General features: G+C 58.3%; 52 protein-coding genes and 1 tRNA gene (1 of these 53 running past the window's edge). 18 read left to right on the top strand and 35 right to left on the bottom strand.

Annotated elements, in window-relative coordinates; genetic code table 11:
* Positions 1-1,337 carry the 5' portion of an alpha,alpha-phosphotrehalase gene (gene treC / locus M2397_RS10290; RefSeq protein WP_131697970.1) on the bottom strand. Its footprint begins 310 nt before the window's first position, so 1,337 of the gene's 1,647 nt are visible here — the first part of the coding sequence; it begins with the start codon at positions 1,335-1,337; the stop codon falls past the left edge of the window.
* A 56-nt stretch (positions 1,338-1,393) separates the two neighbouring features.
* Positions 1,394-2,836, bottom strand: coding sequence for a PTS system trehalose-specific EIIBC component (treP, locus tag M2397_RS10285; RefSeq protein ID WP_131697971.1), 1,443 nt, complete (start codon positions 2,834-2,836; stop codon positions 1,394-1,396).
* 238 nt (positions 2,837-3,074) lie between these two features.
* Between treP and treR the strand changes: the two genes are divergently transcribed.
* Entirely contained in the window at positions 3,075-3,779 is a 705-nt protein-coding gene (gene treR / locus M2397_RS10280) for a trehalose operon repressor (RefSeq protein WP_131697972.1), read from the top strand.
* Between the two features lie 65 nt (positions 3,780-3,844).
* The gene (locus tag M2397_RS10275) at positions 3,845-6,904 is read left to right on the top strand and encodes a membrane-targeted effector domain-containing toxin (RefSeq protein WP_259242865.1); all 3,060 of its coding nucleotides are present in this window, start codon (positions 3,845-3,847) and stop codon (positions 6,902-6,904) included.
* 70 nt (positions 6,905-6,974) lie between these two features.
* Here the strand turns inward: M2397_RS10275 and guaA are convergent, their stop codons facing one another.
* The 4 genes from guaA to M2397_RS10255 form a co-directional block, all read right to left on the bottom strand.
* Positions 6,975-8,552 carry a glutamine-hydrolyzing GMP synthase gene (guaA, locus tag M2397_RS10270; RefSeq protein ID WP_131697980.1) on the bottom strand — a complete coding sequence of 526 codons (1,578 nt, stop codon included), beginning with the start codon at positions 8,550-8,552 and terminating at the stop codon, positions 6,975-6,977.
* An 81-nt stretch (positions 8,553-8,633) separates the two neighbouring features.
* Positions 8,634-10,103 carry an IMP dehydrogenase gene (guaB, locus tag M2397_RS10265; protein WP_131697981.1) on the bottom strand — a complete coding sequence of 490 codons (1,470 nt, stop codon included), beginning with the start codon at positions 10,101-10,103 and terminating at the stop codon, positions 8,634-8,636.
* Positions 10,104-10,207: 104 nt separating this feature from the next.
* Entirely contained in the window at positions 10,208-10,756 is a 549-nt protein-coding gene (locus M2397_RS10260; RefSeq protein ID WP_065924854.1) for a sugar ABC transporter ATPase, read from the bottom strand.
* 137 nt (positions 10,757-10,893) lie between these two features.
* Complete coding sequence (locus M2397_RS10255) at positions 10,894-11,661, bottom strand: sulfite exporter TauE/SafE family protein (protein ID WP_145338421.1); 768 nt, start codon at positions 11,659-11,661, stop codon at positions 10,894-10,896.
* Positions 11,662-11,760: 99 nt separating this feature from the next.
* Here M2397_RS10255 and M2397_RS10250 point away from each other — a divergent pair, with 99 nt between their 5' ends.
* The 4 genes from M2397_RS10250 (at position 11,761) to leuA (ending at position 16,870) form a co-directional block, all read left to right on the top strand.
* The gene (locus M2397_RS10250; protein WP_259242861.1) at positions 11,761-12,651 is read left to right on the top strand and encodes a LysR family transcriptional regulator; all 891 of its coding nucleotides are present in this window, start codon (positions 11,761-11,763) and stop codon (positions 12,649-12,651) included.
* A 10-nt stretch (positions 12,652-12,661) separates the two neighbouring features.
* The gene (gene xseA / locus M2397_RS10245; RefSeq protein ID WP_259242860.1) at positions 12,662-14,041 is read left to right on the top strand and encodes an exodeoxyribonuclease VII large subunit; all 1,380 of its coding nucleotides are present in this window, start codon (positions 12,662-12,664) and stop codon (positions 14,039-14,041) included.
* A gap of 3 nt (positions 14,042-14,044) precedes the next feature.
* Positions 14,045-14,866, top strand: coding sequence for a M23 family metallopeptidase (locus M2397_RS10240; protein WP_131697985.1), 822 nt, complete (start codon positions 14,045-14,047; stop codon positions 14,864-14,866).
* 324 nt (positions 14,867-15,190) lie between these two features.
* Positions 15,191-16,870 carry a 2-isopropylmalate synthase gene (gene leuA, locus M2397_RS10235; RefSeq protein WP_145338389.1) on the top strand — a complete coding sequence of 560 codons (1,680 nt, stop codon included), beginning with the start codon at positions 15,191-15,193 and terminating at the stop codon, positions 16,868-16,870.
* A gap of 118 nt (positions 16,871-16,988) precedes the next feature.
* On the opposite strand, the gene M2397_RS10230 is transcribed toward leuA, so the two are convergent.
* The 21 genes from M2397_RS10230 to trmJ all read right to left on the bottom strand — a co-directional run bounded on the left by M2397_RS10230 (position 16,989) and on the right by trmJ (position 35,844).
* Entirely contained in the window at positions 16,989-17,780 is a 792-nt protein-coding gene (locus M2397_RS10230) for an amidohydrolase (RefSeq protein ID WP_184744035.1), read from the bottom strand.
* On the bottom strand, positions 17,768-18,916 hold the full coding sequence (locus M2397_RS10225; protein WP_145338388.1) for a pyridoxal phosphate-dependent aminotransferase: 1,149 nt from the start codon (positions 18,914-18,916) through the stop codon (positions 17,768-17,770). The genes M2397_RS10230 and M2397_RS10225 overlap by 13 nt, the downstream gene beginning before the upstream one ends.
* Before the next feature lie 135 nt (positions 18,917-19,051).
* Positions 19,052-20,521 (bottom strand): ribosome biogenesis GTPase Der, encoded by a 1,470-nt coding sequence (gene der, locus M2397_RS10220; RefSeq protein WP_053135513.1) that lies wholly within the window; start codon positions 20,519-20,521, stop codon positions 19,052-19,054.
* A gap of 139 nt (positions 20,522-20,660) precedes the next feature.
* The gene (bamB, locus tag M2397_RS10215) at positions 20,661-21,812 is read right to left on the bottom strand and encodes an outer membrane protein assembly factor BamB (protein ID WP_131697989.1); all 1,152 of its coding nucleotides are present in this window, start codon (positions 21,810-21,812) and stop codon (positions 20,661-20,663) included.
* A complete protein-coding gene (locus M2397_RS10210) occupies positions 21,805-22,446 on the bottom strand; it encodes a YfgM family protein (protein WP_259242837.1) in 642 nt (213 codons plus the stop codon). The genes bamB and M2397_RS10210 overlap by 8 nt, the downstream gene beginning before the upstream one ends.
* Before the next feature lie 41 nt (positions 22,447-22,487).
* On the bottom strand, positions 22,488-23,777 hold the full coding sequence (hisS, locus tag M2397_RS10205) for a histidine--tRNA ligase (RefSeq protein WP_053135507.1): 1,290 nt from the start codon (positions 23,775-23,777) through the stop codon (positions 22,488-22,490).
* A 21-nt stretch (positions 23,778-23,798) separates the two neighbouring features.
* Positions 23,799-24,908, bottom strand: a complete 1,110-nt coding sequence (ispG, locus tag M2397_RS10200; RefSeq protein ID WP_034115889.1) for a flavodoxin-dependent (E)-4-hydroxy-3-methylbut-2-enyl-diphosphate synthase — start codon at positions 24,906-24,908, stop codon at positions 23,799-23,801.
* Between the two features lie 2 nt (positions 24,909-24,910).
* Positions 24,911-25,918, bottom strand: a complete 1,008-nt coding sequence (locus M2397_RS10195) for a RodZ family helix-turn-helix domain-containing protein (RefSeq protein WP_131697991.1) — start codon at positions 25,916-25,918, stop codon at positions 24,911-24,913.
* Positions 25,918-26,676: a type IV pilus biogenesis/stability protein PilW gene (pilW, locus tag M2397_RS10190; protein WP_184744038.1), complete on the bottom strand. Its 759-nt coding sequence runs from the start codon at positions 26,674-26,676 to the stop codon at positions 25,918-25,920. Before pilW ends, M2397_RS10195 begins: the two co-directional genes overlap by 1 nt.
* Positions 26,677-26,688: 12 nt before the next feature.
* Positions 26,689-27,837 (bottom strand): 23S rRNA (adenine(2503)-C(2))-methyltransferase RlmN, encoded by a 1,149-nt coding sequence (gene rlmN, locus M2397_RS10185; RefSeq protein ID WP_131697993.1) that lies wholly within the window; start codon positions 27,835-27,837, stop codon positions 26,689-26,691.
* Between the two features lie 29 nt (positions 27,838-27,866).
* Positions 27,867-28,292 carry a nucleoside-diphosphate kinase gene (ndk, locus tag M2397_RS10180; protein WP_017846179.1) on the bottom strand — a complete coding sequence of 142 codons (426 nt, stop codon included), beginning with the start codon at positions 28,290-28,292 and terminating at the stop codon, positions 27,867-27,869.
* A 91-nt stretch (positions 28,293-28,383) separates the two neighbouring features.
* On the bottom strand, positions 28,384-28,584 hold the full coding sequence (gene iscX, locus M2397_RS10175; protein ID WP_017846180.1) for a Fe-S cluster assembly protein IscX: 201 nt from the start codon (positions 28,582-28,584) through the stop codon (positions 28,384-28,386).
* A 14-nt stretch (positions 28,585-28,598) separates the two neighbouring features.
* On the bottom strand, positions 28,599-28,940 hold the full coding sequence (gene fdx / locus M2397_RS10170; protein WP_003175958.1) for an ISC system 2Fe-2S type ferredoxin: 342 nt from the start codon (positions 28,938-28,940) through the stop codon (positions 28,599-28,601).
* A 3-nt stretch (positions 28,941-28,943) separates the two neighbouring features.
* Entirely contained in the window at positions 28,944-30,806 is a 1,863-nt protein-coding gene (gene hscA / locus M2397_RS10165; RefSeq protein ID WP_259242829.1) for a Fe-S protein assembly chaperone HscA, read from the bottom strand.
* 51 nt (positions 30,807-30,857) lie between these two features.
* Positions 30,858-31,379, bottom strand: a complete 522-nt coding sequence (gene hscB / locus M2397_RS10160) for a co-chaperone HscB (RefSeq protein ID WP_027605413.1) — start codon at positions 31,377-31,379, stop codon at positions 30,858-30,860.
* Between the two features lie 8 nt (positions 31,380-31,387).
* Complete coding sequence (gene iscA, locus M2397_RS10155; protein WP_048722793.1) at positions 31,388-31,711, bottom strand: iron-sulfur cluster assembly protein IscA; 324 nt, start codon at positions 31,709-31,711, stop codon at positions 31,388-31,390.
* 28 nt (positions 31,712-31,739) lie between these two features.
* The gene (gene iscU / locus M2397_RS10150; protein ID WP_028617851.1) at positions 31,740-32,126 is read right to left on the bottom strand and encodes a Fe-S cluster assembly scaffold IscU; all 387 of its coding nucleotides are present in this window, start codon (positions 32,124-32,126) and stop codon (positions 31,740-31,742) included.
* Positions 32,127-32,225: 99 nt separating this feature from the next.
* Positions 32,226-33,440, bottom strand: coding sequence for an IscS subfamily cysteine desulfurase (locus M2397_RS10145; protein WP_017530022.1), 1,215 nt, complete (start codon positions 33,438-33,440; stop codon positions 32,226-32,228).
* A gap of 50 nt (positions 33,441-33,490) precedes the next feature.
* Positions 33,491-33,982: a Fe-S cluster assembly transcriptional regulator IscR gene (gene iscR / locus M2397_RS10140; RefSeq protein ID WP_003194020.1), complete on the bottom strand. Its 492-nt coding sequence runs from the start codon at positions 33,980-33,982 to the stop codon at positions 33,491-33,493.
* Between the two features lie 306 nt (positions 33,983-34,288).
* Positions 34,289-35,071 (bottom strand): serine O-acetyltransferase, encoded by a 783-nt coding sequence (gene cysE, locus M2397_RS10135; protein ID WP_131697995.1) that lies wholly within the window; start codon positions 35,069-35,071, stop codon positions 34,289-34,291.
* 2 nt (positions 35,072-35,073) lie between these two features.
* Positions 35,074-35,844 (bottom strand): tRNA (cytosine(32)/uridine(32)-2'-O)-methyltransferase TrmJ, encoded by a 771-nt coding sequence (gene trmJ, locus M2397_RS10130; RefSeq protein ID WP_003210307.1) that lies wholly within the window; start codon positions 35,842-35,844, stop codon positions 35,074-35,076.
* Positions 35,845-35,989: 145 nt separating this feature from the next.
* On the opposite strand from trmJ, the gene suhB reads away from it, so the two are divergent.
* Positions 35,990-36,805: an inositol-phosphate phosphatase gene (suhB, locus tag M2397_RS10125; protein ID WP_003175971.1), complete on the top strand. Its 816-nt coding sequence runs from the start codon at positions 35,990-35,992 to the stop codon at positions 36,803-36,805.
* Between the two features lie 114 nt (positions 36,806-36,919).
* On the opposite strand, the gene M2397_RS10120 is transcribed toward suhB, so the two are convergent.
* The 6 genes from M2397_RS10120 to queA form a co-directional block, all read right to left on the bottom strand.
* Positions 36,920-37,462, bottom strand: coding sequence for a glycine zipper 2TM domain-containing protein (locus M2397_RS10120; protein ID WP_131697996.1), 543 nt, complete (start codon positions 37,460-37,462; stop codon positions 36,920-36,922).
* A gap of 124 nt (positions 37,463-37,586) precedes the next feature.
* On the bottom strand, positions 37,587-38,501 hold the full coding sequence (gene secF, locus M2397_RS10115; RefSeq protein ID WP_259242820.1) for a protein translocase subunit SecF: 915 nt from the start codon (positions 38,499-38,501) through the stop codon (positions 37,587-37,589).
* 9 nt (positions 38,502-38,510) lie between these two features.
* Entirely contained in the window at positions 38,511-40,382 is a 1,872-nt protein-coding gene (secD, locus tag M2397_RS10110; protein ID WP_259242817.1) for a protein translocase subunit SecD, read from the bottom strand.
* A gap of 62 nt (positions 40,383-40,444) precedes the next feature.
* On the bottom strand, positions 40,445-40,783 hold the full coding sequence (gene yajC / locus M2397_RS10105) for a preprotein translocase subunit YajC (protein WP_003175975.1): 339 nt from the start codon (positions 40,781-40,783) through the stop codon (positions 40,445-40,447).
* 43 nt (positions 40,784-40,826) lie between these two features.
* Positions 40,827-41,942 (bottom strand): tRNA guanosine(34) transglycosylase Tgt, encoded by a 1,116-nt coding sequence (gene tgt / locus M2397_RS10100; protein WP_167655194.1) that lies wholly within the window; start codon positions 41,940-41,942, stop codon positions 40,827-40,829.
* 5 nt (positions 41,943-41,947) lie between these two features.
* A complete protein-coding gene (gene queA, locus M2397_RS10095; RefSeq protein WP_259242816.1) occupies positions 41,948-42,997 on the bottom strand; it encodes a tRNA preQ1(34) S-adenosylmethionine ribosyltransferase-isomerase QueA in 1,050 nt (349 codons plus the stop codon).
* Between the two features lie 108 nt (positions 42,998-43,105).
* Here queA and M2397_RS10090 point away from each other — a divergent pair.
* The 10 genes from M2397_RS10090 (at position 43,106) to M2397_RS10045 (ending at position 50,919) form a co-directional block, all read left to right on the top strand.
* Positions 43,106-43,190 (top strand) — tRNA-Leu (locus M2397_RS10090).
* 165 nt (positions 43,191-43,355) lie between these two features.
* A complete protein-coding gene (locus M2397_RS10085) occupies positions 43,356-44,597 on the top strand; it encodes a tyrosine-type recombinase/integrase (protein ID WP_065947929.1) in 1,242 nt (413 codons plus the stop codon).
* A gap of 245 nt (positions 44,598-44,842) precedes the next feature.
* Entirely contained in the window at positions 44,843-45,787 is a 945-nt protein-coding gene (locus M2397_RS10080) for a hypothetical protein (RefSeq protein WP_259242814.1), read from the top strand.
* An 83-nt stretch (positions 45,788-45,870) separates the two neighbouring features.
* Entirely contained in the window at positions 45,871-46,125 is a 255-nt protein-coding gene (locus M2397_RS10075; protein ID WP_026078127.1) for an AlpA family transcriptional regulator, read from the top strand.
* Complete coding sequence (locus M2397_RS10070; RefSeq protein WP_259242809.1) at positions 46,122-46,427, top strand: hypothetical protein; 306 nt, start codon at positions 46,122-46,124, stop codon at positions 46,425-46,427. Before M2397_RS10075 ends, M2397_RS10070 begins: the two co-directional genes overlap by 4 nt.
* Before the next feature lie 47 nt (positions 46,428-46,474).
* Positions 46,475-46,960 (top strand): hypothetical protein, encoded by a 486-nt coding sequence (locus M2397_RS10065; protein ID WP_158683882.1) that lies wholly within the window; start codon positions 46,475-46,477, stop codon positions 46,958-46,960.
* A complete protein-coding gene (locus M2397_RS10060; RefSeq protein WP_017846196.1) occupies positions 46,957-47,241 on the top strand; it encodes a hypothetical protein in 285 nt (94 codons plus the stop codon). Before M2397_RS10065 ends, M2397_RS10060 begins: the two co-directional genes overlap by 4 nt.
* Positions 47,238-47,510, top strand: a complete 273-nt coding sequence (locus tag M2397_RS10055) for a DUF3077 domain-containing protein (protein ID WP_259242806.1) — start codon at positions 47,238-47,240, stop codon at positions 47,508-47,510. Before M2397_RS10060 ends, M2397_RS10055 begins: the two co-directional genes overlap by 4 nt.
* Positions 47,507-50,395: a DUF927 domain-containing protein gene (locus M2397_RS10050; protein WP_259242805.1), complete on the top strand. Its 2,889-nt coding sequence runs from the start codon at positions 47,507-47,509 to the stop codon at positions 50,393-50,395. Before M2397_RS10055 ends, M2397_RS10050 begins: the two co-directional genes overlap by 4 nt.
* Before the next feature lie 98 nt (positions 50,396-50,493).
* The gene (locus M2397_RS10045) at positions 50,494-50,919 is read left to right on the top strand and encodes a hypothetical protein (RefSeq protein ID WP_259242804.1); all 426 of its coding nucleotides are present in this window, start codon (positions 50,494-50,496) and stop codon (positions 50,917-50,919) included.
* A gap of 112 nt (positions 50,920-51,031) precedes the next feature.
* Here the strand turns inward: M2397_RS10045 and M2397_RS10040 are convergent, their stop codons facing one another.
* Both M2397_RS10040 and M2397_RS10035 read right to left on the bottom strand, forming a co-directional pair.
* A complete protein-coding gene (locus tag M2397_RS10040) occupies positions 51,032-52,753 on the bottom strand; it encodes a hypothetical protein (protein ID WP_259242803.1) in 1,722 nt (573 codons plus the stop codon).
* 393 nt (positions 52,754-53,146) lie between these two features.
* The gene (locus M2397_RS10035) at positions 53,147-54,610 is read right to left on the bottom strand and encodes a Shedu immune nuclease family protein (protein ID WP_259242802.1); all 1,464 of its coding nucleotides are present in this window, start codon (positions 54,608-54,610) and stop codon (positions 53,147-53,149) included.
* Positions 54,611-55,680: 1,070 nt separating this feature from the next.
* On the opposite strand from M2397_RS10035, the gene M2397_RS10030 reads away from it, so the two are divergent.
* On the top strand, positions 55,681-57,024 hold the full coding sequence (locus tag M2397_RS10030) for a hypothetical protein (protein WP_259242801.1): 1,344 nt from the start codon (positions 55,681-55,683) through the stop codon (positions 57,022-57,024).
* Positions 57,025-57,671 lie beyond the last annotated feature (647 nt).

The following is a 57,671-nucleotide window of genomic DNA, read 5'->3' as shown; positions in this document are numbered from 1 at the left end:
GAGTCGGGATCATCGAGTTGGTGTTCAACGTTGATCTGCGCGGCATTCGCCGGGATGCCGATCCACGGCTCACCGGTGCTGAAGCCCGCATTGGGTTGCGCGCTCCACTGCATCGGCGTGCGGCCGTTGTCGCGCGACTTCTGCATGATCGCCGCCATGCTCGCCGCTTCGGATTCACCGGCATCGCGCTTGAGGCGGAAGATGTTCAGGGTCTCCACATCGCGGTACTGATCGATGCTGGCGAAGCCCGGATTGGTCATGCCCAGCTCTTCGCCCTGATACACAAACGGCGTGCCCTGGAGGAAGTGCAATGCGGTGGCGAGCATCTTGGCCGAGACCACGCGGTACTCACCGTCGTCACCAAACCGCGAGACCACCCGGGGCTGATCGTGGTTACACCAGAACAGCGCATTCCAGCCGCCACCGGCTTGCATACCCAGTTGCCAGTCGGAAAAAATCTGCTTGAGTTGCAGGAAGTCGAAGTCGGCCTTCACCCACTTTTGCAGGTTCGGGTAATCAACTTTCAGGTGATGAAAGTTGAAGGTCATCGACAGCTCTTTCGACTCCGGCCGCGAGTAGCGAATGCAATGCTCCAGGCTGGTGGACGACATCTCGCCGACGTTGATCAGGTCATGGCCTTCAAAGACTTCGCGGTGCATCTCCTGCAGGTATTCATGCACGTTCGGGCCGTCGGTGTAGAAGCGGCGGCCGTCACTGTTGTCTTCGGGGAAATCGGCGGGCTTGGAGATCAGGTTGATCACATCCAGACGGAAACCGCCCACGCCCTTGTCACGCCAGAAGCGCATCAACTTGAATACTTCGGCACGCACCTGGGGGTTGTCCCAATTGAGGTCAGCCTGGGTGTGGTCGAACAAGTGCAGGAAGTACTGGCCGGTTTGCGCCTCGTATTCCCAGGCCGAACCGCCGAACTTGGATTCCCAGTTGTTGGGCTGGTCGCGCCAGATGTAGAAGTCGCGGTAGGGGTTGTCGAGGCTGCTGCGCGCCTGCTGGAACCACTCATGCTCAATGGACGTGTGGTTGACCACAATGTCGAGCATCAGCTTGATGCCGCGCTTGGCCGCTTCGCTGATCAACAGGTCGCAGTCGGCCATGGTTCCGTAGCTGGGGTCGATGGCGTAGTAGTCGCTGATGTCGTAGCCGTTGTCCCGTTGCGGCGAGCGCAGGAACGGTGTGATCCACAGGCAATCCACGCCCAGCCACTTGAGGTAGTCGAGTTTGTCCACGATACCCAGCAGGTCACCGGTGGCGTTACCCGCGTGGCTGTGGAAGCTTTTGGGGTAGATCTGGTAGATCACCGAGTGTTGCCAGTCTTGCATGGTGGGTTCCTTCAATTAATGGTGCAACGGTTCAACTTGCCCCCGATAGCGGTAGATCAGGCAACGCGATAACCGGGCCGAACAATCTTCATGCTCAACGCACAGGTCAGTACGAACGGCACGACAATCGCGATGACCATCCCGATCACAAACATCGAGATGGATTGCGGCACGATCGAAATAAACCCAGGCAAGCCCCCCACCCCAATGGCCGAGGCCTGCACCTTGTTCAGCGACAGGAAAATGCTGCCCAGCGCCGAGCCCACCAGGGCCGCATAAAACGGAAACTTGAAGCGCAGGTTCACCCCGAACATCGCCGGTTCAGTGATGCCGAAGTAAGCGGAAATCGCTGAGGTCGAGGCCATGCTTTTATCCCGCGCATTGCGGGTGGTGTAGAACACCGCGAGCGCGGCGCTGCCCTGGGCCAGGTTGGACATGACGATCATCGGCCAGATAAACGTGCCGCCCTGGGTGGAGATCAGTTGCAGGTCGACGGCGAGGAACATGTGGTGCATGCCGGTGATCACCAGCGGTGCGTACAGCAGGCCGAAAATCGCGCCGCCAACCATCGGCGCCAGGTCAAACAGGGTGACCACGCCTTCGGTGATCAGGATGCCGAGGTGACGGGTCACCGGGCCGATGATCGCCAACGCCAGCACGCCGGTGACGACGATGGTAGTGATCGGCACGACCAGCAATTGAATGGCGTTGGGCACGCGAGCGCGCAGCCATTTCTCGATGACGCTCATCACATACGCCGCCATCAGGATCGGCAGGATCTGCCCCTGGTAGCCGACTTTCTCGATCTTGAACCAGCCGAAAATATCGAAGTACGGCAGGCTCTGGCCGTCGAGCCCGGCGACCGCCTTGCCGTAGTTCCAGGCGTTGAGCAGATCGGGATGCACCAGCATCAGGCCGAGCACAATGCCGAGAATTTCACTGCCGCCAAAACGCTTGGCCGCCGACCAGCCCACCAACGCCGGCAGGAACACAAACGAGGTGTTGGCCATCAGGTTGATCAGGCTCCACAGACCATCCAGGTTCGGATACGCCTCCAGCAGCGTCTGGCCCTCGATGAACATGCCCTTGGCGCCCATCAGGTTGTTGATGCCCATCAGCAGGCCAGCAATGATCAGCGCGGGCAGGATAGGCATGAACACATCGGAGAACACCCGCACCAGGCGCTGCATGGCATTGGTCTTGTCGGCGCCCTTCTTCTTCACATCGGCGATGGTGGCGGCGGCGAGGCCGGTCTGTTCGCGCAGGGCGGCGTAGACCTTTTCCACTTCGCCGGGGCCGATCACCACCTGGAACAAACCGCCGGTGAAGAATGAGCCCTTGACCAGATCGACCTGGTTCAACGCGCTGTTGTTGACCAGGCTCGGATCCTTGAGCGCCAGGCGCAGGCGGGTCACGCAGTGGGCAGCTTGCTCAAGGTTGTCGCTGCCCCCGAGGTGCTCGAGGATCTCGCGGGCAATGTTCGAATAGTCGTGGCTCATGCTTGGTTTCCACTTTGATTTTTTTTATTGGGGGCAGTCATTGGCAGCACGCCGAAGCCAAAAGTACTCGTACAGACGAGTTAAAGCAACAACTCGTCTGTACGAGTTTGGATTTGTTTATTCCGTACAGGACATCCCGTCGCTGCAAGCCGCACAAATCCAAGGGTCTAATGGACAAAGCCCCTCTCTGCCTCTAAGGTTCCTGCCTTGAACGCCAACGCGGCACAGAGCCCTATCCATGAGCAAATACAACCAGATCTATACCGATCTGCTTGCCAGCATCACCACCGAACGCCTGCAACGCGGCACGCGCCTGCCCTCCGAAACCGAATTGATGGACAGCTACCAGGCCAGCCGAGGCACCGTGCGTCGGGCCATCGAGCAGTTGCAGGAACGTGGGTTTGCGCAAAAGATCCACGGCAAGGGCACCTTCGTGCTCTCGCCCAACCCGATTGAGTTCCAACTCGGCGGCATCGTCAGCTTCCACGAAACCCACGCCGACCTGGGCGATGACGTACGCACCGAAGTGGTCGAATTCACTCAACTCCCACTGGAAGGCCCGCTGTTGCAACACATCGAGGCCGAACCCGGCAGCCTCATCACACGCATCAAACGGGTACGGCGCATCGGCGGCAAACGGGTGATCCTCGACATCAACCACTTCGTCGCCGACCTGATCCCCGGCCTGGACCAGGCGATTGCCGAACAGTCGATCTACGCCTTCATCGAACAGACGCTGCAACTGCAGATCAGCTACGCCCAGCGCACCATCGAGGCACTGCCGCGAAGCAAGGACGACCAGACCCATCTGGACCTCGATGGCCAAAGCCATGTGATCGTGGTGAGCAACCAGACGTTTCTGCAGGATGGGCGGCAGTTCGAGTACACCGAGTCGCGGCATACGTTGGATAAGTTTTACTTCTCCGATATCGCCAGGCGCTAACTATCTACCCACCGCCCCTCTAAACGGCTTGGCATGCTCGGCTCTTCCCCCTTAAGGAGAGCAGCATGCCGCTGACCGACACGTCCCCCGCAGCCCAGCAAAAACTTCGCGCCCTGGCCCCGGTGGTGCTGGATGCCTGCCCGAATATGCAGACGATGGCCATTGAGGCCGCCCGTGAAATTCTCGCCAGGCACGGCCTGGAGGGCCTGGATCCCGATCAGGTGTACTGGCACCGCTTCAACGGTGGTGTCGGTGACCCGGCAACCTTTACGGGCTGGAGCCACAATGAAAAACCCCAGGAGTCGATGACGCTGACGCAGTTGGTCATTCACCGCTTCGAGGTGCACGACCAGGACAATGCCGACCTGCTCGACGGTGATGGTGGTTTTTATCGCGAGGGTGCCGAGGCGCGGTTGTTCGATCAGCATAACCAAGTGCAGTTGTCCGCCAGCGCGGTGCTCAAAGACTTCTGGGCGATCAATTTCAGCGACCGCTACACCACACACATGGAGACATTCTGGAGCGTTCACTTCGACGACTTCCGCACCCTGGCCAAGGTCAACTGCCTGGCCCAGGCCCTGCAAGCGCGACAGGCCGGGCATCTCACCGAGTCGCAGTTGCACACAGTGCTTCAGGCCCTAGCCAGCAATCTGTCCTGGCCCCCAACCCTGTCCAACCTGCAAGCCGAGGTCACTTCAGCCAGCGGGCTGCGCGTGGCGGCGCTGGATATCGGCGGACATATCGCCACGGATACCCTGCGCATCGTCGACGGCGATGGACGGCAAATCCTTTATGTACCGGGCGAGTCTCAGGCCTTCCACTGCTTCGAGACCCCGGCCGACCTGCATTTCTGGCTGCTGAACCAGACCAGCCACCCGGATAACCGCGCCCGCTTCATGGCTCACTTCCCGCTGTCGGCGCAGATCCAGCAGGACGATACCGACGCCGTAACCTGGAAGCAGATGCTGCTCACCCCCGTGCTGATCTATCGCACCGCCCAGGCCCTGGCGGGTACCCTGCCGCCGGACTGGGTGGACAAGGGCCTGGGCCACCAACTCGACCAGCTGTTTATCGACTGGGGCACCTGGGATCACCACCTGATCAATCAAACCGACCAAACCATCGAACACGACGCCTTTACGTGGCTGGCACAATCGAGCCAGACACGCATGCACAACGATGCAGACTTCTCCCTGCGCAGCAATGGCGACCTGCGCAAGAAACTCTGGATCGGCTACCTGAACGCCTTTGGCAAAACCTTCGGCCCGATGGCGGTGGCGGGCTGGCCGGTGGCCTTGGTGGTGGTAGGCGCCAGCGTGGCCAATCTGGGCCTGAATATCGACCAGGCGATCAACGGCAAAACCCTGGCCGAACGCCGTGCCGGGGAGCTGGATGCGATTCTGAGTGCCATCGACACACTGTTTAACCTCGCACTGTTGAAAGCCGACGGGGTCGTGCACGATATCGCCGAAGCGGCCGACACCGTCGCGGTGGAGCCCATTGGGTCAATGCCGGCCACAGAGCCCACCAGCGCAGCGCCGATGCCTGCGCCGGCGGTACCCGCCGCCTACCAGACCAACCTGATACTGGAAGGAGAACACCTGGATACCGCCCCCGGAAAGTTCCAGCAGGTCTATAGCCTGCGGACTTCCGACGGCATGCCACAGCAAGCCATCCTGATGAATGATCAAGCCTATTACGTGCGCTACGAAGCCAACCCCAACGGCCGTGGTTATTGGACGATTGTCGACCCGAACAACCCCCATGGCTTTTCCGGCGCGCTGCCGGTGCGCCTGAACGAGTTCAACGAATGGGAGCGTGTGACCGACAGCAACGGCTTGAAAGGCGGCGGGGGAAACTCCAGCAAAAGCGCCCGCAGGCCGGCACCCTCGCAAGTCCCACCACCGCCGCAAGCGATGGCCACGCCATCTCACGCACTGCGCAGGGTGACCACCCCCTTCGATACCCCGCCATCAACCCGCCCGGAAGTGAAACGCTGGGCAATGGGCCTCACTGAAACCCATGTTCACAGCCGCTTCGGCCGCATTGACCGCTTCACCTACTACTTCGGCGAAACGCACCGCAAACTGCTGCAATCGGCGCAAGACTTCTACAAGGAACTGTCCTGGACCCGCCTGCCTCCTCGTCCGGACATTCCCGCGTTTGAACCGACAACGGCCTTCGAAGACGTCCTCGAACGCCTGCCCGAAGACCTACCGGGCTACGTCATCGGCGAAACCCTGGACCGCATCACCAGCACCCGCCTGGTGATCCACAACATGCCGCTCTTTGCGCGCAAGGGCGTGAAAACCCTGTATATGCGTCGCCTGCTCAACGACTTCGCACAGGATGATCTGAACCACTATTTCCAGACCGGCGAAATGTCCGACGACCTGGAAAGCTACCTTGGCAAGCTGGGCACCGATCCATCCGGGCAACTCAACGAACTGGAACTGGTCAAGACCGCCAGGGCCAACGGCATACGCGTGCAGGCTATCGACTGCGCAGCCCATTACAAATACCCCAACCCCATCGCCGATCTTACCGAGCAAGTGACGAGCAATTACCTCGCGCACACCCTTATCCAAGCCGATAGAACCTTGAACAGCGGCGGTAAATGGCTGGTCCTGACCAACGCGAGAAACATCAACACCTTCAATGGCTTCGCGGGTGTCAGTGAACTGGAAGGTGGCATCGGGCTGCGTATCGAAGAGGTGCTTCCCGGGCAAGGTAACGACGTGCGCCTTGACCCCGGCATCGACATTGATCGCGACAATGCCCCCTCCCCTGAAAGCGTCGGGGATAGCTTCGACACCTTGCATGCCGACCTGCGAGTACAAGTGGAAGCGCCGCCGGTGCTCAGGACGCTGGAGCAACAGCAGCGACTGCTGTTTCGCAAAGGCATGTACTTGATCGACGAGAACCAGGGCAACTACACCTTGCGGCATCACAGCAGAGACAGGGGCATCGTTGCGACCCCCATCCATCGGCTGGCCGACGGCAGCTTTTACATCGATCGACCGGCCTGGGCAGGCGTGCATGACATAGGGTTCCCCACGCTGGAAAAGCTGTCCAGCGCCCTTACCAATATGGGCATGAGTCTGCAAAGCCGGCTTCCAGCTTGATAGGCAATAAAAACCTGGCCGAGGCCAGGTTTTTTTCTCACTCAACGCAGGCCATTCAGGCTCGCTTTGCTTATTCCCACTCAATCGTCGCCGGCGGCTTGCTCGACACGTCATAAGTAACGCGCGAAATACCTTCGATTTCATTGATGATACGGCCGCTGACGGTTTCCAGCAGTTCGTACGGCAGGTGCGCCCAACGGGCGGTCATGAAGTCGATGGTTTCCACGGCACGCAGGGCCACGACCCAGGCGTAACGACGGCCATCGCCGACCACGCCAACCGATTTCACCGGCTGGAACACCACGAAGGCCTGGCTGACCTTGTGGTACCAGTCGGCCTTGCGCAGTTCTTCGATGAAGATGTGGTCGGCACGACGCAGCAGGTCGGCGTATTCCTTCTTCACTTCACCGAGGATGCGCACGCCCAGGCCCGGGCCTGGGAATGGGTGGCGGTAGACCATGTCGTACGGCAGGCCGAGTTCCAGGCCCAGGCGGCGGACTTCGTCCTTGAACAGTTCGCGCAGTGGTTCTACCAGCTTGAGGTTCATTTCCTCAGGCAGACCACCCACGTTGTGGTGGGACTTGATCACGTGGGCCTTGCCGCTCTTGGCGCCGGCCGACTCGATCACGTCGGGGTAGATGGTGCCTTGGGCGAGGTACTTGATGTTGTCCAGTTTGTTGGACTGGGCATCGAATACGTCGATGAAAGTGCGACCGATGATCTTGCGCTTCTTCTCCGGGTCGGACTCGCCGGCCAGGTTGTTCAGGAACTGCTCTTCGGCGTTGGCGCGGATCACCTTGACGCCCATGTTCTCGGCGAACATGGCCATCACTTGCTCGCCTTCGTGCAGGCGCAGCAGGCCGTTGTCGACGAAAACGCAGGTCAGTTGGTCGCCGATGGCCTTGTGCAGCAGTGCCGCGACCACGGAGGAGTCAACGCCGCCGGACAGGCCGAGCAGCACGTTGTCGGTGCCGACCTGGGCGCGCACGTTGGCGATGGCGTCTTCAGCGATTTTCGATGGGGTCCACAGGGCTTCACACTCGCAGATGTCGAGGATGAAGCGCGACAGGATGCGCCCGCCTTGCTTGGTGTGGGTCACTTCCGGGTGGAACTGCACGCCGTAGTAGCCGCGCTCATCGTTGAACATGCCGGCGATCGGGCAGCTTGGGGTGCTGGCCAGGATGTGGAAGTCTTCCGGCATCCTGGTGACCTTGTCACCGTGGCTCATCCATACATCGAGACCGAACAGGCCGTCGGCGTCGATGTGGTCTTCGATGCCGTCCAGCAGGCGGCTTTTGCCGACCACGTCGACACGGGCATAACCGAATTCACGCAGCTCGGAACCTTCAACCTTGCCGCCCAGTTGCTCGGCCATGGTCTGCATGCCGTAGCAGATACCGAAGACCGGCACGCCCAGGTCAAACACGGCTTGCGGGCAACGCGGGCTGTTGGCTTCGTGCACGGACTCGGGGCCACCGGCGAGGATGACGCCTTTCGGTGCGAATTCGCGGATCGCTTCGTCATCCATGTCGAACGGGTGCAGTTCGCAGTACACGCCGATTTCACGCACGCGGCGGGCGATCAGCTGGGTGTACTGGGAACCGAAGTCGAGGATCAGGATGCGGTGGGCGTGAATGTCGAGGGCCATGAAGTCAGTCTCGTCTAATGAATCAGAAACAACTCGGGGCTGAAAGAACAGCCCCGGTTACTTAACGTTTTGCTGGAAGCCTCAACCTACGCGGTAGTTTGGCGCTTCCTTGGTGATCTGCACGTCGTGGACATGGGATTCAGCCATGCCGGCGCCGGTGATCCGTACGAACTCTGGCTTGGTGCGCATTTCTTCGATGTCGGCGCTGCCGGTGTAGCCCATCGAGGAACGCAGGCCGCCCATCAGTTGATGGATGATGGCGCTCAGGGTGCCCTTGTACGGCACACGGCCTTCGATGCCTTCCGGTACGAGCTTCTCGGCGCCTGCCGAGGAGTCCTGGAAGTAACGGTCGGAAGAGCCTTGTGCCTGGGACATGGCGCCCAGCGAACCCATGCCGCGGTAAGCCTTGTAGGAACGGCCCTGGAACAGTTCGATCTCGCCCGGCGCTTCTTCAGTACCGGCGAACATCGAGCCCATCATCACGCAGGAAGCACCGGCAACGATGGCCTTGGACAGGTCACCGGAGAAACGGATGCCGCCGTCGGCGATCAACGGCACGCCGGTGCCTTCAAGGGCGGCGGCGACGTTGGCGATGGCGCTGATTTGCGGCACGCCCACACCAGCGACGATACGCGTGGTGCAGATCGAGCCGGGGCCGATACCGACCTTGACCGCATCAGCGCCGGCTTCGGCCAGGGCCTTGGCGGCAGCGCCGGTAGCAATGTTGCCGCCGATCACCTGCACGTCAGGGAAGTTCTGCTTGACCCAGCGAACGCGGTCGATCACGCCTTTGGAGTGACCGTGGGCGGTGTCGACCACCACCACGTCAACACCGGCCGCAACCAGGGCCGCTACACGGTCACCGGTGTCTTTACCGGTACCGACCGCAGCGCCGACGCGCAGACGACCTTGATCGTCCTTGCTGGCCAGCGGGTAAGCTTTGGCTTTTTCGATGTCGTTGACGGTCATCATGCCCTTGAGGGCGAATTTGTCGTCGACGATCAGCACGCGCTCGATGCGGTGCTTGTGCAGCAGTTCGCGCACATCGTTCTTGTCGGCGCCTTCCATGACAGTCACGAGGCGCTCTTTAGGCGTCATCACTTCGCGGACAGTGACTTCAAGACGGTTCTCGAAACGCACGTCACGGGAAGTGACAATGCCGACCAGGTCGCCATCGTGCAGTACCGGAACGCCGGAGATGTTGTGCAGGCGGGTCAGGTCGAACAGATCACGCACGGTAGCGTCGGCTTCGATGGTGATCGGATCTTTCACCACACCGGCTTCGTAACGCTTGACCTTGCGCACTTCGGCAGCTTGCTGCTCGATGGTCATGTTCTTGTGGATGATGCCGATGCCGCCTTCCTGAGCCATGGCGATTGCCAAACGGGCTTCAGTGACGGTGTCCATGGCAGCGGAAACCAGGGGAATATTCAGCTCGATGCCACGGGTTAGGCGGGTCTTGAGACTGACTTCGTTAGGAAGCACCTCGGAATAACCGGGCACTAGGAGAATGTCGTCGAATGTCAGAGCTTCTTGGCTGATACGCAGCATCGCGGGGGCTCCCGAGCGGGAAAATGGAAGCGCGCCATTATACTCAGACACCCCCCAGGTCTCAATGTAAAACTCTGACATATTTGGGAATAGTGATAGAAGGACTACAGCTCGACTTTGACCCAACTGATCTTCTGGTCCAGCCAATCGGCGAATTCGTCGATAAAGCTCTGCTTGAACCCCGCCTCCGCCCAGTTGTTGAAGATGAACCCCAGGTTGGAAAACCCGCACGCCTGCAGAAACAGGAAACCGTTGATGTCATCTTCATGCCCACACAGCGGGCAGGTGAAGTTGTCGGTGTGGCCGGGCATCCAGTCTTCCAGGCTTTCGAACAGCGCCTCGCCGACTTCCTTGAGGCATTCCGGGCACCCGGCTTCTTCGAGAAAACCCTTGGCCGGGGTGTAGATGCAGCGCTTGTAGATGATCTCCAAGCCGTTGACCGGCTCGTTGAACGGCAGCGCTTCGGGGTGCAGCACCACGGCGCGGGCGCCGTCGGCCAGGGCGTAGGCCATGCGGTTGCCGGTACGGCCACAGGTGGTCAGTTCTTCCTTGATGATGTTCTTGCGCACCAGCCAGCGCACGATGGCCCGGGCGCGGGGCTCGTGGACGGGCAAGGTGGAGATTTTCGGGACAAGGATGCTTTGGGAATTCATGGGAGTCCTGCGGTGTGGCTTCTGGCGTCATCGCGGGCAAGCCCGGCTCCCACATTGGAATGCACTCAACTGTGGGAGCCGGGCTCGCCCGCGATGACGCCCGGGAGGACGGCAGCTTAATCCCTGAAGAAATCAGGTCAAGTGCTCAAGTACCGCCCAATCAATGCAACGCCACTGGCCAATACCAGCCAGGTCACCAACCGGACGAAGGCCTCACGGGACATGCGCATCGTCAGCCTGCGCCCACACCACAGCCCCAGGGCCATCGCGGGCAGCAGGCACAGTGCCAACATCAGCAGCGGCCAATCAGCATACACCCCGGCGATCAGGAAGAGGCTCAGGCGCACCACCGTGCTGCAACTGATCAACGCGCTTTGGGTGGCGCGTGCCGCGTCCTTGGGCAAACGGCTGTTCAGATAGATTGCATATAAAAAGCCACCACTGCCGAACAACGCCCCAAACAGCCCGCCCACGGTGCCCATCGGGATCGACCACCCCGCCGCCAATTGCGTGGGCCGGGTTTTCACCGCCAGGCTGTAAATCGCATAGGCGCTGATAAACAGCCCCATCAACAGCAGCAACAGATCCGAATGCAAATTGAGCAGAAACACCACACCCAGGGTGCAGCCAATCGCCATGCACGGCAGCAATCGCAGCAGCTCCGGCTTGTTCACGTCCCGTCGCGTTTGCAGCAGGCCGCCGAAGGCCGCGACAAAATCCAGCAGCACCAGCAACGGGATGATCTTCGACAGTGGCATAAACACAAGCAGGACCGGCCCCGCCACCAGCGCCGTGCCGAATCCCGCGATGCCAAACACGATATAGGCCACGACGATGCCCAGGCCGATCACCAGCCAATCGAAACCACTAAACGACCACTGATTCATCAGCTCAACCGGGCTCATGGGGTATTCCTTGTAGGAGATAGCCATCACTTTAGCCAGCGGCGAGGGTTGCGACTAATATCTTCAAAGTCCTCCACCCATCTCGAAAAGGCATGACGCGTGATTTCCACCCGCCAACTGCGTTACTTCGTCGAAATCGCCGACAGCGGCAGCTTCAGTGCTGCCGCCGAACGTTTGTTTGTCGCGCAATCGGCCCTGAGCCGGCAGATCAAGGAACTGGAAACCCAACTGCAAACCCCGCTGTTTGAACGCACCGCGCGCCAGCCCCGGCTGACCGCTGCCGGCGAAGCCTTTTATCCACGGGCGCGCAACCTGCTGGGTGAGCTGCACAAGGCCAGTGAAATGGCGACGCAGGTCGGCAATGGCCAACTCGGCACCCTGCGCCTGAGCCATTCGAGCACTGTGCCGATGAGCGGCGTGTTGCTGCAAGGCATCAGCACCTGGCTGGACCGCTGCCCCGGCGTGTCGATGGATATCGTCAAACTGTCGTCCGAAGCGCAACTGGAAGACATCGCCGACGGTCGCTTGGACGTCGGGGTGCTGCGTTTGCCCGTGTTGCGCCAGCGCGAAGGTGTGCGGGTCATGCCTTTATACAGCGAGCAATTGCTGCTGGCCGTGCCTGCGAACCATAAGCTGTCGCGCAGCCAGGCCCCCATCGAACTGGAGCAATTGAAGGATGAAGCGTTTATCTCTATCCCCCATCCCCAGCGTGGCGGCTTGAGTTATCTGTCAGCCGAGTTGTGCATGCGTGCGGGATTTTTCCCCAAGGCTGCGCGGGTGATGTCACGCAAGACCACCCAGTTGCAACTGATCCAAGCCGGTTTCGGTATTGCCCTGTTACCAAAATCCATGAAAGACATCGCACCGGCCAACGTGCACTTCTTGCCCCTGGCCGACCCGGACTGCCTGAGCACCGTGGCCCTGACCAGCCAGCAGTCACCGAGCGCGCTGGTGGAGCAATTCTGTCAAACGTTGCACGAATGCCTATAAACTGCCGCCCATGATTAAAGATCCTTTTGCCCGCTTGGGCCTGGACCGCGAAGTCCTGACTGTCAGCCAGCTCAACGGCCGCGCGCGGGTGTTGCTGGAAGACGTGTTCACCAATATCTGGGTCGAAGGCGAGATCTCCAACCTCGCCCGCCCGGCCTCCGGCCATGTGTACTTCACCCTCAAGGACAGCGGCGCCCAGGTGCGTTGCGCGCTGTTTCGCAATCACGCCGCGCGGGTCCGCCAGGCGTTGAAGGATGGCCTGGCGGTCAAGGTACGCGGCAAGGTCTCGCTGTTCGAGGGCCGTGGCGACTACCAGTTGATCCTCGATACCGTCGAGCCCGCCGGCGATGGTGCGCTGCGCCTGGCCTTCGATGCCCTGAAGGAAAAACTCAGCGCCGAAGGCCTGTTCAGTGCCGAACGCAAGGTGCCGCTGCCGGCACACCCTAGGCGCATTGGCATTATCAGCTCGCCTACCGGTGCGGTGATACGCGACATCATCAGTGTGTTCCGCCGTCGCGCGCCGAACGTCGAACTGACCTTGATCCCGACGGCCGTGCAAGGCCGCGAAGCGATCCCGCAGATTGTGCGGGCGTTGAAGCTGGCGGACGCCCGAGGCTTTGACGCGCTGATCCTGGCCCGTGGCGGCGGTTCGCTGGAAGACCTGTGGTGCTTCAACGAAGAGGCCGTGGCTCGCGCGGTTGACGCTTGTATCACGCCTATCGTCAGCGCCGTCGGCCATGAGACCGATGTGTCCATCAGCGACTTTGTTGCCGACGTGCGCGCGCCCACACCGTCCGCTGCCGCTGAACTGCTGGCACCGGACGCCAGCCATCTGGTGCGCCAGGTGGAAAACCTGCATCGCCGCCTGGTGATGCTGATGCGCAATCGCCTGACCCACGACCGCCTGCGCCTGGAAGGCATGGCCCGGCGCCTGCGGCACCCCGGCGAACGCCTGCGCCAGCAGGCCCAGCGCCTGGATGATCTGGATATGCGCCTGCGCCGCGCCTTCGAGCGCAGCCTCAATACCCGTCGCGAACGCCTGATCCGCCTGGAAACCCGCCTCGCCGGCCAGCATCCGGGCCGCCAGTTGGCCCTGCTGCGCCAGCGCCTGGACAGCCTCGCCGAACGCCTGCCGCGTGCCATGCGCGAAGGCCTCAAGGCGCGTCGCCTGCAACTGCAAAGCCAGGTGCAGACGCTGCACGTGGTCAGCCCGCTGGCGACGCTGGGTCGTGGCTACAGCATCTTGCTCGACGAGCGCGGCCAGGCCATCCGCAACGCCGCGCAAACCCAAACCGGCCAACGTCTCACCGCGCGCCTCGGTGAAGGTCAATTGCAAGTGCGGGTGGAAGATAACCACCTGACACCCGTCACCCTTTCGTTATTGGATTGATTGATGCCTCGTCTCCTTAGTGTGTTGTTGCTGCTATGCCTCACCGTTAACGCCCATGCCGACAGCTATATCAGCCGTACCCTGAACAAGCCGGTGCCGGGCGGCGTTGCGGTGGTTGAGCTGGGCCCTTCGGCTGCCGCGCCGAAAGCCACGTACCAAGGCAAACCGGTGTTGGTGGTGAAGGAGCAGGACAACTGGCTGGCGATTGTCGGCATCCCGCTGACGGTCAAGCCGGGCAACGAGCGCATCAGCAGCGGCGGGCGCAACCTGCCGTTTATCGTTGGTTATAAGAAGTACCCCGAACAACGCATCACCTTGAAGAACAAAAGCCAGGTCAACCCCGACCCGGCGCAACTCAAGCGCATCGAGGGCGAGTTGGCCGTACAGCTAAAGGCCTATCGCAGTTTCAGCCCGAACCTGCCGAGCAACCTGGTGCTGGACAAACCGGTAAACGGGCCGCTGTCGAGCAAGTTTGGCGTGCGCCGCTTCTTCAACGGTGAAGAGCGCAATCCCCATTCGGGCCTGGACTTCGCGGTGCCGGCCGGTACGCCGATCAAGACGCCGGCAAACGGTAAGGTAATTCTGGTCGGCAACTATTTCTTCAACGGCAACACCGTGTTCGTCGACCACGGCCAGGGTTTTATCAGCATGTTCTGCCACATGTCGAAGATCGACGTGAAGGTCGGTCAGCAACTGGTGCGCGGCGCAGTAGTGGGCAAAGTCGGTTCGACCGGCCGCGCGACCGGGCCCCATATGCATTGGAATGTCAGCCTGAACGATGCGCGAGTCGACCCGGCTATTTTCATCGGAGCGTTCCAACCGTGATGAAGCGATTGCGCGCCCGATAACGGTCGCGCAATTTAATCTAGCCCCAGCGTCATTCCCAACCATAAAATCCTGTTTCATACGCAGATAAAAGAACTTCTCTCAATTTTTAGCGACTGCTTGCCATCTTTCACCCCGACGGTTAGGGTTGAGCTTATGAAAACCTCTCACACCCTCATTCAGCTCCGCCAGCACCGCAGCCTGTGCCTCGTCAGCGCACGACTGCCAGGCTGAATCGATCTGCCTCGTCTTTAAAGCTGTATCCCAAATAACAGTTCTACGGCAGGCCGCCTTTTCTCGGCCCCTACAACAAAGGATTTCCCGATGAGCATGCTCAAAGACCCGTCTTCGAAGTACCGCGCGTTTCCGACCATCGATATTCCGGATCGCACCTGGCCTTCCAAAACCATCACCACCGCGCCGATCTGGTGCAGCTCCGACCTGCGTGATGGCAACCAGTCCCTGATCGAGCCGATGGACGCGGTGAAAAAGCTGCGCTTCTGGAAGACTCTGGTCGCCGTCGGCGTGAAGGAAATCGAGGCTTCGTTCCCTGCCGCGTCGCAAACCGACTTCGACTTCGTACGTACCCTGATCGAAGACAACCACATCCCCGAGGACACCACCATCCAGGTGCTGACCCAGGGCCGTGAAGACTTGATCGCACGCACCTTCGAATCCCTGCGCGGCGCCAAAAAGGCCATCGTTCACCTGTACAACGCCACGTCGCCGTCGTTCCGCCGCATCGTGTTCAACCAGGACAAGGACGGTATCAAGGCCATCGCGGTCAACGCGGCCAAGCTGTTCGTCAAATACGCCGCCCAGCAGCCGGAAACCCAGTGGACCTTTGAATACTCGCCGGAGACCTTCAGTGCCACTGAACTGGAGTTCGCCAAGGAAGTCTGTGACGCGGTGATCGAGGTCTGGAACCCGACGCCTGAGCACAAGATGATCCTCAACCTGCCGGCCACCGTCGAATGCGCCACGCCGAACATCTATGCCGACCAGATCGAGTGGTTCGGTCGCCATATCAACCGTCGCGACAGCGTGATCATCAGCCTGCACACCCACAACGACCGCGGCACCGGCGTAGCCGCCACCGAGCTGGGCCTGATGGCCGGCGCGGACCGTGTCGAAGGCTGCCTGTTCGGTAACGGCGAGCGTACCGGTAACGTCGACCTCGTCACCGTGGCGTTGAACATGTACACCCAGGGCCTCGATCCGCAGCTGGACTTCTCCGACATCGACGGCGTGCGTAAAGTCGTCGAGGAGTGCAACCAGATCCAGGTACACCCACGTCATCCGTACGTCGGCGATCTGGTGCACACCGCCTTCTCCGGTTCTCACCAGGACGCGATCCGTAAGGGCTTTACCCAGCAGAAAGATGATGCGCTGTGGGAAGTGCCGTACTTGCCGATCGACCCGGCCGATATCGGTCGCAGCTATGAGGCGGTGATCCGCGTGAACAGCCAGTCGGGCAAAGGCGGTATCGCCTACCTGCTGGAACAGGAATACGACATCAGCTTGCCACGCCGCATGCAGATCGAATTCAGCCAGGTGGTCCAGGCCGAAACCGACCGCGTGGGCCTGGAGATGACCGCACCGCAGATCTACGCCTTGCTGCAGCGTGAATACCTGCAAGCCAACACCCCGTACGCGCTGGTCAGCCATCGCCTGCAGGAAGAGAACGGCAACAGCTTTGTCGAAGTGGAAGTCTCGGGCAAGGGCCAGGGCGAAACCAACCTGCACTGGAAGGGCAAGGGCAACGGCGCACTGGAAGCCCTGGTGGCTGGTTTGCCGATTGGCGTGGAGATCATGGACTACAACGAACATGCGATCGGCGCGGGCACCAACGCCAAGGCAGCGGCCTATATCGAACTGCGTGTGAACGGTGAACGTCCGGTGCATGGCGTGGGCATTGATGAAAACATCACCACGGCGAGCTTCAAGGCGCTGTTCAGTGCGCTGAACCGGTCGCTGAGCCAGCAGGAAGCGAAAGCGGCGTAATCTTTATTGCCGCAATACAGAAGGCCCCTGGGTGAGAACCCAGGGGCCTTTTTATTGAGTTTCAGATTTGGGTTGCCTGTCAGGGACTCTTCGGGGCAAGCCCCCCGATAGCGGTCCTTCAGACAAACTGAAAGCTATCGGCATCCAGGTTCGCCGGAAACCGCGTGCGATACGCCGCCAGTTCAGCCGCGTCCAGGCACACTTGGAAGACCCCGTCCGCCTCCCCCGCACTCAGCAGGCTCTCGCCCTGGAAATCCAGCACCTGGCTATCGCCGGTGTAGGCAAAGCCCTTGCCGTCGGTGCCTACTCGATTCACTGCAGCCACGTAGCACAGGTTCTCGATAGCCCGCGCCGGCAATAACCGGTTCCAATGCTGGCGCCGCGCCCCCGGCCAATTGGCGGTGTACAGCAGCAAGTCAGTGTCCTGGGCATCCCGACTCCACACCGGAAAGCGCAGGTCGTAGCAAATCAGCGGCCGAACACGCCAGCCTTTCAACTCGAACTGCACCTGGCGCTCGCCGGGGGTGTAGTGATTGTGTTCACCGGCCATACGAAAAAGATGACGCTTGTCGTAGTGCAACACCTCGCCATCCGGCCGCGCCCACAACAGGCGGTTGCGGTGGCTGCCGTCGGCGGCCTGGATGATCACGCTGCCGGTGATCACCGCGTTGTACTTCGCAGCCTGGGCCTGGAGCCAATGATGGGTCGGGCCGTTTTCCGGCTCGGCGAGGGTTTGCGAGTCCATGGAGAAACCGGTGGTGAACATCTCCGGGAGCACGATCAGGTCGGCGCCGCGGGCCTGCTCCAGCAGCCCCTCGAAATGCTCGAGGTTGGCCTGGCGGTCGTGCCAGGCCAGGGTGGTCTGGACCAGGGCGATATTCAAGTCAGGCAATGCAGTCAGATCACGCATAGTTTTTCAGCCGCTTGTCGCAGCGTCTCCTCGCGCTTGGCAAAACACAGGCGCACCAGGCGCTGGCCTTGCGGTGGGCTCTGGTAGAACACCGAGACAGGGATGGTCGCCACCCCGTGTTCGCGGGTCATCCACAGGGACATGGCGACGTCATCCAGGTCCGGGCGTATTTGTGAGTAATCCACCAACTGGAAGTAGGTTCCGGCCACCCGGGTAGAGCTGAAGCGCGACGGCGCAAGCAGGTCGCAGAACAGATCGCGCTTGGCCTGGTAGAACGCCGGCAGTTCGTCGACGTGCTCCGGGTGTTCGGCCATGAAATCGGCCAAGGCGAACTGCAACGGGGTTACGCCACAGAAGTTGACGTATTGATGCACCTTGCGCAATTCAGCCGTCAGGGCCGGTGGCGCGACCACGTAGCCGGTTTTCCAGCCGGTGACGTGGTAGGTCTTGCCAAAGGAGCTGACCACGAACGCACGCGGGTAGAGCTCTTCATGGGCCAGCACGCTGACGTGGGGCACGCCGTCGAATACCAGGTGTTCGTAGACCTCGTCGCTGACCAGGTAGATATCGCGGTCGCGGATCAGTTCGGCCAACTGGTCCAGCTCGGCACGGCTGATCAGCGCGCCGGTGGGGTTGTGCGGGGTGTTAAGGATGATCATGCGCGTGCGTGGCGACAGCGCGGCCTTGATCTTCTCGAAGTCCAATGCAAAGCCTTGCAGGCTCAATTGCACATGCACGCAGCGGCCACCGGCCAACTCGACCGAGGGCTCATAGCTGTCGTAGCAGGGGTCAAACACAATGACTTCATCACCATTGCGAATCACTGCCTGGATCGCGCAGAAGATCGCCTCTGTGGCACCAGGAGTGATGGTCACTTCGCTGTCGGCATTCACCGTGGCGCCATAACTGCGAGCGATCTTAGCCGCCACTTGCTGACGCAGCACGGGCAGGCCGGTCATCGGCGCATATTGGTTATGACCGAGGGCGATATGTTTGCCCACCCCATCGAGCAAGCCCTGAGGCCCATTGAAGTCGGGAAACCCCTGGGACAGGTTAATCGCGCCGGTTTCGGCAGCGAGTTGCGACATGGTGGTGAAAATGGTCGTGCCGACATTTGGCAGCTTGCTGGTGATCATGGGAGCCCCCTTCGGGTGAGCTGCAAGTTTTAAGCTGCAAGCTGCAAGCAGGTCAAGCGACAAACCGCCAGGCACAAAAAAGGGCTCCAAAGGAGCCCTCTCTTGCAGCCTGTAGCTTACAACGTGAAGCGGCGGCTATTTCTTGTCGCGGCGCTTCTTGTCGGCCTTCTTGTGGTGAGTCATCAAACGACGCTTCTTGTTCACCTGACGGTCAGTCAGTGTGTTCTTGTTGCCTTCGTATGGGTTCTCGCCACCCTTGAACTCGATACGGATCGGCGTACCAACCAGTTTCAAGACACGGCGGTAGGTGTTTTCCAGGTAACGCACGTAGGACTTGGGCACCTTCTCGATCTGGTTACCGTGGATCACGATAATCGGCGGGTTGGCACCACCCAAGTGGGCGTAACGCAGTTTGATCCGGCGGTTATTGACCATCGGCGGTGCGTGCTCGCCGACTGCATCTTCGAGGATCTGGGTCAGACGGTTGGTCGGCCAGCGGGTGACCGCGGACTTGAAAGAGTTCTGTACGGAAGCGTAGAGGTTACCCACACCCGTGCCGTGCAGGGCCGAGATGAAGTGAATATCGGCGAACTCGACGAAGAACAGGCGGCGCTGCAGCTCGATCTTGACGAAATCGCGCTCGCTCGGCGTCATGCCGTCCCACTTGTTGATCGCGATGACCAAGGCCCGACCGGCTTCAAGGGCAAAGCCCAGCAGGTTAAGGTCGTGGTCCACCACGCCTTCGCGGGCGTCCATTACGAAGATCACCACGTTGGCGTCTTTGATTGCCTGCAGGGTTTTCACCACGGAGAACTTTTCAACTTCCTCGTGGATCTTGCCGCGCTTACGCACACCGGCGGTGTCGATCAGCGTGTACTTCTCGTCGTTACGCTCGAACGGGATGTAGATACTGTCGCGGGTGGTGCCGGGCTGGTCGTAGACGATTACCCGGTCTTCACCGAGCATGCGGTTGACCAGGGTCGACTTGCCCACGTTCGGGCGACCGATGATCGCAATCTTGATACCGTCTTTTTCGCTTGGGCCAGGAATGCGCTTGGCTTCCTCGCCTTCGGCAACGATCTCTTCTTCGCCTTCTTCCTCCTCGGCGTCATCCTTGGGGAAGTCGCGCAGGGCGATTTCCAGCATCTGGGTGATACCACGACCGTGGGCACCGGCGACCGGGATCGCGTCGCCAAGGCCCATCGGACTGAATTCGGCACGGGCCGCCTCAGGATCGATGTTATCGATCTTGTTGGCGACCAGATAGGAACGCTTATTGCGCTTGCGCAGGTGCTCGCCAATCATCTGGTCGGCAGCGGTGTAGCCCGCGCGGGCGTCCACCAGGAACAACACGACATCGGCTTCTTCAATGGCCAGCAGCGACTGCTCGGCCATCTTTTCGTCCATGCCATGCTCATCACCGGAGATACCACCGGTGTCGACAATAATGTAGGAGCGCCCTTGCCACTTTGCCTCACCGTATTGGCGATCACGGGTCAGACCGGACAAGTCGCCGACGATGGCGTCACGAGTCCTGGTCAGGCGGTTGAACAAGGTGGACTTGCCGACGTTAGGTCGGCCCACCAGGGCGATTACGGGAACCATGCGGCTCTCCACTTCGTTATTTCAGAAAATACAAAAGCCGCTGCAAGGCAGCGGCTGGTGCTCGGGGCAGCATATTCAAATGCCGCATGCCCCGCCGAAGCGGGGCCGCCTGGGTTTTACCCCAAGCATAGTCAAACCTTTACTTGATGGTCAGGGCTTCCAGCTTGCCGCTGTTACCAAACACATAAAGCATGTTGCCCACGACCAGCGGACGGGCACGCAGGCCATCGCTGTCGATACGCTCACGACCTACAAAACGACCATCCACCTGGCTCAGCAGGTGCAGGTAGCCTTCGAAGTCGCCGACCGCTACGTAGCTGGAGAACACTTCCGGGGCCGACAGTTGACGACGGGCCAGGGAGTCATTGCTCCACAGTGCAGTGGTGGAACGCTCGTCGACACTTTCAACGGTGCCGGACGACAGGCTTACGTAGACGCTGCCAAACCCCTGGGCGACACCGGCGTAGCTGGAAGCATCACGCTGCCAGTTAACACGGCCGCTCTGCAGGTCCAGCGCGGCAACGCGGCCCTGGTAAGTGGCAACGTAGAGGGTTTCACCCGACAGCAGCAAGCCACCGTCGATGTCCACTACGCGATCCAGCTCGGAACGACCTTGGGGGATGGCCACGCGGGTTTCCCAGGCCGGCACGCCGTTCCTGGTGTCCAGGGCGACTACTTTACCGGTCGACAGGCCTGCAACGGCCAGATTGTTGGTCACAACCGGACCACTGGTACCGCGCAGGGTCAACACCGCCGGGGTGCTGTCGTACAGCCAACGCTGCTCGCCGGTGCTGGCGTCCAGGCCGATCACACGGTCGTCCTGGGTTTGCACCACGACGATATCGCCGTTGGTGGCAGGCGGTGCGAGGACTTCACTGGTCACGCGAGCGCGCCATTTCTCTTCACCGGTGCTGGAGTCCAGCGCCACGACTTCGCCCTTGAGCGTGCCGAGCATGACCATGCCGTAACCCACGCCTACGGCGCCGGACACGGGCAATTCGAGGTCTTTCTTCCACTTCACGTCGCCGTTCATGCGATCCATGGAGATCACCACGCCGGTCACGTCAGCGGCCACAATGTTGTCACCGTCGATTGCCGGCACCAGCATGTTGTAGGTCTCGCCCTGGCCGTCACCGATGGAGCGGCTCCATTGCTTTTGCAGGACGACTTCTTCCTTGAAGCTGGTCAGCTCGGCCGGAGGCAGTTCTTTTTTACTGTTGCTGCTGCAACCCGCGGCCAGAACGGCCAGAGCCAGCAATGCTGCATGTTTCCAACGGATCACGTCACGCATCCCCTTTGGCCAAGTCGTCCAGCTTGATTTGTAAGCCACCGACCGCCGCTTCATCAGACAGCGCCGCCTTGGCTTTCTTGTACGCAGCATTGGCTTCGTCGGTACGACCCAATTGGACCAACAGGTCGCCCTTGAGCTCTTCGCGAGTGGCTACAAATGCCTTGTCCGCATCGCCGTCGAGCAGTTTGAGTGCTTCGTCAGCCTTGTTCTGTGCCGCCAATACCTGGGCCAGGCGCTGACGTGCGATTTCACCCAGGGTCGGGTTGGTCGGCTTGTCGGCGATGGCCTTGAGTTCTGCGGCGGCGTCATCCAGCCTGCCGGTGTCGACCGCGACTTTCGCGACGAACAGGCTACCGTATTGGGCGTAGGTGCTACCGCCGAATTCGCTCTTCAGCTTGCCGGCCAGGTCCGCCACTTGCGCTGGGTCGGGCTTGCCGTCCGGCGTCAGGGTGGTTTCCAGCAATTGCTGATAGAGGATCGAGGCGCCCTGGGATTGGTTGGCCTGATACTTTGTCCAGGCTTGCCAGCCGAACACCACCACTAAAGCCAGCAGACCGCCAGTAACCAGGGGCTTGCCGTTACGCTGCCACCAGTCCTTGAACTCGGCCAACTGCTCATCATCAGTACTCGACACCCCAATACTCCTTAATCGCTAAATTCGGCTGTTCGACAGCTTCAACCCTGCACGACGCAGGTGGCCAAGTGCGCGGCGAGCGCATCAAAGGCAATGTTCTGTTGCTCGCCCTGGCCACGCAGGGGTTTGAAACCTATCACTTGCTGGGCCAACTCGTCATCGCCAAGGATCAGTGCGTACAGTGCACCGCTCTTGTCGGCCTTCTTGAACTGGCTCTTGAAGCTGCCGGCGCCGGCATTGATCTGCAGGCGCAGGTTCGGCAACTGGTCACGTACTTTTTCGCTCAAGGCCAGGGCGGCCAGTTCGGCGGCCTCGCCAAAGGCGCACAGGTACACGTCCACCTGTCGGGATATTTCTTCCGGAACCTGTTCCAGGGTTTCCAGCAGCAGGATCAGCCGCTCGATGCCCATGGCAAAACCTACGCCGGTGGTCGGCTTGCCGCCCATCTGCTCGACCAGGCCGTCATAACGGCCGCCCGCACACACGGTGCCCTGGGCGCCGAGCTTGTCGGTGACCCACTCGAACACGGTCTTGCTGTAGTAATCGAGGCCACGCACCAGCTTCGGGTTGATCACGTAGGGAATACCGGCCGCATCCAGACGAGCCTTGAGGCCCTCGAAGTGCGTGCGGGACTCGTCGTCCAGGTAGTCGGCCATTTTCGGCGCGTCGACCAGTACGGCTTGCGTGTCGGCGTTCTTGGTGTCCAACACACGCAACGGGTTGGTTTTCAGACGGCGCTGGCTGTCTTCGTCCAACTTGTCCAGGTGGGCGGACAGGAATTCCACCAGGGCTTCGCGGTAGCGGCCCCGGGATTCGCTGGTGCCCAGGCTGTTGAGCTCAAGCTTGACCGCATCGCGGATACCCAGCATGCCCCACAGGCGCCAGGTCAGCACGATCAGCTCGGCATCGATGTCCGGGCCGTCGAGATTGAAGACTTCCAGGCCGATCTGGTGGAACTGGCGATAACGGCCTTTCTGTGGGCGCTCGTGGCGGAACATCGGGCCGATGTACCACAGTTTCTGCGGCTGGCCGCCACCGGTGAGGCCGTGTTCGAGCACGGCGCGCACGCACGCGGCGGTACCTTCCGGACGCAAAGTCAGGGAGTCGCCGTTACGGTCTTCAAAGGTGTACATCTCTTTTTCGACGATGTCGGTCACTTCACCGATGGAGCGCTTGAACAGCTCGGTGAACTCAACGATCGGCATGCGGATCTGCTTGTAACCGTAGTTATCCAGCAGGCGCGCGACAGTGCTCTCGAAGTAGCGCCACAGCGGCGTTTGCTCCGGCAGGATGTCGTTCATGCCACGAATGGCTTGCAGAGACTTGCTCACATCAAATCCTTAAATTCGTTCTTAGCCGCGTGCGATCAGCGCTGCGTCAGCGGCGACCTTTTCGGCCGCTTTCTCGCGGATCAACTTTTCCAGCTGATCCACCAGATTGTCATTCGTTAACTTCTGCGACGGCTTGCCGTCGATGTAAATCAGGTTCGGTGTGCCGCCAGTCAAGCCCACATGGGCTTCCTTGGCTTCACCCGGGCCGTTGACCACACAACCGATCACTGCAACATCCAGCGGGACCAGCAGGTCTTCGAGGCGCAACTCCAGGTCGTTCATGGTTTTCACCACGTCGAAGTTCTGCCGCGAGCAGCTTGGGCAGGCAATGAAGTTGATGCCGCGGGAACGCAAACGCAGGGATTTGAGAATGTCGTAGCCGACTTTCACTTCCTCTACCGGGTCTGCCGCCAACGAGATGCGGATAGTATCGCCAATCCCTTCGGCGAGCAGCATACCGAGACCCACCGCAGATTTCACTGTGCCTGAGCGCAAACCGCCGGCTTCGGTGATGCCCAGGTGCAACGGTTGCACGATTTCCTTGGCCAGCAGGCGGTAGGCTTCGACCGCCATGAACACGTCGGAGGCCTTTACGCTGACCTTGAAGTCCTGGAAGTTCAGGCGTTCCAGGTGTTCAACGTGGCGCAGTGCAGACTCGACCAGCGCTGCAGGGGTGGGTTCGCCGTACTTCTTTTGCAGGTCTTTTTCCAGGGAACCGGCGTTGACGCCGATACGGATCGGGATCCCGCGATCACGGGCAGCGTCCACCACGGCGCGCACACGGTCTTCACGACCGATGTTGCCCGGGTTGATGCGCAGGCAATCGACGCCCAACTCAGCCACGCGCAGGGCGATCTTGTAGTCAAAGTGAATGTCGGCAACCAGCGGCACCTTGACCAGCTGCTTGATGCGACCGAACGCCTCGGCAGCATCCATGTCCGGGACGGATACCCGCACGATGTCTACCCCGGCCGCTTCCAGACGGTTGATCTGGGCAACGGTGGCGGCAACATCATTGGTGTCGCTGTTGGTCATGCTCTGTACCGCGATGGGGGCATCGCCACCCACTGGCACCGAGCCAACCCAGATCTTGCGCGATACGCGACGTTTGATTGGAGATTCGCCGTGCATGACTATTGTCCCAACTTCAGGCGAGCGGTCTCGCCAGTGGTGAACGGCGCTACGTCTACAGGCTGGCCGTTGTAGGCCACTTGCGCGCCACGGGCAAAGCCCAGACGCAGCGTCAAAGGAGGCTTGCCGCCAAGGTCGAGCGTATCTCCCTTACGCTTGAGACCACTGGCCAGCACTTTGCCATTGCCGTCGGTGACTTGCGTCCAGCAGTCAGCAACGAAGGTAATTTGTACACGCCCGTCACCGGCGATCAACGCTGGGGTGGTGGGTGGTGAAATCGCCGGGGCTGCCGGAGCGGCTGGCGCCGTAGTCGCTGGCGCCTGGGCTGGAGCGGCCGGTGTATGGGCCTGGGCAACCGGGGCTGCTGGCGTGTGAGCTGGCTCGGCCGGTGTGACTGGGTTCGGTACGGCAACTGTCGGGGCCTGGGCAGTTTCCGGTTCGGACTGCTCGACGGTGGCCGGGGTTTCAGGGGCAGCCTGGCCTTGGGCAACGGCCTGGTCTTCCGGCTCATCCAGCGGATGAATCTGGGTGGTGCCGTCGGCGCTCTCGACTTCGACGTGCTCCATGGCGTTGCTGGTCATGTCTTTGCTGCGTTGGGACGCCTGGTCTTGCCACCAGACAAAACCGCCGCCGATCACGGCGATCAGCAACAACAGGCTGACAATTCGCAAAATCGTGTGGGAAACCCGCACCGGCTCTTCGATGCGACCCAAGCCATGCACATTGCTGCCCTGGGAGTCGGTACCGGTGAATTGATCGAATTGCTGGACCAATACGGCCTGGTCAATGCCCAACAGCTTGGCATAGGCGCGGATATAGCCGCGGGCGAAGGTATGCCCAGGCAGCTTGTCGAATGCGCCGGCCTCAAGGTTCCCCAGGGAGGTGGTGGTCAAATTGAGCTTGAGGGCCACTTCCGCCAGCGACCAACCATTGCTTTCGCGGGCCTGACGCAAAGTGTCGCCTGGGTTTACGCGATTAGCTGCTACAACTTCCGGGTGCGCCGCTTTCATCATTGCTCCGACAGGTATTGCTGATATTCCGGCGTACCGGGATAGAGTCGTTCGAGTTGCTGGCCAAAACGTGCGGCCGTGTCGCGTTCTTCATGAACCGTCGCCAGGCGCACACCGAGCAATAGACTACGTGCATTTTGCCCGCTGAGCAGGCTAAAACGCTCGTAATAGTCACGTGCCGGCACATAATGCCTGTCTTCGTAAGACAACTCAGCCATTTCGAGCAGCGCTCGTGGCTGATGGCCGTTCAAGTGCAGGGCTTTTTTCAACTGCTGGCGTGCGCTGTCGCGCTGGCCGAGGCGCATTGAGGTCACCCCAAGGTTCTCGAACACCCGCGAGCGCTCAGGATAGAGGGTATCAGTACTGGCTTGCTGGAAATAAAGGGCTGCCTGGTCATACCGCTTTTGCTCGAACAGGAAGCTGCCGTAATTGTTCAGCAGCCGCGGGTCGGCAGGCCTTGCGGCCAGGGCTTTGTTGAAATACCGGTCAGCCAGTTGAGGCTCGGCCTGGGCCTGGAACACCAGGGCCAGTGCGGCATTGGCATCGGCATCGTCGCTGTCCAGCTCAAGGGCCTTTTTCAACGGCACCTTGGCCTGTTCGCTCATGCCTTGTCGCAGGTAACCCAACCCCAGTTGCACATAGGCAACTCGCGCCTCGTCACGGCCCTTGCCGGTTTGCAACGGGCTGTCATGGCCCGATGAAACACAACCGGCCACGAGACCGGTAACAAGCAGAAGCAGCGCAAGGCGCAAGGGCATAGAGATCCTCTCTCAGGTTCGATTCACAGCGCTTTGCGGCATATCGTCGGCAGCGCTCAGTTCGCGCACCGCAATATAACGTTCGCTGCGACGGGTGCGGTCCAGCACCTGTCCTACCAATTGGCCACAGGCGGCGTCGATGTCTTCACCACGGGTGGTGCGAACGGTCACGTTGTAGCCAGCCTGGTGCAGTTGATCCTGGAAACGGCGGATGGCGTTGTTGCTCGGCCGCTCGTAACCAGAATGTGGAAACGGGTTGAACGGAATCAGGTTGATCTTGCACGGGGTGTTCTTGAGCAGTTCGATCATCTCGACCGCGTGCTCGACCTTGTCGTTGATGTCCTTGAGCATGGTGTACTCAATGGTCAGAACGCGCTTCTCGCCCAAGGTCGCCATATAACGCTGGCAAGATTCGAGCAGCATCTTAAGCGGATACTTCTTGTTGATCGGCACCAATTGGTTACGCAATGCGTCATTGGGTGCGTGCAGCGACAACGCCAGGGAGACGTCGATGTGCTTGGCCAGCTCATCGATCATCGGTACCACGCCGGAGGTCGACAGGGTCACGCGGCGCTTGGAGATGCCGTAGCCCAGGTCGTCCATCATCAGGTGCATGGCCGAAATGACGTTGTCGAAGTTCAGCAGCGGCTCACCCATGCCCATCATCACCACGTTGGTGATGGCACGGTCGACGGTCGCCGGGACGCTGCCAAAGGATTTGTTGGCAATCCACACCTGGCCGATCACTTCGGCGGCGGTGAGGTTGCTATTGAAGCCTTGCTTGCCGGTGGAGCAGAAACTGCAGTCCAGGGCACAACCTGCCTGGGACGAAACGCACAAGGTGCCGCGCTTGCCCTGGGGAATATACACGGTCTCGACGCAGCTGCCGGACGCCACGCGCACCACCCATTTACGGGTGCCGTCGCTGGAGATGTCCTCGCTGACCACTTCGGGGCCACGCACTTCAGCAATGGTCTTGAGCTTGTCGCGCAAGGCCTTGCTGACGTTCGTCATGGCGTCGAAATCGTCGACGCCAAAGTGGTGAATCCATTTCATTACCTGACCGGCACGGAAACGCTTCTCCCCGATTGAGTCGAAGAACTTTTCCATTTCCTGTTGAGTCAGACCCAGCAGGTTGGTTTTTACAGTCGATGTCGTCATGGATTCACCCTCACTCTTTAAGCCGATGCTTAGCGAGTGGTTACTTCAGTAGCTGCGAAGAAGTACGAGATTTCGCGAGCAGCAGCGGCTTCGGAGTCCGAACCGTGTACAGCGTTGGCGTCGATGGAGTCAGCGAAATCAGCACGGATGGTGCCGGCAGCTGCTTCTTTAGGGTTGGTAGCGCCCATCAGTTCACGGTTCAGAGCGATGGCGTTTTCGCCTTCCAGAACCTGAACAACAACAGGACCGGAGATCATGAAAGCAACCAGGTCGCCGAAGAAGCCACGAGCGCTGTGCTCAGCGTAGAAGCCTTCAGCTTCAGCCTTGGACAGTTGCTTGAGTTTCGAAGCTACAACCTTCAGGCCGGCTTTTTCGAAACGAGTGGTGATCTCGCCGATGACGTTTTTTGCAACAGCGTCAGGCTTGATGATGGAGAAAGTACGTTGAACAGCCATGGTGTAACTCCAGAAACGGTAATTTACGAAAAATTAAACCCGCGAATTATACGCGGGTTCTTAGGTATTGCCTAACTGCGTAAGGGAGGCGTCAGTCCTGTTCTTCTTTCCAGGCCGTCTGGATAGCTTCCAGAACCTTTTCGCCACCGCGATCGCGCTCATCATCAAAGCCTGGCAAGGCCATGACCATGTCACGCAAAGCAACAAAATTCAGGGAATAGGGATCCATATCCGGGTTGCCGTCGGCCAACAGGATAGCGATCTCTTGCACATCAACCCATTTAAGACTCATGACACTTCCTTGAATCAGTGCGGCGCTTCGGCAGCATGATTGAGCGAATATTTCGGAATTTCGACGGTGATGTCTTCAGTCCCGACCTTAGCCTGACAGCTTAGGCGAGAAGTGGCTTCCAGGCCCCAGGCGCGATCAAGAAAGTCCTCTTCCAGCTCATCGGCCTCTTCCAGGCTATTGAAGCCTTCGCGAATGATGCAGTGGCAGGTGGTGCAGGCGCACACACCACCACAGGCACTTTCGATCTCGATGTGGTTGTCATGGGCTACTTCGAGGATGGACTTGCCGGTCTCAGCCTCAACAACCATACCGTCCGGGCAATGCTCGGCGTGTGGCAGAAAAATGACCTGCGGCATTAATTATTCCTCGATTTCATTCAGGTTGCGCCCGGCCAGTGCGGCTTTCACCGTCTGATCCATGCGGCGGGCGGCAAAGGCGTCAGTGACCTGCGACAAGCGCTTGGTCTGTTGCTCGATGGCGTAACCATCGTTGCCTTTCATCAGTTCGGCCAGTTCCTGCATCTGCAGGTCGATGACCATGCGCTCTTCGGCATCCAGCAGGCGCTCACCGTCGGCGTCAAGGGCGCCCTGCACTGCTTCGAGCAGGCGTTGGGCATCCACTTGTTGCTCACGCAGTACGCGCGCGACCTTGTCGTCACCGGCGTATTGGAACGAGTCCTTGAGCATCTTGGCGATTTCGCCGTCAGTCAGGCCGTAGGACGGCTTGACCTGGATGCTCGCTTCAACGCCCGAACCCAACTCACGCGCGGCTACGCTGAGCAAGCCGTCGGCGTCGACCTGGAAGGTCACGCGAATCTTCGCCGCACCCGCAACCATGGCCGGGATACCGCGCAATTCAAAGCGTGCCAGGGAGCGACAGTCGCTGATCAGCTCGCGCTCGCCTTGCAGCACATGAATCATCATGGCCGTCTGGCCATCTTTGTAGGTGGTGAAGTCCTGGGCGCGGGCGACGGGGATGGTGGTGTTACGTGGAATCACCTTCTCCATCAGCCCACCCATGGTTTCCAGCCCCAGGGACAGCGGGATCACGTCAAGCAGCAGCAGTTCGCCGCCATCGCGCTTATTGCCGGCCAGGGTATCGGCCTGGATGGCGGCACCAATGGCAACCACCTGGTCCGGGTCGATCTCTGTCAGCGGCTGGCGGCCAAAGGCCTCGGCAACGGCTTCGCGAACCCTTGGCACACGGGTGGAACCGCCGACCATGACCACAGCAACGACATCTTCCAGCTCGACACCGGAATCACGCACGGCGCGACGGCAGGCTTTCAGACTGCGGGCGACCATCGGCTCGATCAACGAATCGAAGGCTTCACGAGTCAGCTGGGCGCACCAACTGCCATAGGAAACTTCAACAGAAGCTGCGTCAGTCAGGGCCTCTTTGGCGGCACAGGCCGCTTGCAGTAAATTACGCTGCTCGCCCGGATCCAGGTCAGCGGACAAGCCAGCGCTGCTGATGATCCAACCCGCGATGGCATGGTCGAAGTCATCGCCGCCCAGCGCTGTATCGCCACCGGTAGCCAGTACTTCGAACACACCGCCGGTCAGGCGCAGGATCGAAATATCAAATGTGCCGCCGCCCAAGTCGTAAATAGCGACCAGGCCTTCTGCGTGCTGGTCCAGGCCATAGGCCACGGCCGCAGCAGTCGGCTCGTTGAGCAGGCGCAACACGTTCAGGCCGGCGAGCTTCGCCGCGTCCTTGGTGGCTTGGCGCTGCGCATCATCGAAATAAGCCGGCACAGTGATCACCGCACCGACCAGTTCGCCGCCCAAGGTGGTTTCCGCGCGCTGGCGCAGCACCTTGAGGATATCCGCCGACACTTCCACCGGGCTTTTCGGACCCTGGACGGTGTCGATGAACGGCATATGGGATTCGCCACCGACAAAGCGGTACGGCAGTTGGTCGCCCAATTGCTTGACGTCTGACAGGCCACGCCCCATCAAGCGCTTGACTGACAGCACGGTGTTCAAAGGGTCGGTAGACGCCGCCAGCTTGGCCGACTCGCCCACTTCGGTGCGATCAGCGTGATAGCGCACGGCGGATGGCAGGATCACCTGGCCATCAGCGTCGGGCAGCGGCTCGGACAGGCCGCTGCGCAAGGCAGCAACCAGGGAATTGGTGGTGCCCAAGTCAATCCCCACCGCCAGGCGGCGCTGGTGCGGTTGAGGGCTTAGACCGGGTTCGGCGATTTGCAGTAGGGCCATGGTAATCAGGTCTTATCTGTCTATCAGGTGTGCATCACGGACAGCACTGGGTTAATCGTCGAGGCGCTCTTCTAGCTGGCGCACTTCGTAGGTGAGCTTGTCGAGGAACTGCATGCGCCGCATCAGGCGTTCGGCCTGTTCACGTTGCGCTGCATCATCCCAACAGGCTGCGAAGCTTTCGTTGAGCTCATCCTGGGCAACTTTCAGACGACGCTTGAAGACCGCGACACCCGCCACATCGGCTTCGTCCTGCAAGTCTTCTAGCTCTTCACGCCACTGCATCTGCTGCATCAGGAAGTCCGGGTCGTGCACGGTCACTTCCAGCGGCAACTCGCCACCATTCATCGCGAGCAAGTAACGCGCGCGTTTAGGAGGACTCTTGAGCGTCTGATAGGCTTCGTTGAGGCTGGCCGATTGCTCCAGCGCCAGGCGTTGCTCACGCTCGGAAGCGTCAGCGAAGCGGTCCGGATGCACCCCACGCGCCAATTCTCGATAGCGCGTGGCAAGCTGCTCGAGGTCCAGCCGAAAGCTCGGCTGCAGCTCGAATAAAGCGAAATGACAAGGAGTGCCCACAAATAGCCTCAGATGTTGAAGCTTTCGCCGCAGCCACATTCACCGCGTACGTTGGGGTTGTTGAACTTGAAGCCTTCGTTCAACCCTTCCTTGACGAAATCAAGCTCGGTGCCGTCCAGGTAGGTCAGGCTTTTAGGGTCGATGATCACTTTCTCGCCGTGACTTTCGAACACCTGGTCTTCCTCAACCACCTCGTCGACGAACTCCAGCACATAGGCAAGGCCGGAACAGCCCGTGGTGCGAACACCCAGACGAATCCCCTCACCTTTACCGCGCCCATCCAGGGAGCGTCGCACGTGCCGCGCAGCCGCTTCTGTCATGCTGATAGCCATCGTTGACTCCTTACTCGTCGCCAAATGCTTAGATCAAGCCTTTCTTCTGCTTGTAGTCGCGAACGGCCGCCTTGATGGCGTCTTCAGCGAGCACGGAGCAGTGGATTTTCACTGGCGGCAGGGCCAGCTCTTCGGCCAGTTGGGTGTTGCTGATAGTCACAGCCTCATCCAGGGTCTTGCCTTTCATCCATTCGGTCGCCAGGGAGCTGGAGGCGATGGCCGAACCGCAGCCGTAAGTCTTGAACTTGGCGTCTTCGATAACGCCAGCGTCGTTGACCTTGATCTGCAGGCGCATCACATCGCCGCACGCCGGAGCGCCAACCATGCCGGTGCCGACATCAGGGTCTTCCGCGTCCATCTTGCCGACGTTGCGCGGGTTTTCGTAGTGGTCGATGACCTTTTCGCTGTAAGCCATGGTACTGAATCCTCACTCATCAGGGCCGCTCTGGAACCCTGTAGAAACGCCTGCGTTTTCCGCCACGTTCCTACAGAGCTTGGGTGGCGGCTTCTATAGTTAGTGTGCCGCCCACTCGATCTTGGAAATATCGACACCGTCTTTGTACATGTCCCACAGCGGCGACAGGACGCGCAGTTTGTTGACGGCTTCGCAGACTTTCTGCGCGGCGTAGTCGACTTGCTCTTCGGTGGTGAAGCGGCCGAACGTAAAGCGGATCGAGCTGTGCGCCAGTTCGTCGTTGCGGCCCAGGGCGCGCAGTACATACGAAGGCTCAAGGGATGCCGAGGTGCAGGCCGAACCGGACGAAACCGCCAGGTCCTTGAGCGCCATGATCAGCGACTCGCCTTCGACGTAGTTGAAGCTCAAATTCAGGTTGTGCGGTACACGGGCGGTCATGCTGCCGTTGATGTACAGCTCTTCAAGGTTCTCGACCTGCTTGTAGAAGCGATCGCTCAGGGCCTTGATACGTACGTTTTCGGCAGCCATGTCTTCCTTGGCTACGCGGAAAGCTTCGCCCATGCCAACGATCTGGTGAGTCGCCAGGGTGCCCGAACGCATGCCGCGCTCGTGACCGCCGCCGTGCATGGTCGCTTCGATGCGCACACGTGGCTTGCGGCTCACGTACAAGGCGCCGATGCCTTTAGGGCCGTAGGTCTTGTGGGCCGAGAACGACATCAGGTCGACTTTCAGTTTCGACAGGTCGATATCGACCTTGCCGGTGGACTGAGCAGCGTCGACGTGCAGCAGGATACCCTTGGAGCGAGTCAGCTCGCCGATGGCCGCGATGTCGTTGATGGTGCCGATTTCGTTGTTCACGTGGATCACGGAAACCAGGATGGTGTCTTCACGCAGCGCGGCTTCGATCATGGCCGGGGTGACGATACCGTCGGTGGTTGGCTCGAGGTAAGTGACCTCGAAACCTTCACGCTCCAGTTGGCGCATGGTGTCGAGGACAGCCTTGTGCTCAATCTTGGTGGTGATCAGGTGCTTGCCTTTGGTCGCGTAGAAATGCGCCGCGCCCTTGATAGCCAGGTTGTCGGATTCGGTAGCACCGGAAGTCCAGACGATTTCACGCGGGTCAGCGCCAACCAGGTCAGCGACCTGGCGACGAGCGTTCTCGACCGCTTCCTCGGCTTTCCAGCCGAACACATGGGAACGGGAGGCCGGGTTGCCGAAGTTTCCGTCGACCAACAGGCATTCGCTCATCTTTTGCGCGACACGCGGATCAACCGGGGTGGTCGCTGAGTAATCAAGGTAAATCGGCAATTTCATGGACTTTCTCCTAAATCAGGCTGGCTGGCGTGCCGTTAGCTCTTCGGCTGTCACTCGACGGCGGACGCTTCGATCTTGTCCAGACGCGGCGCCTTGGTATTGCAACGGCGCTGGTCCTGACGCTGGGCTACTTCTTGCACCTCACGGCGAGTCACAAGATCAGCCAAGCTGATACCACTCAAAAACTCATGGATCTGCAGGCTCAAGTCACACCACAAGTGGTGCGTCAGGCAGGTGTCGCCAGCGTGGCAATCACCCAGGCCCTGGCATTTGGTCGCATCGACGGACTCGTTGACCGCGTCGATCACCTGGGCTACCTGGATGCCCTGCATGTCGCGGGACAGCTGATAGCCGCCGCCCGGCCCACGTACGCTGGAGACCAGATTGCTGCGGCGCAATTTGGCGAACAACTGCTCAAGGTAGGACAGGGAAATGCCTTGGCGCTCGGAGATATCGGCCAGGGACACCGGCCCAGTTTGCGCGTGCAAGGCCAGGTCAAGCATGGCGGTCACCGCGTATCGGCCTTTTGTAGTCAGTCTCATGGACAAGTACCAAGGTGTTTCAGAATGGGAGCAAGTATGCGATTCCCGAGTATTTAAGTCAACTATAAGACCTAGTACTTTAGTCAGGATTACCCGCAAAAAGGGCGCGCGAATCATAGCAGGATGGGGTGGGGACGAACAGCGGGAACAAGGCCGAGCAGGAATTCCGAGACCAGTGGAGAACAAAATGCGGGAGGGGGCTTGCCCCCGATAACGGTGGATCAGTCAATATATTGGGTGACTGACAGATGGCCATCGGGGGGGGCAACCCCCCTTCCACATGGGCTTTGCAGCGAATGTAAGATCTCAGCCAGCTTTGGTGGCGGGCTCACTCTTGATCTCGGCAAAGTCCTCTTCGCGCAGCTCAGGCAAATCTTTCGCACAGTAGCTGCTGCCCAGCTCCTTCAGCGCGCCGCACATACCGTCCAACTTGCCATCCACCGCCTGCAGGTGGTCAAGCAACTGGCCGATGGCGCGCGCCACAGGGTCGGGCATGTCTTCGCTGACACCGTAGGCATCGAAGCCGATTTTCTCGGCCATGGCCTTGCGCTTGGCTTCCTGCTCATCGCCCACTTCCGGCTTGACGATGATCCGCCCCGGAATACCCACCACGGTGGCGCCGGCCGGCACGGCCTTGGTCACCACGGCGTTGGAGCCGACTTTGGCGCCAGCGCCTACCGTGAACGGACCAAGCACCTTGGCACCCGCGCCCACCACCACGCCATTCTCCAGCGTCGGGTGGCGCTTCCCCTTGTTCCAGCTGGTACCACCCAGGGTCACACCCTGGTACAGGGTCACGTCATCACCAATTTCGGCAGTCTCGCCAATGACGATGCCCATGCCGTGATCGATAAAGAAGCGACGCCCCACCTTGGCACCCGGATGAATCTCGATCCCGGTCAACCAGCGACCGAAGTTCGACACCAGCCGCGCCAGCCATTTCCAGCCCATATTCCACAAGGCACCAGACAGGCGATGGATCCAGATCGCATGCATGCCCGGGTAGCAGGTCAGCACTTCAAAGGCGTTGCGCGCCGCCGGGTCACGATGGAAAACACTCTGGATATCTTCTCGCAAACGCTCGAACATTTTTAATCCTTCCGCTTAAGAAGCTCGCCACGGGCCGCTTTCTGGGTTTCCGTGAGGATGCCACGCAATATATTCATTTCCGCCCGGCTGACCGAGCTGCGCCCGTACAGGCGGCGCAGGCGCGCCATCAAGTGCCGCGGTTTTTCCGGATCGAGGAATTCGATGGCCACCAGGGTTTGCTCCAGGTGCTCATAGAACCGCTCCAGCTCGTCCATGGTGGCCAGTTCGCCACTTTTAGTCGATGCAACCTCATCCTTCTCTACCTTGCTCGGCTGACCTTCAGCGGCCAGCCAGGCCATGCGCACTTCGTAACTCAACACCTGCACCGCTGCCCCGAGGTTCAGCGAGCTGAACTCAGGGTCTGATGGAATGTGCACGTGGTAATGACATCGCTGCAGCTCTTCGTTCGTCAGGCCGGAATCTTCACGGCCAAACACCAAGGCGATTTCAGCGCCTCCTGCCGCCTCCTCCACTACTTTGGTACCGCACTCTCGCGGATCCAGCAGCGGCCAGGGGATGCGGCGGTCACGGGCGCTGGTGCCGAGCACCAGGTTGCAGCCGACCAAGGCGTCCTCCAGAGTGGCGACGACCTGGGCTTTTTCGAGGATGTCATTGGCACCGGACGCCCGGGCATCGGCCTCGTGGTGCGGGAACACGCGCGGCTCGACCAGCACCAGGCGCGTCAGCCCCATGTTTTTCATGGCTCGCGCCACCCCGCCGATATTGCCGGGATGACTGGTATTGACCAAGACGACACGAATGTTTTGCAGCAAGGGAGGCGCTCTCGGACATGGGAAAAGGGAGCAAATCTTACAGAACAGCCTAAGGTTATGCCATGAAAGCTAACGTCGTCCTTCACCTGAAGAAAGTTTCTGCTAGAATGCTCGGCTTTCTTTAACAACCTTAGGTGACACATCCATGCAGCCCATGCTGAATATCGCGCTGCGCGCCGCCCGCAGCGCCAGTGAATTGATCTTCCGCTCCATCGAGCGCCTGGATACCATCAAGGTCGACGAAAAAGACGCCAAGGATTATGTATCCGAGGTGGATCGCGCCGCCGAACAGAAAATCATCGACGCGCTGCGCAAGGCCTACCCTACCCACGGCATCCTCGGAGAAGAAACCGGCCTGCACAAAGGCAGCGGCGAAGGCGAAGACTACCTGTGGATCATCGACCCACTGGACGGCACCACCAACTTCCTGCGTGGCATCCCACACTTTGCTGTCAGCATTGCCTGCAAATACCGTGGCCGCCTGGAACACGCCGTTGTACTGGACCCGGTTCGCCAGGAAGAATTCACCGCCAGCCGTGGCCGTGGCGCCCAACTGAACGGTCGTCGCCTGCGCGTCAGCGGTCGCACCAGCCTGGACGGCGCCCTGCTGGGTACCGGCTTCCCGTTCCGTGACGACCAGATGGACAACCTGGAAAACTACCTGGGCATGTTCCGCGCCCTGGTTGGCCAGACCGCCGGCATTCGTCGCGCTGGCGCAGCAAGCCTGGACCTGGCTTACGTAGCTGCCGGTCGTTTTGATGCGTTCTGGGAGTCGGGCCTGTCCGAGTGGGACATGGCTGCGGGCGCCCTGTTGATCCAGGAAGCAGGCGGCCTGGTGAGCGACTTCACCGGCGGTCATGACTTCCTGGAAAAAGGCCACGTAGTTGCCGGCAACACCAAATGCTTCAAGGCAGTACTGACGGCGATCCAGCCGCACCTGCCGGCTTCGCTGAAGCGTTAAGCGAGCGAGCAAAAAAAAGCACCCTTAGGGGTGCTTTTTTATGCCTGGGATTTGATGCGGGCTTAAATACCAGTAAGCCCCCTCCCACACTTTGAATTGAACCAGGCCTTGGGATTACGGCTGGTTCTGGCCCAGGACGAGACGCCCTTCCTTGTCGACTGGAATCTGGCCGCCCGGATCACGATCCATGCGCACCGAACCTTCCTTGCCATCCAAGGTGTAACGCACGTCGTAGCCGACTACCTTGTCGCTGATGTCGTTGACGGTGTTACAGCGAGTCTGGGTGGTGGTGTAGGTATCACGGTTCTGCATACCTTCCTGAACCTTGTTACCGGCGTAACCACCACCGACCGCACCCGCTACGGTGGCCAACTTCTTGCCGTTACCGCCACCGACCTGGTTACCCAACAGGCCACCAGCAAGTGCACCAACCACGGTACCAACGATCTGATGCTGATCCTGCACCGGCTTCTGCCGGGTCACAGCGACGTCCTTGCAGACCTCGCGAGGCGTTTTAATCTGGGTTTTCACCGGCTGCACCGCCAGCACTTGCGCATACTCAGGGCCGCTTTTTACCAGGCTGTAGGTGGCAACAGCACCCCCGGCAGTCACACCGACAGCACCCAATACCGCACCAACCAGTAACGACTTGTTCACGTTGAACCTCCTGACCATCACAAACGGACCGAAAGATCCGCGCTATACCCAGCCTTGGAGCAAAAAAAAAGGCACGAGTTCAATACTCGTGCCTTCTTTGTAACAGCAGATCAACAAGCGCCCATCAAGGACGGTCGTCGACCTCCTTGCCCGTAGCAGCAGGAGGGATCAAGTCTTCGCTGTTGAGGTTCAGCCAGATCAGCACTACGTTGGCTATATAGATCGACGAGTAGGTGCCCGCCAGGACGCCGATGAACAGCGCCAGGGAGAAGCCCCACAGGTTGTCGCCGCCGAAGATCATCAGTGCCGCGATCGCCAGCAAGGTGGAGATCGACGTCGCCATGGTCCGCAGCAGGGTCTGGGTGGTGGAGATGTTGATGTTCTCGATCAGCGATGCCTTGCGCAGCACGCGGAAGTTCTCACGAACCCGGTCGAATACCACGATGGTGTCGTTGAGGGAGTAACCAATGATCGCCAGCACAGCCGCCAGCACGGTCAGGTCGAAGGTGATCTGGAAGTACGCCAGGATACCCACGGTCACGATCACGTCGTGGATCAGCGACACAATGGCGCCGACACCGAACTTCCACTGAAAGCGGAAAGCCAGGTAGATCATGATGCCGACCAGCGCCATCAGCATGCCGAGGCCGCCCTGGTCGCGCAGTTCTTCACCCACTTGCGGGCCCACGAACTCGACGCGCTTGACTGACGCCGGATTGTCGCCACCCACCTTCTGCAAGGCTTCAGCTACCTGGTGACCCAGTTGCGGGTCTTCGCCAGGCATGCGCACCAGCAGGTCGGTGGTCGCACCGAAGCTCTGCACGATGGCTTCGTGATAGCCAGCCTTGACCAGCTCTGTGCGCACCAGGGTGACGTCGGCCGGCTTCTCGTAGGTCAGCTCAATGAGCGTACCGCCGGTGAAGTCCAGACCGTAGTTCAGGCCCTTATGGAACCAGCTGAACAACGCCAGAACGGTAAGGAGCACGGTGACGCCGAACGCAATGTTGCGAACGCCCATGAAGTTGATTGTACGTAACATGGCAGCCCCTTAAATCCACAACTTCTTGAAGTCACGCCCGCCAAAGATCAGGTTGACCATTGCGCGGGTCACCATGATGGCCGTGAACATCGAGGTAAAGATACCGAGGGACATGGTTACCGCAAAACCTTTGACAGGGCCGGTGCCCATGGCAAAGAGAATCCCGCCGACCAGCAATGTGGTCAGGTTGGAGTCGAGAATCGCGGTAAATGCCCGGCCGAAGCCTTCGTTGATTGCACGCTGCACGGTCATGCCGGCGGCGATCTCTTCACGAATCCGCGAGAAGATCAGCACGTTGGCGTCTACCGCCATACCCATGGTGAGTACGATACCGGCGATACCTGGCAGGGTCAGCGTAGCGCCCAGCAGCGACATCAGGGCCAGCAGCATCACCATGTTGCCCGCCAGGGCCACGGTGGCAATGACGCCGAAGAAGCGGTAGATGGCGATGATGAACAGCGACACGAACAGCATGCCCCACAACGCCGCGTCGATACCCTTGGTGATGTTGTCGGCACCCAGGCTCGGGCCGATGGTACGCTCTTCAGCGAAGTACATCGGCGCGGCCAGGCCACCGGCACGCAGCAACAGAGCCAGCTCCGAGGATTCGCCCTGGCCGTTCAGGCCGGTGATGCGGAATTGAGCACCCAGCGGCGACTGGATGGTCGCCAGGCTGATGATCTTCTTCTCTTCCTTGAAGGTCTGCACCGGTACGTCTTTCTCGACGCCGTTGACCATTTGCTTGGTGTAGGTGGTCACCGGGCGCTGCTCGATGAAGATCACCGCCATGCTGCGACCAACGTTGCTGCGCGTGGCGCGGCTCATCAGTTCGCCACCATGGCCATCCAGACGGATGTTCACTTCAGGGCTACCGTGCTGCGAGTCGAAACCAGCCTTGGCGTCAGTTACCTGGTCACCGGTGATGATCAAGCCACGCTCGATCAGCGCTGGAGGACGGTTGCCTTCACGGAACTCGAACTCTTCGGAAGTCGCACGGGAAGCACCCGGCTCAGCCGCGAGACGGAATTCCAGGTTGGCGGTTTTACCCAGGATACGCTTGGCTTCAGCGGTGTCCTGCACGCCCGGCAGCTCAACCACGATGCGGTTGGCGCCCTGACGCTGAACGATCGGCTCGGCCACACCCAACTCGTTGACGCGGTTACGTACCGTGGTCAAGTTCTGCTTGATGGAATATTCGCGAATTTCTGCGATTTTGGCCGGGCTCATCGCCAGACGCAGTACAGCCTGACCATTCAGGTCGGCCGGTACGATGTCGAAATCGTTGAAGTTCTTGCGGATCAGCGCACGGGCCTGTTCGCGGGTGGCTTCGTCAGAGAAGCCAAGCTGGATGGCACCGTTGAGCTGCGGCAGACTGCGATAGCGCAGCTTCTCTTTACGCAGCAAGCTCTTCACGTCGCCTTCGTAGACTTTCAGGCGAGCATCGAGAGCTTTGTCCATGTCGACTTCCAGCAGGAAGTGCACACCACCGGACAAGTCCAGACCCAGCTTCATCGGATGCGCGCCAATGTTGCGCAACCACTGTGGGGTGGTCTGCGCCAGGTTCAGCGCAACGACATAGTCGTCACCCATGGCCTTGCGTACGACATCTTTTGCCGGCAATTGGTCTTCTTGCTTGGTCAGGCGCAACAACCCGCCCTTCGCACCAGCTGCCAATGTTGCCGCTTTAACCTGGATACCCGCGTCGGTCAGTGCCTTGCTCGCGCGTTCCAGATCAGCCTGGTTGACCTGCAGGGAAGTGCTGGCGCCAGTGATCTGGATCGCCGGGTCATCAGGGTAAAGATTGGGAGCGGAATAAATAAAACCGATCGCCAGCACCGCCAGGATCAGTAGGTATTTCCACAGAGGGTATTTGTTCAGCATCACGCCGCCCGCTTATAACGCGGGGCGCCTTGCGCGCCCCGTCGATTGGTAAAGGTTGGAACTTAGATCGCTTTGAGCGTGCCTTTTGGCAGCGTGGCGGCGATGGCGCCCTTCTGGAACTTCATTTCCACGGTGTCGGAGACTTCCAGAACCACGAAAGCATCGGAAACCTTGGTGATCTTGCCCGCGATACCGCCGGTGGTCACAACTTCGTCGCCTTTCTGCAGGCTGCCCAGCAGGTTCTTCTGCTCTTTGGCACGCTTGGCCTGTGGACGCCAGATCATCAGGTAGAAGATGACCAGGAAGCCGACCAGGAAAATCCACTCGAAACCACCGCCCATAGGGCCGGCAGCAGCAGGCGCAGCGGCGTCAGCCATGGCGTTAGAGATAAAAAAGCTCATTTAGCACTCCAGTTGCAAATAGTGAATCTTAGGGTCGGAAAACTTAGTCCAAGGGCGGCACAGGGAGCCCGCGCTTGGCATAGAAGGCATCGACGAAGGCGGCCAATGTACCCTGTTGAATAGCCTCGCGCAAACCAGCCATCAGGACTTGGTAGTGACGCAAATTGTGGATGGTATTCAACATGCTACCCAGCATTTCCCCGCATTTGTCCAGATGGTGCAGATAAGCACGAGAGAAGTTCTGGCAGGTGTAGCAATCACAGGTGGGATCCAGCGGCGAATCATCATGGCGATGGAACGCGTTACGGATCTTGAGCACGCCTGTATCGATGAACAGATGCCCATTGCGGGCATTACGGGTTGGCATCACGCAATCGAACATGTCCACACCGCGGCGCACACCCTCTACGAGATCTTCGGGTTTGCCAACGCCCATAAGGTAACGAGGTTTGTCAGCGGGCATCAGGCCTGGCAGGTAGTCCAGTACCTTGATCATCTCGTGCTTGGGTTCGCCCACCGACAAACCCCCGATGGCCAGGCCGTCAAAGCCGATTTTGTCGAGGCCTTCCAGCGAGCGTTTGCGCAGGTTTTCATGCATGCCGCCCTGCACGATACCGAACAGCGCAGCGGTGTTATCACCGTGTGCGTTCTTCGAGCGCTGGGCCCAACGCAGCGACAGCTCCATGGAAATCCGCGCAACGTCCTCATCAGCAGGGTACGGTGTGCACTCGTCGAAAATCATCACGATGTCAGAACCCAGGTCGCGTTGCACCTGCATCGACTCTTCCGGGCCCATGAACACTTTGGAACCGTCCACGGGTGAGGCGAAGGTCACGCCCTCCTCCTTGATCTTGCGCATGGCACCCAGGCTGAACACCTGGAAACCACCCGAGTCCGTAAGGATCGGGCCTTGCCACTTCATGAAGTCATGCAGGTCGCCATGCTTCTTGATCACCTCTGTGCCCGGGCGCAGCCACAGGTGAAAGGTGTTGCCGAGGATGATCTCGGCGCCGGTGGCGACGATGTCACGCGGCAGCATGCCTTTGACGGTGCCGTAGGTGCCCACCGGCATGAATGCCGGGGTCTCTACCGTACCGCGCGGAAACGTCAGGCGGCCGCGACGGGCTTTGCCGTCGGTGGCGAGCAATTCAAACGACATACGACTCATAGTTGTTCCTCTGGGCCGCGCGGCGCCGGATTACGGGTGATAAACATCGCATCACCGTAGCTGAAAAAACGGTATCCATTGTCGATGGCTGCTTTATACGCCGCCATTGTTTCGGGATAACCCGCGAAGGCCGACACCAGCATCAAGAGCGTGGATTCGGGCAAATGGAAGTTGGTGACCAGGCAATCGACCACATGGAACGGCCGGCCTGGATAAATAAAGATATCGGTGTCGCCACTGAATGGTTTGAGCACGCCATCACGCGCCGCGCTCTCAAGGGAGCGCACGCTGGTGGTGCCCACCGCAACCACCCGCCCGCCGCGCGCCTTGCAGGCGTTAACCGCGTCCACGACGTCCTGGCTGACTTCCAGCCATTCGCTGTGCATATGGTGGTCTTCGATGTTATCCACACGCACCGGCTGAAACGTGCCGGCCCCCACGTGCAGGGTCACATAGGCTGTCTCGACGCCTTTGGCAGTGATCGCATCCAGCAGCAACTGGTCAAAATGCAGCCCGGCAGTCGGCGCGGCAACCGCACCGAGGCGCTGGGAGTAGACCGTTTGATAGCGTTCACGGTCCGAGTCTTCGTCCGGGCGGTCGATATAAGGAGGCAACGGCATATGGCCGACGCGCTCCAGCAACGGCAAAACCTCTTCGGCGAACCGGAGTTCGAACAGCGCATCATGACGCGCCACCATCTCGGCTTCACCGCCACCCTCGATAAGGATGCTCGAACCCGGTTTCGGCGACTTGCTGGAGCGTACGTGGGCCAGCACACGATGGCTGTCCAACACTCGCTCCACCAGAATTTCCAACTTGCCACCGGATACTTTCTGGCCAAACAGGCGCGCCGGGATTACCCGGGTATTGTTGAACACCATCAGATCGCCCGGACGCAAATGCTCAAGCAAATCAGTGAATTGACGGTGTGCGAGGGTACCGCTGGCCCCGTCCAGGGTCAGCAGTCGACTGGCGCGACGCTCGGCCAAAGGGTGGCGAGCAATCAGCGAATCAGGGAGTTCAAAAGTAAAGTCAGCAACGCGCATGATGGGGTTCGTCTAGCAGGGCCGGGAAGTCTAGCGGAAATAGTGAAAATAGACCATGAAACGTGATTGACCAACGGTAATCTCATCTCTATACTTCGCCGCCATTGAGCCCTGATGGCGGAATTGGTAGACGCGGCGGATTCAAAATCCGTTTTCGAAAGGAGTGGGAGTTCGAGTCTCCCTCGGGGCACCATATAGCAGTATCTGAAAGTCTCTACCAGACTCTCAGCACCAAAGAAACCGGCCACTTGAGCCGGTTTTTTTGTGTCTGCCTATCTACCTCTGTATCCCCTTATCCGTTGTATCCCTGTATCCCTGCTTGTATCCTGAGAAAAATACCGAACTTTGGGATACAAGGATGAAGCGCGCAGATATCAAGCGCCGCCCTCTCGCAGACACAACGCTTGCAGGGCTGGAGCCGGAGTCAAAGGAATACCGGGAGCTAGACGGAAACGGCCTCTACTTCAGGGTCAAACCTGATGGTGGTAAATCCTGGCAGCTACGCTACAAACGTCCGGCGGGTAATTGGGCTTGGATGGGGCTCGGGGGTTACCCAGAGGTCAGTGGTGCGCTGGCAAGAGACAAAGCTGCCAATCTACGCAAAGTAGTGAGTAGCGGCGCCGATCCTCTTGAGCAGAAACGATCCGCTAAAGCTGCAATCGATGCGGCCAAGGCCCGAACGTTTCGAGCTGCCGCTGAAGCTTGGCTCAAGGCAAAAGAAGAAAAGGGCCTCGCACCCTCTACCCTTCACAAAATCCGCACCTACCTCGACAAGGACATACTCCCGGCATTGGGAGATAAGCCCCTCGACGAAATCACCCGCACCGACTGTGCAGATCTCCAGGCATCCCTAGAAGCTAGAGACGCTCACAACGTGGCGGAAAAGTGCCGCACCTGGATCAACCAAATCTTCGGTCGAGCAATTGGTTTAGGGCTCACCGAAAACGATCCGGGCAGCCGCCTTCGCGACATTGCTGCCCAGGCACCCAAGACTCAGCAGCATCCACACTTGCTGGAGCCTGAACTGGCTGAATTCCTCCAAGCACTCAATAACACTCCGAGCAGACTGACGGCACGCACCGCCGCATGGCTTTGTATCTGGACGGCGTCCCGCCCAGGCATGGTCCGCTTAGCTGAATGGAAAGAGTTCGACCTTGAGAAGGCCATTTGGACGACACCTGCTGCCAAGATGAAGATGCGCCGGGATTTTGTATGCCCCCTTCCCCACCAAGCCGTTACAGCACTGAGGGATCTGCACTGTTTAACGGGACGGAGTCGCTGGCTTTTCCCCGGCGTAGGAGCAAAGAACCCAACCATCAGCGAAAACACAATCAACAAAGTCTTCGCTACCATCGGCTACAAAGGGCGTCTAGTAGGACACGGTACTCGACACACCGCGAGCACGTTACTTCGAGAACATGGCTGGCCGAAGGAACATGTTGAAGCGCAGTTGGCTCACAAAGAGGAAGGCATCTCGGGGGTATACAACAAGGCCCAATACTTTGAGCAACGCGTAAAAATGATGCAATGGTACGCCGATCACCTTGATTCCCTAGAGGCCGGAAATGTAGTGCAAGGTCAATTTGGGAAGGCTGTGTGAAGTCGTTAACCCCCTTCCCTTTAAAAAATGGTGTTACGGGTGTTACGCGTGTTACGCCTATCTTCAACTCATTGTTTTTATTGAATATATTGAGCGTTACACGCGTTGCAAAGCTTCTGAGCACCACGTGTTACATCGAGCAGTCGTGTTACAGAAAGGTCACGCCCTCAACCCTGCTGGCATTGACGCTTCCAGCTGCAAATCGCTGTAACAGCCTATCGGCTTCGGGGCAGCGGGGAGACTAAATGGACTTTGAACGGGGCATCAATGCAGAAGAGCTTGAACTCGAAATCGCAGGCTTCGATGTAACGTGCCTGATGTGGGATCAGGACGACGTCGAGGCAGCCGTTCGCAGTCTTGTGCTGTTTCCGCAGTTCAACGAACACTTCAAAGACGCCTTCGATCTGATCAACACGGCCACCTCGTTCTGGCTTGAGGAGGGCTCATACGCTCCGTGTGCAGAGTCGGTAACAAAAACCCTTTATCGACTTCGCGATCCCATTAGCGAGCATGCCAGTTATGCAGAGGCAGGCTCATTGCCAAGGGTGATTCGAGGGTTACTTCGGGCCAGTCATTCCGCAGCAGATTCACAGCTTGTGGCGACCTATGCCCTGGTACTTGCAACACAGGCGCTTGAGACACTCGCAAATTGGCTGTTCGACCTTGAGCTCACCACCTACGGTATTGATGCAGACCTGATAGAGCAGCTGAAACATGACTCACCCCGCCAGTACCTTGCCCTGATTGAAAAAGAGCGGGACCGCAGCAGCGGAAACGAGATCAGGGCACGAGAAGAATTCGCGACGTTACTAGGCGAGGCGAATCAGGCGCTGCTGATGGCGAGTCTTTATCGCCAGGTGGAGCAGATGGATGTGTTTAAAAAAGGCTTCAACACATCAAGCCTGATGCATCGAGTTCTCGACGACGCCTTGTCTACAAAGGCGACGAGAAGGGGCCAGGAAGCAGGTAATGGGAACCGCAATCCCAACTCAGCGATACAGACCTCCGCTATGGATAGGCGAGCAAAAATTAAGGCAGCCGCAGAGCAAATCATTAGCGGCCGGAAAAGTGAAAAGCGCAGTCTCACCGATGCTGAACTGACCAATCTGCTTTTCGACCAGGCGGGCAACGGCACGAAAAAAACCATTCGAGAGCATTTAACCGCTCTGGGCCTTAGACCTCTGAAATAAAAAAAGGGAGCGGACACAGTCCACTCTCCCTCCCCTGCGTAGCGTATGACCCGTTGTCTCAATTAACAAAGGGTTAGCTCGCTATGACTACCGTATTAAAAGCAATTCCCTCGCATGATCCCTCCATGACCCTCATCCGCATGCCCGAGGTCATTTCAATCGTAGGGCTCGCACGCCCGACTATCTATAAGTTGATGCGTCAACCTGAAAGCGGATTTCCGTTGCCGGTAAAGCTGAGTAACAGCAATGCCCGAAGCGCTCCGGTTGCGTGGGTATTGGGGGAAGTTCAGGCGTGGACACGCGCACGCATCGCTGCGCGCGATCAGGTGGCAGCATGAAAAATCGTGTCGCTAACAAGGCCATTTTGCAGCCCTTCTCTGTACTCAGAAAAGTCGGTTTCTCGTCGCGGTGGATGCAACGTTTTGAGCGTCACAGAACGCAACAAAAACGCCTGAATCGAGTAGTTCTAGTCATGCGATGGGCTGACGGCACCTGGTGCGCACTGTCAGTACCCAACGAAGCCCCGCGTGCAGTGATCGTAGATGAAGGGCAACAAATCGACGCTTACGAAGATGCACGATCTTGCCTCGACGGCGACTTCCTCCCACTGCTCTCCCTGCGCTGGGAAGCCAATGCCTGAAACGAAAACGCCTCCGGCGGCAACCGGAGGCGTTGAGGTAAATCTGCATGCCTGAGCAATTTATTCCCCACCGAAAAAATCCGCAAGTGATCCGCACGGTTGCGCTTTCAAAAAACGGACGTTACTCTCTGGTAGTCGCTGCAAATTCAGCGAACGGGCTTGGTAACCCGACGAAATCAAGGCGCAACAGCGCCCCCATTACGATTGCAGGCGCTTTTTTTGTGCCCGCAGTTACGTGTTATGGCGGCTGTGCGTGGGAGGCATTCGTGCCTGCCGGGTTCCTTGATTCCCGGTTTACCAACCTGCGCACAGCTGCCACCCATTCGCTTGGTAACGAACGTGGCAGCTCCTCAAATCAAGGAGCTACACAGATGAAACACGCCCTCAATCCGTCCAAAATTCGCGCCGCCGCTCATCGAGCAATGGCTCTCGCCGCTTTACATGCCAACTCCAGCCTCGCTACACGCCTCTCCCGTTACAACGCCCATATGTCCAAGGCTCGCGCCCTGGAAGCCGCAGGGGGTGCCCAATGAGCATGCTCCCAGGCTTTGCACTACCCGAGGATCTACTCTGCGTCAGCCAAGACGCCGAAGCCGGTCTTCCTATCGACGCCATCACCTGTGCGCTCGACCGTGCCGACTCCGTTCTTATGCTGCTGGAAGACCACTTAGACGGGGATAAACCCCTGCTCTCCAACCGCGTGCTGTCGTCCGTTATTTGGGACGTGCGCGGCACCTTGGGCTTAATCAAAACACTCACTATGTACGGTGATGCCTCCTCTGTGCCGATGGGCCAGAAAGGCGGTGCGCTGTGAACCACTCCAATACGCTTGGGCGCTCCGAGTTTTCCCCAGCCAACGGTAACGGCCAAAACCTGTTTCGGGTGAATGCCGGTATCCCGCTGGAAGACGCACTTGAGGCCGTCTCCCAGATTCTGCACCACGCCAATCAACTGATCCTCGATGCCGCCATCAGCGATGCGGGCGAGCGTTTTAGTTGGCCTGCGTTCTACCTCGGCGAGATGGCCAAGGCGCTGATCGACGACGTGAACGAGGCGCTGCTTGAGTCGAGGACCGCACCATGACTCAGCGCACCGGCAACACCTCAAAACGTCCGAGCTTTGCCGACGTAAAAAGTGCCGCACTGAAGAACATCGACCGTGTACTTGCTCACTGGCTGCCGAACGGCAAACGCGTTGATGGCGGCAAGGAATACACCGCACCTAATCCGACGCGTACAGACAAGCGCGCTGGCTCGCTCAAGGTCAATTTGAGCAAAGGCACCTGGGCGGATTTTGCCACCGGCGATAAGGGCGGCGATCTGATCGACTTGGTGCGTTACATCGACGGAGGTACGGACGTTGAGGCCTGTAAAAAGCTAGCGGATCTGCTCAGTGTTTCGGCAGGTTCTGCGACCACCAAAAGCGTACCGACCAAGAGTGCAACGCCGGAATGGGTCGCGATTCAGCCGATCCCGGCCGAGGCCATGAACAAATGCCCTACCAAACACCGGCAACATGGCGCCCCGTCCAAAGTGTGGATTTATCGCGAGGCTCAGGGTCACCCGATCATGGCGCTGTATCGCTTCGACCTGGGCCACGATGAAGACGGCAAACCGCGAAAAGTCTTTGCGCCTTTGACCTGGTGCAAGCGCTCCGATGGACAAACCACACAATGGCGCTGGCAAGGGTTGCCAGAGCCTCGGCCACTGCTGCGCCTGGATGAGCTGGCACAGCGCGCCGACGCACCGGTGGTGCTGTGTGAGGGCGAGAAAGCAGCTGACGCCGCCGCTGAACTGATGCCGGACTATGTAGCGACCTGCTGGCCGAACGGCTCCAACTCTTGGCACAAGGCAGACCTGACACCGCTCAAAGGGCGCACTGTGTTGCTGTGGCCGGATAACGATGCCAGCGGCATGACCTGCATGGACGCCATCGAGCTCAAGCTGATTGAGCTGGGCGCGGCGTCAGTACAACGAATCTCGCTCGACGTGTTCAAGCTCAAACCCAGCAGCAAAGGCGGCAAACCTACACTCGTCAAAGGTGGAACGTGGGCAGACGGCGACGATGCAGCGGATGCGTTAGCCAAAGGCTGGACCGCTGGCCATGTCGCCGAGCTGGTGCGTAACGGCGAGTTTTTCGGCACTGTCGCTGAGCCCACTGAGCCTCAAGAACAGAAGGCCAAGGCGCCCGCCAAACGCCCTGCAAAATCGAAAAATGATCTGTTGCCGGGCGGCTTTCGGCTGACGCCTGAAGGGGTGTTTTACTCCGGCGATGACGGCGAGGCGCGCCCCGTCTGTTCGCCTCTGGAAATCATCGCCCGCACTCGCGACGACAAGGGCCACAACTGGGGTTTGTTGGTCGAGTTCGACGACCCGGATGGCGCCAAAAAGCGCTGGAACATTCCGGCCCGAACCATGACCGGCGACTTCGGCAAGGACGTACTCGGTCCACTGGTCGACATGGGCCTGCGCCTCGCGGGAAGTCGATCAGGGCGCAACGCACGCAACGACCTGCAGAGTTACCTAGGCGGCTTCGACAGCGCCCAGCGCGCACGTTTGGTAACGCGTCTGGGCTGGCACGACAACGCCTTCCTTTTGCCCGAACAACAGATCGGCTCACACGCCGAACACCTACATTTTTATGAAGCCGGTGCGCAGCTTCCACCAATTAGCGAGGCGGGCTCCCTGGAGCAATGGCAGCAGCAAATCGGCGCACTGTGCGTTGGTAACCATCGATTGGCGTTTGTCGTCTCTGTGGCCGTTGCAGGCCCGTTGCTGAGCCTACTCGGACATGAGTCGGGCGGCTTCCACCTCTACGGCGACAGCTCCGGCGGCAAGACCACTCACTTGCAAGTTGCTGCCTCGGTTTATGGCGGGCCGCGCCTGGTGCGTTCATGGCGCTCGACAGATAACGCCCTGGAGTCCATCGCCGCCGCACATTCGGACGGCCTTCTGGTGCTGGATGAAATCGGCATGTGCGATCCGCGCATTATCGGCGAGACGGTGTACATGCTCGGCAATGGTACTGGTAAGGCCCGAGCGAACGATCGAGGACAAGCGGGCCGACAGGTGCAGGAGTGGCGCTTGCTGTTTCTCTCGACGGGAGAAAAGACGTTGGCGCAGCACATGGCGGATGCCAACAAGGAGCTGAAAGCCGGTATGGAGGTGCGCATGCTCGCCGTGCCAGCGGATGCGGGCAAAGGACTCGGCATGTTCGATGTGTTGAACGGCTTTGAGGACGCTGCCGCCCTCTCCGATGCGCTCAAGGCCCGCGTAGCCAAATACTACGGCACGCCCCTCACAGCCTTCCTGCACGCACTGTGTGCGCCTGGAGAAATGCTCAGGTGGTCGGTGATCGTTCGCCGCACGGTGGAGCAGTTCATCACCCAAAACCTACCCGCGTCGGCCAGTGGTCAGGCGCAACGTGCCGCCCTCCGTTTCGGACTTGCGGCAGCGGCCGGAGAGTTGGCTACCGCCTTCGGCGTCACCGGCTGGCCGGACGGCACAGCCACGACCGCCGCAAGGGTGTGTCTGCATGCGTGGCTAGCCGAGCGTGGCGGCGCCGGTAACTTCGAGGGCGATGCAATTTTGGCGCGTTTACGCCAGGTCATCGAACGCTTCGGAGAAAGCCGCTTTACCCGCTGGGAATCTGCCGCAGCCAAGATCGATGAACACGGCCCACGCACGATCGATCGGTTGGGCTTTCGCAAGACGATGGAACACGGCATGGGCGACGCCCTGCACACCACCAACACCTACTACGTTCTGCCCGAAGCCTGGAGGGCTGAAATCTTCAGGGGCATGAACATCAGCGCGGTGAACAAGGAGCTTCTGCAACGGGGCGTTCTTGAACCGGGAAGCGACGGCAAGGCGTACAGCTTGATTCGCCTGCCCGGGCTGGGGCCCCAGCGCTGCTATGTGGTGAAGACCGTTTCAGGAACGGATGAAAGCGAGGCCAGGGCCGCCTGACGGCATGCCTGCTGATCGAGGTAGCGCCGGCTCTTTCCCGGCCTCGCCAGCCATTCAACAACCATCCCTATCAAACGTAATGCCCAGAGATAATACAGATGAACACTATCCAAGAACTGAAAGACCGCCGCGACAAACTGACTCTAGAAATGGAGAGCATTCAGCGCGACTTAATGCCCTTCGAAGAGGCGCTGGAAAATCCCGAGGTTATCCAGCAGGGCCGCCAACGGGCTGTGCAGGATGAAATCAACGACCACAAAAGACGCATCGACTCGCGAGATCTTGAGATCCGCACCCTGAACCAAAAGATTGATCGCCTTGAGGCACTGGAGAACCGTGAGAGCTTGGCTGCGGGCTACATCAGCGCGATGGCGACTTGGAAAGCCGACGAGATGGAACTCGACGAAAAGCGCAACAGCATCGAGACCCGGTTGCAGCAGGCGAGCCCCGATCACCCGATATTGGCTGAAAGAAGATCTAGGTGGGCGCCGGCTTTCGCCCAGTTGCGGTCATTCTTGTATTAACCATAATTAGCCAATCCAAACCGTATCCACAGCCTAGTTCGGTCAAACGTGGCCACTAGACGAAACTATAGAACTGAAGGTTGATTTTTAATGTAGATCAGGCCGTGTGGGTTCAAGGCTGAGCTTTCAGGCGCAGAATGGCTTTCGGCAATGCATACACACGCATACCCTCTCGAAGTTTCATTGCATTAGATGGCCATTTGAAGCCTGCAGGATCACCTACAGTTGCGCTTTCCACGTCAACACTGTTGACTTGAATTGAATCGACTTTGACTTCCTCAAAATAAATATCCCCCTCCACCGCTAAAAAATCACCTACTTCAACTCTATTTTCCAAGATGTGCATGCCGAAAACTTCGCTAAAAACTTTAGATACGGCCCCAATATATTGGTAATGCTCGGGTATTGGCGTAATTCGTTGATGCTTATAAAGAATTGGCTTTACCCAGTCAGATATCCAGCCATGTCTACGCTTATTAAGCACGATTCGGTACAAGTCAAAGGTGGTCAATAGGCCCAACCCCGTCTCATCAGCAAAGTCAAGAATCTCTTGGCGAAATGGTTCGCTGTTGTCTCGTAAAAGCGGAGGCAAATGCCTTTGCTGGTTAATTATAGATAACCCTTGGATGGTAGTTATCTTAAGCTCTTTCATGTTAATCAGGGCATGCTTGTTTGCTTGCATAAGATCATCGTCACTCGCTTTGCCTCCTACCCCTTTGATGTCAATAACAAGAGTTGGATTTCGATCTTCTATTCTCAGGTCTTCACGTCGGCTTTTACCTTCTGCATCTCTTATTTCATCGACATCCACAATGCTCTCAAATCCTAGTTCAGAAAGCGCAAGTTTAATAGCATTAACCAAGCCGTCTCCTGTTGCGGTAATTAAATCATGTATCCATCCGTCTTCAGAGCGATTCATGGAGATCTCCTCATCTATAGCATGAAGTTCTTTCTCCATCTCTGTTATCACTAGGGCTTTTCTTTCTTCTAATTCAATGACTCTCTCAAGTTCATATTCTGGAAAATGGGTCCACTTTCCTTTTTCGATGTCCGGGAATAAATTTGGTAGGCGCTCAGGTAAATAGCTTTCTAAAAGTTCAGAAATGAAGCTGGCCTTGTCTAAAATCTGAGGAAAGATTAAAACTATACCGTCGCCATAATGTCCGGACAAAGCAATATCAGCCCCATACTTATTAGTTGCTAGAGGCCTCCAAAATTCATACTTTGACCATCTAGGCTTAAAAACACACTTAAACTCAGCACCCTGCAAGTATTTCTTTAAGAGCTTTTCTAGCGGCTCATCGCTGGTCACGTTGATTACAGAGCCCGACTCAGAAATAAATCTAATTTTCTCCATTGAATCAATTAAGTTCCATACACCTCCATTAATTTCTTTACTTGTTTCAAGGCTATGATGATTGGCCGACGCCCATTGAAACTCCATAGGACTCTCAGGCCCCGCAAAAACTATGAGCGCGCCCCCGCTAGCTACTATTCTATTAAAATCCGCTTTTGCAAAAAGTGCTGTCCGTGCCCTTGCGTCAATCCATCCCTTATCACACTTAGCCCATAAATCTATTTCTTCTTGCGGCGTGTGCTTTCCACCCTTGGACTCAGGTGCCAAAACTCTTGATGTTAAATCAACAACAATTAAGTCTGACTCTTGAAACTGTATAAGTTTCTTATGTTGAACTACAGGTCGCCAAGTGCTGTTAATTGGTACTTCATAGGGAGTTCCAAGAGTTCCGACTCCAATGTTTGTCCATTTTTTCTTTAAAGCGTCATGAATACCTTTGTCAGTATCAATTAGAAAAATATTTGGTTTTTGGTGCATTCTACGAATCTCCTTTCGTTTCGCCATTCCGGAACTTCTCCAGCCGATAGTAACGACGCTAACGATCGGAAGGCAATAAGTATTATTCAACTATCTGAACAGCTGATACTGATCGAAATCCACACAGAAGTGGGGGATCCGCCTCGTTGGAGCGTCCGTCAGTCAGTTTGAGCTCAGGCGCAAATCAAGGGGACTCTAGAGGTAATGGTACCGCAGGTAGAAGACTGATGTAGGAGACCGTCTAGCGATGCTTAGATCAGTAGTTTCAATCCATGCGACTTTGACCGATCTCTGTCCGTGGCTACCGTCAGCTTTTATCCAAAAACCGGCAATAGGATGTAGCAATCGTATGCTGCCATCTACCCAGGATCGAACGAGACACTGAAGGTATACCTAGAACGGAACCTCGTCCCCTTTTGAGGCAGGTAAAGGTGAACCACCGCCTGCGAGTAAGTCGTAGAGCGACTGAAGTCTTTCTACCAATTCGTCGAACGTGACCACATGAACGCCATGCAGCGAATGACGGTACTGTTCAAACCCTTGAGCTCGTTCTTCATCAGTTGGTTTCAGACCGATGATGACCACGCAAGCAATGGAATGCGGCCGATATCCTTGGCGATCGAGCTCGGTGCCCACATGCTTGAAGCTAGCTTGGAGCTCTGCTCGTTGAGCTACCACCTGTGCAACCGCGGCGCTTAACTCTCCGGAGGGGGGATAGATCCCGCGGTACTCGCTACCGAGCAACGCTATACCTGGCCGCTTGATCTCTATAAGGGCGAGATTGTTCGTGGAGGCAGCAGCCATCAAGAAGTCGCTATAGGAGCCTCCTCGACCAGTATGAAGTTTCCCGCCAACATAGGGTTGGTCACCGATCCTGATGACAGGGTAATGGAACGCCATAGTGAGGATGAAGGGATTGGCGGATAGAAACCCCTGCCATTTAGGTTCCGTCGTTGATACAGCTAGAAGCTCAGTGCACCGCTCGATCAGCTCTCGTAGGGTGAGCAGTTCGATATCCTGTTTTAAGCGAAGCAAAGCTTCGGGTTCTGTCTTCACCAAGGTCCGTGCATGCCCCTGCACCAATGCAACCGCAGCACGTTGATCCCGCTTAGTCAGCGTGACTTGACCGCGTGTGCTAGCAGCCAGATCTGCCAGCGCGTCTTGAGGGAGCGAAAGGCGCATCAGACTAAATTGCTGGGGCGCAAACTTATGTAGCAGGCGGTTGTGACAGATGGCAGCCTTTTCCTTGCGCGCTGCACGTTGGTGCCTGGATGTTGCTGCTGTTATCTCTTTTCGCAATCTATGAAAGGTGTTCATACCCAAACCGTAGATGGGCGCTTCAACGCGGTCGGTGCCAGGGGTACCGGCTGCGCCATGAAAACAAACCATCGTGATATCTGGCATCTCAGCAATCGTGGTAACGATGCTCCGGAACTCCCAGCGCAGGCCAAGCCCGTAACGCCAGTTTTTGTAGAAGCCAGCGGGCAACGACCCCAACAGTTCATCAAGATCCTCAATGGTAGTCGGTAGCGTATACGGGCCATCGACCCGAGCAAGAAGACAGAGCCGATCGATACTGCCAAACAATGGCTTCCCGTAGTCACGGTGGTCGCGTCGTTGTTGCACAGGCCAGATGGTTATTATGTCCCTAACTATGGAGATGATGCGTATCCACGGCTTTGTGCCGACGACAACTCCACTAGGAACCAGGATATCTGAGTAGTAAACCTCGACCTTAACGACGTTGTCCTGAATGCTTGTGGGCAAATCGAACTCGTCCAACTGCTGCAATATGGCGAAAGGGCCTCCGTCTGTTCGTTGAGAGAGGCGGTATTCACTGTTTGGGACTGAGGCCATCCTTGTTTCCCTACGATGCTGGTATGTCGAGCTTGTCAGCGCGCCACCTGCGCGTCAACGCGCTCGTTTGCGCCCTAACTGACGAGTCGAATTCGCTGAGTATGGCCCGCCCGGCCGCGCATATAGCTCTCGCCCACTGCTAGCTAGATAGCAGCACTGGATTCGAAAGGCCCCATTCACGACCAAAATAGATCCGGGCGATGGTCCGCTATTAGCCCAGAGTATGTAAAAACGCCTCGCCTAAATCGAAGTATGCGCGTCTACGTTAAATCTGAAATTTATCGGCACGACTGCAGATGTGGATTTCGCGTACAAACGCGATTTCCAGTCCGGTTTTGAGCTCCTGACGCGCTCAAACGTTTTTATACAGCCTTGGCCGATAGCGGCCTTTCGAAGCTAAGGGCTCTCATCCAATGACAATCGCCTTAAATAGGCATAAACCGCCCTTCCCAGAGCAGTTATTGATGTAACACCTATTTGCTATGTAACACGCCTATCGGTGATTTATGCACAGTCGTGTAACACCATATAAATCTATTAAAATCATATACTTATCAATATATGTAACACGAGTAACACCCGTAACACCGTTTTTTAAGGTATCCCCCCGAGCCCCTTCTAAAATGGCCCCCCAGCGCAGCGTGATCAACAATGCTCCTGGGTTTGCTTAGACGCCGGGGGTCCCTACGCATGTTGGTTCGGCACGGGGTAGGAAACCCGCCGGATCGTGTTAGCGGAAGGGCACCCAGCTTAGTGAACAGGTGAACCTGGTGAACTCCAGTTCACCTGTGTATATGCCCTACCCTTTCAGCCATCTGCGAGTACCGTTACCAATACGGTAACGATGCCCTTTTTTCTTCAAGATCCTTTCAATTTCAACATTGAAATTTCAGTAAGCTGGTGTGGTTGCCGCTACCACGATCCCGCGGGTTTCTGACCCCGTGAACCACACAAATCCTCAGGGTCCCCGGCGTCTTTCCCGCATACGAATCGATGTGGTGTGATAAAAATCGTACCCAGCTCGTAAATGGATATTACCGTCCATAAACCTACTTGGAAGAAGGTGCACCATGACTGACTCGCTAGCTGACATCGATGCTTTAGCGTTGAAGTGCAGAGCGGAACGCTCTCGGGACTACATTGCAGAATCTATTCAGTGTTATCGAGCTGGGGCTTATCGCTCCTCCATTGTCCACACCTGGATCGCCGTAGTATTCGATCTGGTGGACAAGATCAGAGAGCTTGCTCTAGCCAACGACCCCATTGCGGTTCGTATCAATACAAAGTACGAAACCTACATTACTCAGATCAACCAAGGTAATGATCAGGGGGTCAAAAATGCGCTTGAGTTCGAACGTACGATTCTGTCGATATGCAGAAGCCAGTTGGATTTTTTCAACCACCAACAAATTACTGATCTTGAGCGCCTGCGTGAAGACCGTCACCAGTGCGCACACCCTTCGTTCCAAAGAGCCGGCGTACCGCATCGCCCCTCAGCCGAGCTAGCCAGACTACATCTCAGAAACGCAGTCGAACACGTGCTCTCCCAGCCTCCGATCCAGGGTCGTCCTGCTATCGCAGAGATCATCACTACCATAGCATCAGAGTATTTTCCTAAAGATCGATATCAGGCTGCGACCGCACTGAGACAGACACCTTTGGCCAATCCCTCTGAAGCATTGGTTAGGGGACTCGTTGACGAATTGGTATTTAAATACGCTGAGGCAGATAGCCCTTTGTATGGAAAAATTCAGGTCGGGGCTGCTTTATCTTCACTGCTGGACACCCACCGGAACATTGCAGAAACCAGAATTGCCCAAAAGTTGAGCACACTCGTTCGCCGTATTGACGACAACGGGCTTCCTGCCGTAGCCCGTCTTATTGCGGCAATACCCGAAGCAGTTGCTCTCATCGACGAGGCAGCGCGCCTCCGGCTGAGTGAGTTTGTGCGGGTAGGTCCAGACCTAGACGTTCTCCCAGCAATGGCAGGATTGGGGCGTCATCCGTTAATAACAGAAATTGTCCGAGCCAGAATTCTTCGTTTTGGGACAGGTTTGCTTGTGACCGCTATTCAGGAACACGAACTCGCTGAACTAGCAAAGGAACGCGTGTTTGTCATAATTTCAGAATCCAGCAACTGGCACGAGACGAACGATGTCTTTGATCGGTTGGTTTCACCTTTGTTTTCCCATCTGACGAGGGATGACATCGAGAGAGTAATCCGCATGCCGACTGAAACGACCGCGGATCTAATTGGCTCCAACAGATTCGAACAATTCATCGACCAGGTAAGTCGGACGGGAATCATCCCAGAAGCAGAACTGGATACTTTACTGGGTAACAATCGCATGGAGTACCTCGTGCGGGAACGGCAACGTGAACGTGAACGCCAACGTGTTGTGCCCCAAGCCTGAGTGAGTCAGGAGCTAGCAGCATGTATCCCTACCTGTATCCCTAACGGTATAATTCCGCTACAAGGCCCGAATTATATGAAACGCTCGAGTCTCCCTCGGGCACCATCTTAAAGAAAGACCTTGAATTTCAAGGTCTTTTTTTTCGCCTGTAGAAAAGCGCCCTGAGGCCGCAACGGCGCCCAGAGAGCGAGTTAGCACCATCCGCCTCCCCACCCACTATAAAGTCCAGCGAGCCCACTCAGAGGCCTTGCAAGGCCGCTACAACCACCCCTTCTGATTATCAAAGAGCCCACCCAAGGCACCGCTCGAGCTTCGAGCGGGATACTGCTTCACGTGATGGACGAATGCGCCCGCGCCAGAACTCTTCAGGATTCAGAAGCGTGTCAGCGCATTTATTGATGCGATGCAGGCCCTGGAGAAACCGACGTCTTACGAGTAGGAAAAATGAGGCGGCTGCAGCAAATTTATCGCTGAGAACATTCATGAAATCACCCAGAAATTTTAGGGCACTTTTCGACCGCGCAAAACAAAACCCCACCTGCTTTCGCAAATGGGGTTTCGGAATTTAATCTTGACGATGACCTACTCTCACATGGGGAAACCCCACACTACCATCGGCGATGCATCGTTTCACTACTGAGTTCGGG

This window comes from Pseudomonas sp. BIGb0381, from assembly GCF_024809815.1.
Taxonomy (GTDB): Bacteria; Pseudomonadota; Gammaproteobacteria; order Pseudomonadales; family Pseudomonadaceae; genus Aquipseudomonas.
Note: the sequence above shows the minus strand (reverse complement) of the source record. Positions and strands in the feature narration are given on the sequence as shown.

Excerpts from the sequence above, each read along its gene's own strand:
- secD (WP_259242817.1), bottom strand. The coding sequence starts at position 40,382 with ATGCTGAACAAATACCCTCTGTGGAAATACCTACTGATCCTGGCGGTG.
- M2397_RS10230 (WP_184744035.1), bottom strand. The coding sequence starts at position 17,780 with ATGCGTGATCTGACTGCATTGCCTGACTTGAATATCGCCCTGGTCCAG.
- pilW (WP_184744038.1), bottom strand. The coding sequence starts at position 26,676 with ATGCCCTTGCGCCTTGCGCTGCTTCTGCTTGTTACCGGTCTCGTGGCC.
- M2397_RS10065 (WP_158683882.1), top strand. The coding sequence starts at position 46,475 with ATGCCTGAGCAATTTATTCCCCACCGAAAAAATCCGCAAGTGATCCGC.
- M2397_RS10255 (WP_145338421.1), bottom strand. The coding sequence starts at position 11,661 with ATGAGCCCGGTTGAGCTGATGAATCAGTGGTCGTTTAGTGGTTTCGAT.
- M2397_RS10035 (WP_259242802.1), bottom strand. The coding sequence starts at position 54,610 with ATGGCCTCAGTCCCAAACAGTGAATACCGCCTCTCTCAACGAACAGAC.
- M2397_RS10080 (WP_259242814.1), top strand. The coding sequence starts at position 44,843 with ATGGACTTTGAACGGGGCATCAATGCAGAAGAGCTTGAACTCGAAATC.
- iscX (WP_017846180.1), bottom strand. The coding sequence starts at position 28,584 with ATGAGTCTTAAATGGGTTGATGTGCAAGAGATCGCTATCCTGTTGGCC.
- guaA (WP_131697980.1), bottom strand. The coding sequence starts at position 8,552 with ATGGCCCTCGACATTCACGCCCACCGCATCCTGATCCTCGACTTCGGT.
- tgt (WP_167655194.1), bottom strand. The coding sequence starts at position 41,942 with ATGTCGTTTGAATTGCTCGCCACCGACGGCAAAGCCCGTCGCGGCCGC.
- bamB (WP_131697989.1), bottom strand. The coding sequence starts at position 21,812 with ATGCGTGACGTGATCCGTTGGAAACATGCAGCATTGCTGGCTCTGGCC.
- treR (WP_131697972.1), top strand. The coding sequence starts at position 3,075 with ATGAGCAAATACAACCAGATCTATACCGATCTGCTTGCCAGCATCACC.
- M2397_RS10195 (WP_131697991.1), bottom strand. The coding sequence starts at position 25,918 with ATGAAAGCGGCGCACCCGGAAGTTGTAGCAGCTAATCGCGTAAACCCA.
- iscR (WP_003194020.1), bottom strand. The coding sequence starts at position 33,982 with ATGAGACTGACTACAAAAGGCCGATACGCGGTGACCGCCATGCTTGAC.
- iscU (WP_028617851.1), bottom strand. The coding sequence starts at position 32,126 with ATGGCTTACAGCGAAAAGGTCATCGACCACTACGAAAACCCGCGCAAC.
- M2397_RS10050 (WP_259242805.1), top strand. The coding sequence starts at position 47,507 with ATGACTCAGCGCACCGGCAACACCTCAAAACGTCCGAGCTTTGCCGAC.
- ndk (WP_017846179.1), bottom strand. The coding sequence starts at position 28,292 with ATGGCTGTTCAACGTACTTTCTCCATCATCAAGCCTGACGCTGTTGCA.
- secF (WP_259242820.1), bottom strand. The coding sequence starts at position 38,501 with ATGTTACGTACAATCAACTTCATGGGCGTTCGCAACATTGCGTTCGGC.
- M2397_RS10085 (WP_065947929.1), top strand. The coding sequence starts at position 43,356 with ATGAAGCGCGCAGATATCAAGCGCCGCCCTCTCGCAGACACAACGCTT.
- hscA (WP_259242829.1), bottom strand. The coding sequence starts at position 30,806 with ATGGCCCTACTGCAAATCGCCGAACCCGGTCTAAGCCCTCAACCGCAC.
- iscA (WP_048722793.1), bottom strand. The coding sequence starts at position 31,711 with ATGGCTATCAGCATGACAGAAGCGGCTGCGCGGCACGTGCGACGCTCC.
- M2397_RS10240 (WP_131697985.1), top strand. The coding sequence starts at position 14,045 with ATGCCTCGTCTCCTTAGTGTGTTGTTGCTGCTATGCCTCACCGTTAAC.
- M2397_RS10030 (WP_259242801.1), top strand. The coding sequence starts at position 55,681 with ATGACTGACTCGCTAGCTGACATCGATGCTTTAGCGTTGAAGTGCAGA.
- treP (WP_131697971.1), bottom strand. The coding sequence starts at position 2,836 with ATGAGCCACGACTATTCGAACATTGCCCGCGAGATCCTCGAGCACCTC.
- M2397_RS10260 (WP_065924854.1), bottom strand. The coding sequence starts at position 10,756 with ATGAATTCCCAAAGCATCCTTGTCCCGAAAATCTCCACCTTGCCCGTC.
- queA (WP_259242816.1), bottom strand. The coding sequence starts at position 42,997 with ATGCGCGTTGCTGACTTTACTTTTGAACTCCCTGATTCGCTGATTGCT.
- suhB (WP_003175971.1), top strand. The coding sequence starts at position 35,990 with ATGCAGCCCATGCTGAATATCGCGCTGCGCGCCGCCCGCAGCGCCAGT.
- M2397_RS10045 (WP_259242804.1), top strand. The coding sequence starts at position 50,494 with ATGAACACTATCCAAGAACTGAAAGACCGCCGCGACAAACTGACTCTA.
- xseA (WP_259242860.1), top strand. The coding sequence starts at position 12,662 with ATGATTAAAGATCCTTTTGCCCGCTTGGGCCTGGACCGCGAAGTCCTG.
- rlmN (WP_131697993.1), bottom strand. The coding sequence starts at position 27,837 with ATGACGACATCGACTGTAAAAACCAACCTGCTGGGTCTGACTCAACAG.
- leuA (WP_145338389.1), top strand. The coding sequence starts at position 15,191 with ATGAGCATGCTCAAAGACCCGTCTTCGAAGTACCGCGCGTTTCCGACC.
- M2397_RS10275 (WP_259242865.1), top strand. The coding sequence starts at position 3,845 with ATGCCGCTGACCGACACGTCCCCCGCAGCCCAGCAAAAACTTCGCGCC.
- ispG (WP_034115889.1), bottom strand. The coding sequence starts at position 24,908 with ATGCACGGCGAATCTCCAATCAAACGTCGCGTATCGCGCAAGATCTGG.
- yajC (WP_003175975.1), bottom strand. The coding sequence starts at position 40,783 with ATGAGCTTTTTTATCTCTAACGCCATGGCTGACGCCGCTGCGCCTGCT.
- guaB (WP_131697981.1), bottom strand. The coding sequence starts at position 10,103 with ATGCTGCGTATCAGCCAAGAAGCTCTGACATTCGACGACATTCTCCTA.
- cysE (WP_131697995.1), bottom strand. The coding sequence starts at position 35,071 with ATGTTCGAGCGTTTGCGAGAAGATATCCAGAGTGTTTTCCATCGTGAC.
- M2397_RS10060 (WP_017846196.1), top strand. The coding sequence starts at position 46,957 with ATGAGCATGCTCCCAGGCTTTGCACTACCCGAGGATCTACTCTGCGTC.
- M2397_RS10075 (WP_026078127.1), top strand. The coding sequence starts at position 45,871 with ATGACTACCGTATTAAAAGCAATTCCCTCGCATGATCCCTCCATGACC.
- M2397_RS10145 (WP_017530022.1), bottom strand. The coding sequence starts at position 33,440 with ATGAAATTGCCGATTTACCTTGATTACTCAGCGACCACCCCGGTTGAT.
- M2397_RS10040 (WP_259242803.1), bottom strand. The coding sequence starts at position 52,753 with ATGCACCAAAAACCAAATATTTTTCTAATTGATACTGACAAAGGTATT.
- fdx (WP_003175958.1), bottom strand. The coding sequence starts at position 28,940 with ATGCCGCAGGTCATTTTTCTGCCACACGCCGAGCATTGCCCGGACGGT.
- M2397_RS10070 (WP_259242809.1), top strand. The coding sequence starts at position 46,122 with ATGAAAAATCGTGTCGCTAACAAGGCCATTTTGCAGCCCTTCTCTGTA.
- der (WP_053135513.1), bottom strand. The coding sequence starts at position 20,521 with ATGGTTCCCGTAATCGCCCTGGTGGGCCGACCTAACGTCGGCAAGTCC.
- M2397_RS10225 (WP_145338388.1), bottom strand. The coding sequence starts at position 18,916 with ATGATCACCAGCAAGCTGCCAAATGTCGGCACGACCATTTTCACCACC.